The sequence below is a fragment of the Streptomyces sp. NPDC046465 genome (assembly GCF_040646035.1).
In the GTDB taxonomy this organism is placed as follows: domain Bacteria; phylum Actinomycetota; class Actinomycetes; order Streptomycetales; family Streptomycetaceae; genus Streptomyces.
Map to the genome: position 1 here is coordinate 1 of NZ_JBEYZK010000021.1, position 56152 is coordinate 56152.

The following is a 56152-nucleotide window of genomic DNA, read 5'->3' on the forward strand; positions in this document are numbered from 1 at the left end:
ATGGTGGGGGTGGCGGGGGCGGGGGGCGGGGGGGATGGGGGCGCCGACGCCGGGGGCGCCCGCGGCGTCGGAGAGCGGTACGACGGGGCGGCTGGGTTCGATGTAGCCGAGTTCGGTGTACGTGGTGGTGGCGGGGCCCGTGAAGTCGACGAAGCATTCGTCCCAGCCGGTGGCCGGGTCGGGTCCGTAGTGGTGGCGCACGCCGGGGGTGAGCCAGATCAGGGCGGGTGAGGTGACGGTGGTCCTGCGCCCGTCGGCGCCCTGGAACCAGCCGCCGCCGGAGCTGATGACGACGGCGACGTGGTGGTCGAGGGTGCGTGGGCCCACGGTCGGCAGGAGGCCGTGCTGCAGGCCGACGCCGAGGCAGGCGAGGCCCAGCCGGTGGTGGGCCGGGCTGGGGGTGAAATACCGCATCCATGTGTGGTACATCCGCGTATGTCCCTTCCTGGATGCGTTCAGTTGCGTTCAGATGCGTTCAGTTCCGCGCTGCGTCCAACCGGACCCGATCTTTGTCCATGGACCCTGCTGCCCGCCAGAGGTGATCGTGGGCGAGCGTTGAGTGAGCGAGAGGACACGATGAACGGGTTCAGGGTCGGCGAGGACGATTTCGAGCTGGACGGGCGGCCGGTACGGCTGCTCTCCGGCGCGCTGCACTACTTCCGGGTGCACGAGGCGCAGTGGGGTCACCGTCTTGCGATGCTGCGGGCGATGGGGCTCAACTGCGTGGAGACGTACGTGCCGTGGAACCTGCACGAGCCGCACCCGGGCACGTACCGCGACGTGGAGGCCCTCGGCCGGTTCCTGGACGCGGTGCGCGGGGCGGGCCTGTGGGCGATCGTGCGGCCGGGCCCCTACATCTGTGCGGAGTGGGAGAACGGCGGTCTGCCGCACTGGCTGACGGGCGCGGTGGGTTCGCGCGCGCGGACCCGCGACGAGGAGTACCTCGGGCATGTGGAGAGGTGGTTCCGGCGGCTGCTGCCGCAGATCGTCTCCCGTCAGCACGGGCGGGCCGGGGACGGCGCGGGTCGCGGCGGTGCGGGTGGCGGCGGTATGGATGGAGGCAGTACGGGCGGTGGCGGCGGTACGGGCGGCGGCCCGGTGATCATGGTGCAGGTCGAGAACGAGTACGGCAGTTACGGCTCGGACCAGGTATATCTGCGCCACCTCGCCGACCTGCTGCGCGCCGAGGGCGTCACGGTCCCCCTGTTCACCTCGGACGGGCCGGAGGACCACATGCTGACCGGCGGCTCGGTCCCGGGTGTCCTGGCGACGGCCAACTTCGGCTCGGGGGCGCGGGCGGGCTTCGCCGCGCTGCGCAGGCACCGGCCGTCGGGCCCGCTGATGTGCATGGAGTTCTGGTGCGGCTGGTTCGACCACTGGGGCGCGGAGCACGTGGCGCGGGACGCCGGTGACGCGGCGGAGGCGCTGCGCGAGATCCTGGCGTGCGGGGCGTCGGTGAACCTGTACATGGCGCACGGCGGTACGAACTTCGCGGGGTGGGCCGGGGCCAACCGGGGCGGGGGTTCGCTGCACGACGGTGAGCTGCAGCCCGACGTCACCTCGTACGACTACGACGCGCCGATCGATGAGTCCGGCCGGGTCACGCCCAAGTTCTGGGCGTTCAGGGACGTCCTCGCACCGTACGCGTCGGGCCCGCTGCCACAGCCGCCCGCACCGCTCCCCTCGCTCGGCGCCCCCGCGTCGGCGGCCCTCACGGACTGGTGCTCCCTGGAGACGGTCCTGGACGCGCTGGGCACCCCGGAGTCGGAGCATGCCGTGCCGCCCACGTTCGAGGATCTTGACGTGGACCGTGGCCTGGTGCGCTACGCCGTCACGGTGCCGGGCCCGCGCGAGCCGTACCCGCTGAGTGTGCGGGGCCTTCGGGACCGGGCGGTGGTGTACGTCGACGGTGAACGCGCCGGTGTCCTCACCGAGGGCACGCCGACCCTGGTCGCCCCCGTCGCCGGGCACGCGCGCGTGGAGCTGTGGGTGGAGTCCCTGGGGAGGGTCAACTACGGCCCGCGTACGGGCGAGCCCAAGGGCATCACCGGCGGCATCCTGCACGAACGGCAGTATCTGCACGGGGTGCGGGCACGCGGTCTGCGCCTCGACGCGTTCGACGTGCCGTCGGCGGTACGGGCCCTCCCCCGGGCCGGTTCCGGCGAGGGCCGCCCCGGTCTGTACCGGGGCACGGTCGAGGTCGGCTCCCCCGGTGACGCCCGCATCGAACTGCCGGGCTGGACGCGGGGGTTCCTGTGGGTGAACGGCTTCAACCTGGGCCGCTACTGGTCGGTGGGCCCGCAGACCTCGCTGTACGTGCCGGGCCCGGTGCTGCGGGACGGGGCGAACGAGGTGTGGGTGCTGGAGTTGGAGGAGGGCGGGGAGCGGGTCGAGTTGGCCTGAGGACCTGCGCAGGCCCCGGAAGGGTCCGCGGGTGATCCGCGGGCCCTTCCGGGGTCGGGTGGTCAGACCTCCCTGACCTCGAACGCGTCGAGCACGAACTCCGCCTTGCCGTCGTCGCCCGTTTTGCGCAGGCCGACCCATGCCTCGCCGCTGGCGGGGGCGGAGAACTCGTACGTGAGCGTGGTGGGTTCGGTGGCGGGCGGCAGGTCCTTGCGGTCGGTCTCGCGGGGGGCCGGTTCGTCGACCGCGGTGATCCAGGCGTACTGGCCCGCCTTCTCGTTCTCGTAGCGGAAGGAGACGCGGTAGCGCTTGCCGGGGGTGAAGCGGACGGTGTGCGGGACCGTGCGGTACACGAGGCCGGTGTTCTCGCCGCGGGACTTCAGGGAGTTGGTGCCGTCGACGACGTCGTCGATCGCCTTGCCGTGCCAGCCGCGCTGGGTGAACGGGGCGTGGCGCTGGGCGATGTGGGTGCGCGGGTCGGTGACGTCGCCCGCGTCGCCCTTGACGAAGGGGCCCCAGCCCTGCGGGACGTGTTCGAAGTCCTCGTGGGCGAGGGTGGCGCGGGGGCGCTTCGCGGGGCGTGCGGTGGCGGCGATCCGGACGTTGTCGAAGCGCACGCGCGCGTGGCCCGCTTCGGCGCGCAGCGTCAGCTCGGCGACGCCGCCGCCCTCGGGGACGGTGAAGTACGTGAACATGCGCTGGAAGCGGGTGCCGTGCTTGCGGTCGGCGGCCACGTAGTTGCCCGCTGTGGACGTCTCGGTGAAGTTGGCGGCGGTGACGCCGTCGGCGGTGCGCACCTCCAGGGCCGCCCGGCGCCGCTCGCCCGGCTTCTCGCCGACCTCGACCTGCACGGAGGCGACGTACGTCCCGGCCTTGAGCCGGGCGAGCCGCTGTCCGACGGCTGCCGCGCCGCCCGCGCCGATGACCAGCTCGTGGTCGCCGAGGGCGCTGAGCCGTACTTCGGCGGGCCCGTCGGCCTTCCAGCCCGTCAGGGAGCCGGAGTGGAAGCCCGGGTCGTGCAGGGGCGTGCCCTGGCCCCACTTCGGGTCGGGCAGGGGCGCGGCGCGCTCGCGGTAGAGGACGTAGGGCTGCTTCGGGTCGGCCTTGATGCTGACTTTTCCGCCCGCTACGGAGACGTACGACTCGAAGACCCGCCCCTGGTCGGTGAGCCGGTACAGCGCCACGCGGGAGCGGCGGGCCCACGCGCGCGGGAGCTGCCAGGTGCTGGTGCCGCCCGCCGGGTTGTAGTGGTACAGCTTGGCGGGATCGTGTGCCTTGCGGGGTTCCCAGGGCAGGAGGTAGCGGCCGTCTTCGTAGACGACGTGTCCGTCGGTGGTGATGCGCCGCTTCCCGGAGGCGTCGGAGACGGTCGTCCCCGGCTTCCCGAAGAAGGCGATCTCGTGCTCGCCCCACGTCTTGACGGGGTACGCCTGGAGGTACTTGGCGGGCAGCGAGTGGGTCCAGATGAGGTCGTAGAAGGCGTGCCAGTCGGTCTTGCCGACCCAGCCCTCGAAGTTGCCCATGCGGGCGACGCCGAGGAGGGTGGGCCACTTGTCGGCGAAGACGTCCTTCTGGTGGTTGCGCACGAAGCGGATAAGGCGGGAGTTGATGCCGCGCGAGGTGTCGCCGCCGTAGTCGGTCTCGGTGACCCAGTGCGACCAGACCGCGGAGCGTTCGAAGCCGTGGCCCCACTCCGTGGTGATGGTCCAGCCCTGGTCGCGGAAGGCCCGCTGGAGGCGGTCGGAGGTCCAGCCGGACTCGCGGAACACGTCGATGTAGAGGGCGTTCAGGCCAGGGTCGGTCTGGGCGCGCAGGTCGGCGAAGCGTTTGACGATGTCTCCGGAGACCAGGTCGCGGCGCTGGTCGATGCGGTAGCTCTGGTCGAGCCAGTCCCACTGTTCGTCGTTCTTGTCGACGAGCTTCTCGGAGAAGGCGTTGGCGACGGGGTAGGACTCGGTGGTGTTGACGTGCACGCTGAAGTCGCTGTTCCACTTCTTGCCCTCGTGGACCAGGGTGTTGAGGTCGTCGAGGCCGCCGGCGCGGGTGTTGTAGTTGTCCGCGTAGTCGGGGTGGGCGGAGTCGTGGCCCTCGGACTGATAGCCCTTGAGGAGCGTGTACTGGCGCAGGCCGTCGGTCGCGAGGTGGATGCGCTTGACGTTGTCGAGCGTGGCGAGGAACGGGTTGGTGGCCTGCGAGGCGAAGTTGAACGGGATGTGCGGGACGACTCTCAGGTGCGTCTCGTCGGCGCCGAGCGGGGTCACCATGATGTCGCGGAAGGCGATCGCGGCGTCCTGCCAGTCGACCTTGCCGTCTCCGTTGCGGTCACCGGTGATGACGACGGTGGCGTACGGGAGGGGTTCGGTGGCGTGCGTGGGCGCGGTCGCGGCGCGGTACGTCCACTGTCCCGGCGCCAACCGGGCCTCTACGTAGTCGGCGGTTTCGGTGGGCCGCACCGTCTCCCGCCACAGCCTGCCGTTCTCCCAGGTGGTGCCTGCCGTGGGCTTGTCGTAGACGGTGTTCGTCTCAATGGCGCCGCCGAGTTCGTCGTGCGCCAGGACGGCGTAGGCACAGCCGGTGGGCGGCTCGGCGGGGCTGTCGGCGGCAGGGCGGACGAGGGTGTCGCCGCTCTTGGCCTTGTCCAGCTGCACCTTGGCGGCGAGGAGGGCGGCCCCGGGCTGGTCGCTGCGTACGGAGAGCAGAGTGAGGCCGGGTATCCGCAGGGTGCCGACCCGCAGCGCGTCCGTGTCCGCGATCTTCGTGACGCGCCAGTGGACCTGCCTGCCCTCGACCGCGATCTCGACGTCGATCCGGGTGCCGCCGTCGAAGGCGAGCCGGTACGCGATGCGGGCGGCGCCCGCCGTGGCGGTGACCGTGGGCGTGTGCTCGGCCTCGTCGATCAGGACCGTGGTGGCGGTGTCCGCCCGGCCGTGCAGCACGGCGCCGCTCGCGCGGTCCGTGTACGAGACGACGCCGGGGAAGACGGTGGCGACGCGCACCTCCAGGTCGGCCGAGCGCAGCACCGCCTCGTCCGCCGGGCGCCTGCCGGAGACGGGAGCGGATGCGGGCGCGGATGCGGGCGCGGCGAACGCGCTGCCGCCCGCTCCGAGGGCGACGCCCATTCCGGCGATCGCGCCCGTCGCGACCACGGCTCTGCGGCTCGGTCCGGACGTGTCTGACGGCAGCATGCGGCACCCCTCCATGGGACGGAGTTCGTGCCGCTCACGATGCGCCGGGGGTGGCGAACGCGCCCATGGACAAAGGAGGGGAAGGTGTTGGACTAACCGTCGACCGGGGCGGCGCGGGCCCGTGCCCCCACGCCGGAGCGGGGCGCCCGCGACCGCGAGCGCCCCGCCCCGATACGTACGGAGTGCGGCTCAGAGTCTCAGCGGCTCAGAGCTCCGACGCCGCCTTCTCTATGTCGGCCGCGAAGGTCGACACCTCGGTGTAGACACCGGGGAACTTCGGCCGCGCGCAGCCGTTGCCCCAGCTGACGATGCCGACCTGGACGTACTCGCCGGCTTCGTCCTTGCGGAACATGGGGCCGCCGGAGTCGCCCTGGCAGGTGTCCGTGCCGCCCTCGGCGAGCTTGCCCGCGCAGAGTTCCTCGCCGGGGGTGAGGTCGTCGCCGTACGCGGCCTTGCAGTCGGCGTCGCTGATGAACGGGACGGTCGCCTTGAGGAGGTAGCGCTGCTGGTCGCCGCCTTCCTTGTCGGCGCCCCAGCCGGCGATGGTGAAGTCGCCCTCGTTGAACTTGGTGTCCTTGGCGATCTTCAGCGTGGGCTGGTCGATCGGCTTGGCGAGCTTGATGAGCGCCCAGTCCTTGCCCTTGCCGTTGTAGCCGGGCGCCTGCAGGACCTTGGTGGACTTCACGCTGATCGCGTCGGAGCTCTCCAGGTCCACGACGCCACCGGTGGCGGTGATGCCGGTGTTGTCCCCGGAGCCGTCCACGCAGTGGGCGGCGGTCAGGACGATGTCCTTGGCGTACAGAGCGCCGCCACAGCCCATCGACAGACGGACCATGAACGGGAATTCGCCCTGCTCGGCGGGGGTTCCGCCGACGACGCGCTCGCCCGGCTGGGGGCCCGGGTGGGCTGCCGCCGAGGCGGCGACGGGCTGAAGGCTGACGGCGGCCAGAGCGATCGCACCGAGGGTGGCGGCTCTCTTCACTCCACGCGGCTTGGTCTTCAACGTGCTTCCCTTCGTGGGGGGTTCGTGGGGGGTTTACGCGTGGCGGGCCCCGGCCGTCCCCACAGGATGCGCGTGGATGGCATGAGCCCGCCAAAGCGTTGTTGCGGATTATGGAGATCGGTGTCCGCTCAGGACAAGGGGCGGTTTCCGGCCACCGCGTGTCGCGCGGGCCCGTTACGGAGCGACTGCCCCCGTACAGTGGAGCTGAGTTGCAGTGCCCGGTGAGTGACGTCAGGGGGTACGCACGTGACGGTCGGCGGCGGTCCAGTCGTGCACGGCTATCCCCATCTGGAGACGGTGCGCGCAGCCCTCACCGCGCTCTACAAACGCCTCTCGTACGACACCGTCCACACCTTCGAGACCAGCGTCGCCCCCGCCGACGTGGCCTTCCACGACCAGGACGACCTGTACCTCGGCGTGCAGCGGGTGGCCCGCGAGATGGTGCGGCACCTGCGCCTCCCCGACGCCCGGATGATCGTCGGCTTCCGCGAGATGGACCACGCCGCGTCCGTCGAACTCGCGGCGGGGCCCGAGTACTTCATCGAGCTCAACGACCGCTTCCGCACCCACCGCAGGGACATCGGCGCGGCACTCGCCCATGAGGTCATGCACGTCTATCTGCACCGGCTCGACCTGTCGCTCCCCGGCACCCGCGACAACGAGATCCTGACCGACACCGCCACCACCTACCTGGGCGCGGGCTGGCTGCTGCTCGACGCCTACCGCGAGGACGGCGCGTCCTCGCAGAAGCTCGGCTACCTCACGCCGGAGGGCGTTCGGCGAGGCCCCGGAGACCTGGTTCACCAGCGCGCAGGCGTACACGGCGTACACGAAGGGGCTAGCCCACGCCCGCCGCGACGAGCAGCAGCCCCCGCTGACGGCCGCGGGGTGGGCGGGGCGGCGGCGGTACGCGAAGGACCGGCGGTACGCGCAGGACCACGGCGGCGCGGTCGCGGCGGGCGGGGCCTACTCCTTCTCCCTCGACGCGGGCACCCTGCGGGTGACGTTCCCCTGCCCGACCTGCCACCAGCGGACACGGGTACCGGCGCGGGGGCGGATGCGGGTGCGGTGCACACTGTGCCGGACGGTGCTGGAGTGCGACGCGTGACGGATGTCGGGTGCGGGGCGCTCGCCGGGGTCAGGCGGCCGACCAGTGCCCGGGGCGGTCGAGAGTGTGCGACAGCTTGGTGAGGTCGTCGCCCCTGGCCGCGTTCACCTGCGACTGGGTGAGGAAGAGCGCGCCGGTGAGGTCGGCGCCGCGCAGGTCCGCGTCGCGGAAGTCCACGCCGATCAGGTCGGCCCCCCGCAGGTCCGCGTCGCGCAGGTCGGCGCCGATGAGGTAGGCGCCGCGCAGGTCCGCGCCGCGCAGGTCGGCGCCCGTGAGCCGCGCGCCGATGAGGTCGGCACCCCTGCGGTTCTTCTTGCCGCCCTTGCCGCCCTTGCCGTTCTTGCCGTTCTTCCCGCCCTTTGCGCCCGCGCTCAGGTGCTCGGCGCGGACGAGCTCGCTGGCGCGCAGGAGGAGCTGGTTGACGTCCTGACGGTGGGCGGCCACGTCGGTCTCGACGACGGCCTCGGGGGTGCCCCGGGTCAGCCGCTCCGTCGCGGCGAGAGCGCGCTTCAGGTCGGCACGGATCGGCCGGGTCCGCGGAGCGGCGAGCGCCTCGGTCACGTACCAGAGCAGTTCGTGGAGCTGCCGCATGACCGGGAACGCCTCGAACATCTGGCGCGCCGTGGCCGGATCCTGACGCCAGTCACGGCCCTCGAAGGTGTTCTGCGAGACGTGCTGCCCCGCTCCGAAGCAGTCGTACACGGTGCAGCCCCGGTACCCCTTGTCCCGGAGGTCGCGGTGGATGCCGCACCGGGAGTCCGCCCGCAGGTTGGTGCAGGGCGTGCCCGCGTCCTTGTTCACCGCGAAGTCCGAGGACTTGGAGAAGGTGAGGGCCACACAGCACAGCCCGAAACAGCTGCCGCAGTCGGCACGCAGGGCCGCGCGGTCGTCGTCGAGCAGAGGCAGGGCGACGGGTTCGCGCTCCGGTGTCATCGGACGGGCTCCTTCTGGCCGGGTGGTGCGGCGGTACGGCACTTCAGTGCTCGGCACCGCATCGTTCCGCCCGCAGCCTCGGGGAGAGGCTACGGGCGGAAGAGGTACTGCTAGGGCGTGACGCCGACGTCACGCCGCGGAGCGGCGGCCTCCCTGGGCACCGCCACCGGCGCGGCCGCCGCGGCGGGCACGACCGCCACCGCTGCCACCGGCCCCGGCGGAACCGCTCCTGGCCTGGCCACCCTGACCGCCTTGGCCCTGACCCTGGCCCTGGCCCTGACGGGGAACCCTGCGCTGCCCCTGGCCCTGGCTCTGGCCCTGCCCGGCGGCAGCGCCCGCACCCGCGCCTCCGGCGCCGCGAGGACGGCGGCGCCGGGCGGCGCCGCCCCGTGCGGCAGGCTGCTGCTGCGGCTGCGGCACATCGATGACGACCGGCACGCCGGAGGGCTCGCGCGCCCCGGTGATCCGCGACAGCTCCTCGTCCGAGGAGGAGACGCGGGCCATGTTCGGCCGGATCTCCGCGTCGGACATGAGCCGCGTCATGTCGCGCTTCTCCTCGGGAAGCACGAGCGTGACGACGCTGCCCGACTCCCCCGCCCGCGCGGTACGCCCGCCCCGGTGGAGGTAGTCCTTGTGGTCGGTGGGCGGGTCGACGTTCACGACCAGGTCGAGGTCGTCGACGTGAATGCCGCGCGCCGCCACGTTCGTCGCGATCAGCGCGGTGACCTGACCGGTCTTGAACTGGTCGAGGGTGCGGTTGCGCTGCGGCTGCGAGCGTCCGCCGTGCAGCCCGGAGGCGCGTACACCGTTGGCGAGCAGCCGCTTGGTGAAGCGGTCCACGGCGCGCTTGGTGTCCAGGAACATGATCACGCGGCCCTCACGGGCGGCGATCCGCATGGCGACGGCCTTCTTGTCCGTCTCGTCGGCGACGTAGAGCACGTGGTGCTCCATCGTCGTGACCGCGCCCGCGGACGGGTCGACGGAGTGCACGACGGGATCCGTCAGGAACATGCGCACGAGCCGGTCGATGTTCTTGTCGAGCGTCGCCGAGAACAGCATCGTCTGGCCGCCCTGCCCGACCTGCTTGAGCAGCGCCGTGACCTGCGGCATGAAGCCCATGTCGGCCATCTGGTCGGCCTCGTCGAGGACCGTCGTACGCACCTGCGACAGATCGCAGTCGCCGCGCTCGATGAGGTCCTTGAGGCGGCCGGGGGTGGCCACGAGGACCTCGGCGCCGCGGCGCAGCGTCCCGGACTGCCGGGTGATCGACATGCCGCCGACGACCGTGGCCATGCGGAGGTTCACCGACGTCGCGTACGGCGTGAGGGCGTCCGTCACCTGCTGGGCCAGCTCGCGCGTGGGGACCAGGACCATGGCGAGCGGGGACTTCGACTCGGCGCGGTGCCCGGCCGTGCGGGCGAGCAGCGCGAGGCCGAAGGCCAGGGTCTTGCCGGAGCCGGTGCGCCCGCGGCCGAGGATGTCGCGGCCCGCGAGAGAGTTCGGGAGGGTGGCGGCCTGGATCGGGAAGGGCTCGGTGACGCCCTGGGCGGCCAGCGTCTTCAGGAGGGCCTCGGGCATGTCCAGATCAGCGAAGGCCTCGACGGACGGCAGCGCCGGCGTGATGCTCTCGGGCAGCGCGAATTCACCGCCCTGGACCGGCTTCGGCTTGCGGCTCCCGGACTTCTTCGCGGAATGCGAAGAATGTGCGGAGCCCTTCGCCTGGCCGTAGGACCGGCCCTTTCCGGCTGCGTCGGCGGGACGCTTGCGGGCGGGGCGCGCCGGGCGTTCGGAGCGGTTCATGCAGTAGTGCCTTCCTGGTCGCTGGACTTCCGGACCTCTGAGCCGGTGCGGCTCTGGGCCCGGTTGGGCCCGATGACAGCGCAAGCCGAGGCCCGCACCTTCCGGTGCGGGCCTCGGCTGTGAGGTTCGCGCGCTGCGGCGATCAGGCAGGAACGATGTTCTCGGCCTGCAGGCCCTTCTGGCCCTGGGTCACCTCGAAGGAGACCTTCTGGCCCTCGAGGAGCTCACGGAAGCCGGAGGAGGCGATGTTCGAGTAGTGGGCGAAGACGTCGGGGCCGCCGCCGTCCTGCTCGATGAAGCCGAAGCCCTTTTCCGAGTTGAACCACTTAACGGTGCCGGTTGCCATGTCAATCTCCTCAACAGGGGCAGTGAATGGAGAATCACCGAATTGTGAATCTCCAGCGCTGCAATGACCCCCATACCGGAGAGAACCGGAAAAACAATAATGCGCCCTCGGAGCATTCCCGTCAGGCGCACATAAAGTTCATGGGTACCAAAACTGCAACACATAACCCTAACACGCTCGCGCGACCCCTTGTTCCCGGCCCCGGGCAGAACCTCGCGCCCCGCCCGTCCCACCCCTCCCAGACCCCTGCCCCGTGCACCCCGCTCTACAGTTTTGACTTTTCGTCAGCTTCTCGCGCACGCCCCTTCCTCGCTCACCGGCCCCTCGCTACCTTCACCCTCCGGCCAAACAATCGCTTGGTTGGGCGGAGCACCCCTGCCAGGCACCCCTGCCAGGCACCCCTGCCGAGCACCCCAGCCGATGGGAAGGCGGACCGATGCGCATCACCCGTACCCGTACCCGCACCGCGACCGGACTCGTGATCTCCGCGCTCGCCCTGGGCACCCTGCCCGCCTGGGCGGCCCCGACGGAAACCCTCGCGCCCACCGCGCCCCGGTACGCGTCGCACGCCCTCGCCGACACCGTCCGTCACATCCCGCTACAGGGCGCGGTCAACGTACGGGACGTGGGCGGCTACCGCACGTACGACGGCGAGCGGGTCGGTTACGGCCGGGTCTTCCGCGCCGACGCCCTCAGCAAGCTCACCGACGCCGACCTCGGGACGCTCGCCGGGCTCGGCCTGAAGAAGGTCATCGACTTCCGGGTGCCCGCCGAGGTGCAGTACGACGGCGCGGACCGGCTGCCCGCCGGGGCGGCCCCGGTCTCCCGGCCGATCACCGACCACGGCCTGTTCTCCCAGCTGCTCGCCGCGATCGGCTCGAAGGACCCGGTCAAGCAGGAGGAGATGCTGGGCAACGGCAGGGCGGCCGCCTTCATGCGGGACGTCTACCGCACCTTCGTCACGGACTCCGCCAACCGCGCGCAGTTCGCGGCGACCCTGCGCGACGTCGCGGACAGCCGCACGCCGCTGCTCTACCACTGCACCTCGGGCAAGGACCGCACCGGCTGGACGACGTATCTCCTGCTGCGCCTCGTCGGCGTGCCGGACCGGGCCGCGGTCGGCGACTACCTGGCGTCCAACACCTACCGTGCCGCGTACGACGCGCGGCTGCGCGAGGCGCTCAAGCAGGGCGGGCTCATGCAGAACCCGGACCTGATCATCCCGCTCCAAGAGGTCCGCACCGACTACCTCGGCACGGCGCTCGACGAGGCGGCGAAGCGGTACGGCGGCCTGCAGGGCTATCTGACCAAGGGGCTCGGGCTCGACGCGGGCACGATCCTGAAACTGCGCGCACGCCTCGTCGACTGACCCGGCCGGTCCGTACGTCGGTCCGTGCGTCGGTCCGTACGTCGGTCCATACGTCAGCCCCTAGACCACGATCCCGCCCGACCGCGCCGCCGCGAGCCACGCCGGGAACTCCCCCACGAGACGGTCGTACAGCACGTCGTCCGGCACCGCACGGGGGTCGTTCCCGGCGTGGAAGAAGCCCGCGTTGTCGACCGGGCGCTTGGCGGGGACGGCGAGTTCATCGAGCCGCCGGAGATAGTCGAACTGCTTGCTCGCCGGGTCGCCGAAGCCGATGAACTGCCAGAACAGGGGCAGCTTCGCCGCCTTGCAGAGATAGCGCTCGGCGGCGAGCTTGTTGATGGGGCCGCCGTCGGTCTGGAAGATCACGAGGGCGGGCGCGGTCGCGCCGCTGTCGACGTAGTGGTCGATGACGGCGTCCATCGCCAGGTGGTAGCTGGTCTTCCCCATGTGCCCGAGCCCGGCGACGATCTCGTCGATCCGGCCGCGGTGGTGGTCGAGGGCGATGTCGGTGACCGCGTCGATGTCCGTGGAGAAGAAGACGGTGGGCACGGTCCCGTCGTCGTCCAGGTGCGCGGAGAGGCCGAGCACGCGGTCGGCCAGGGCCTGGACGGTGCCGTCCTTGTAGTACGGCCGCATGGAACCGGAGTAGTCGACGACGAGGTAGACCGCGGCACGGGCCCCGGCCAGACCGTGCTTGCGCAGCGAGACCCCGGCGCTCTTGTAGAGGCTGACCAGCGCGGGCGCCGAGTCCTCCACCTTGCGCAGACTGATCGCAGGTTCCATGCGCCGCTCCGTTCCGTTCCGTTCCGTGCCGTCGGCCGGACCGCCGTCGTGCGGGCCCGTCAGCGGCCGAGGGTACGTGGCGTTCGCGCGCCCTTCTCTCCCCCCTCCTCCCCCCTTCTCCCTTGCCCGTATGACTGCTAGACATATGACACACCGTCACATGGTGCTTTGGAGGCGTGGCATGGGCTCCCGGGAGAACGTCCGCGGACTGGACGGCAGGACCGTCCTGATCACCGGCGCGGGCCGCGGCCAGGGGGCGGCGGAGGCGCGGCTCTTCGCCGAGGCCGGGGCGCGGGTCGTGGTGACGGACGTGCGGGAGGAGGAGGGCCGTGCGGTCGCCGGGTCCCTGGGGGACCAAGGGCTGTTCGTACGGCATGACGTGACCGACGCGGCGGACTGGGCCGCGGCCGTGGCGGGTGCCCTCGACGCTTTCGGGCGGCTGGACGCGCTGGTGAACAATGCCGCGCTGTGGCGCACGGCGTCCGTGGAGGACGAGACGTACGAGAACTTCGAGGCCCTGGTCCGGGTCAATCTCCTGGGGCCGTTCCTCGGCATCCAGGCGGTGTTGCCCGCGCTGAAGGAGGCGGGCGGCGGTTCGGTGGTGAACGTGTCGTCGACGGCGGGCCTCGTCGGCATCCCCGGGCACGCGGCGTACGGGTCGACGAAGTTCGGGCTGCGGGGGCTGACCCGGTCCGCGGCGCTCGACCTGGCGAAGTACCGGGTGCGGGTCAACTCCGTCCACCCGGGGGCGATCGACACCCCGATGATCTCCGCGGCCTCCGCCGGGCGGGACTGGTCGCACCTGCCGCTCGGCAGGATGGGCCGCCCGGAGGAGGTCGGCGGGCTGGTGCTGTTCCTGGTGTCGGACGCGTCGTCGTACGTCACGGGTGCGGAGTTCACCGTGGACGGCGGCTCGACGACGGGGTGACGGCGTCCGGCGCCAGGGCCCTAGTGGCGGCCGGTCAGGAACACCGAGCGCAGCTTGAGGCGATCGGTGGCGGGGCGACCGTGCGGGCGCAGGGTCCAGGAGTCGCCGGTGCAGTCCGGCTCGGTGAACACCATCGTCCATTCGTCGGTGTCGTTGTGCGGGGCGTACGCGGGCGGCCCGTCCTGGTTCGCGGCCTCGGGCAGCACGACGCAGCCGGGGCTCGACGGGTCGTGGATGGTGGCCGACTGGCGCGAGCCGTCGGGAGCCGTGTACCGGTAGGAGAAGTCGCCGGTGGCGGCGCTCGCGGAGGTCGGCAGGGCGACGACGAGGGTGAGCGCGCCGAGGGCGGCGGCGAGGGTGTGGCGCAGGCGCATGGGGTCCGTTTCCGTCCGGCGCCGGACGGGGGAGTGTCCGGCGGATGAGGGTGGCCGGACCCGTCCGGGAGTCGACGGGTCCGGCTGCGCCTTTCCCCGGTCTGTGGCCTCCGGATACGCCCTGTCACCCATGCGGCGCCTGCTGCATCGTTTCTTCATGGGCCGGGCGGGCCAGTGCGAGCGGTCAGTCCGGGCGGGCTACCCTCCGGCCTGGTCCTGGAAGGCGGGCAGGGCGAAGATACGGGTCTTCGCCGCGTCGTCCATGAGCTCGACGAGCGGCATGACCAGCTCCCAGAGGTCCTGCTTGCCGACCTCCCTGGCGAGCGCGTCCAGGTCGGGCTCGGGCAGCGCCCCCGCGGTGTCGGCGACGGCCTTGCGGGACTCCGCGGGCAGCGCCTCCACGAGCGGCAGGAACTCCGCCCACAGCGCGGTGGCCACGACCGCGCGCACCACACCGCCGAGCACCTCCGCGTCCCGCAGCGAGGGCAGTTCGGCCACGGTGCGCCGCTCGTCCTCGCCGAGGAGCGCGACCAGAGGCAGCAGGGACTCCCACAGGTCCTGTTCCGCCACCGTCGTGACCAGGGAGTCGAGGCGGTGCTGCGGCTGCCCCGCGGTGAGCGAGGCGATGCGGCCGCGCTGCTCCCCGGTCACCATGCCTGCGACGGCGAGCGCCTCGGGCCACAGGCCGTCGGCGGCGGCCGAGCCGATGACGGCCGCGAGCCGTTCGGCGCCCAGCAACTCGATGAGGTGGCCGAGCCGTTCGGGCAGGTCGATCGCGAAGCCCGTCTTCAGGACGGCGGCGTCGTCGACCTGCGGCAGGATGCGGCGCAGCGCGGCGTCGGTCAGGTGGCCGACGAAACGGCCCATCGTGAGGTGGTCGCCGCGTTCGGCGAGGGTGACGGCGATGCGGACGACCAGGCCCTCGTCGAGGTGGTCGACGATGCCCTTGATGCGGCGCGGGTCGAGGTGGGCGCAGGACCGGGCCGTGAAGGGCACGGGCAGTTTCTCGATGATGTCGGCGGCGCGCGCGGGTTCGAGCCGTCCCGCGACGGCGGCGGCCAGGCGCGGGCCGAGGGCTTTCTGGGAGATGGCGGCGGCCACCCCGGCGGGCACGAGTTTCGTCGCGGACGCGATCCGGTCGAGCATGTCGGGTGCCCGGTCGAAGAGCGCCGCGACGCTCTGGGTGCGGAAGCGTCGTACGTCCTCGACGGGCAGGCTCTGAAGGAAGGCGAGCGTGTCCGGTTCGACGTCGAGCAGGTGGGCGATCTTGAGGGTCTCGGCCCTGCCGCGCAGTTTGTCCATGCTGACTCCTCGCTCGACTGGGCTATCGGAAGAGAATCCGGCGGACGGGGCCGCGGGCCAGCGCGGGGACGAGCTTCAGCGCCTCCTCGGCGGCCTCGTTGAGTCCCGCGGCGCGGCTCTCGCGCTGCCGTGCCAGCGCGTCCGCCAGCGTGGTGAGTTGTTCGGGCGTCAACTGCCCGAAGGATTCCGGTGGTTGGTCGCGCAGCTCCGCGGCGAGTCGCTCGCGTCGCTCTCGTGTCCCGGTGTCCACGTCGCCTCCCTCGACCGGCCGTACGGCCGGGTTCGGGAGCAGAGACTGGCCCTGAATTGACTTTTAGTCAATAGAGTGCGGACCGGAAGACGTCCCGCCGGGCATGCCCACGTAATCTTGGCCGGATGAAGCGCGCCGGTCTCCTCCTCCTCGCCGTGGTCCCGCTCGTCGCCACGGCCGCCTGCCTCGCGGGCGGCGCCCCGGACAGGAGCGACGCCAGAAACGGCGCCGGGAACGGCACCGGGAACGGCGTGCGGGAGCCCGGCCTCGCCGCGCCCGCGAAGAAGGACCTCGCGCAGAAACTGGTGTCGAGCGCGGAGAACTCGACGCTCGACTGGCGCGGCCAGTACGGCTACGTCGAGGACATCGACGACGGCCGCGGCTACACCGCGGGGCTCATCGGCTTCTGCACCGGCACGCACGACCTGCTGACCCTCGTCGAGCGCTACACGAAGGACCACCCGGACAACGGCCTGGCCCGCTATCTGCCCGCCCTGCGCGAGGTCGACGGCAGCGCATCGCACAAGGGCCTGGACCCCGGCTTCACCAAGGCATGGAAGGCCGAGGCGTCGAAGCCCGCGTTCCGCGCGGCCCAGGACTCCATACGCGATCGCGGCTACTTCGACCCGGCGGTGCGCCGGGCCGAGCGCGACGGCCTGGGCGCGCTCGGCCAGTTCATCTACTACGACGCGATGGTCATGCACGGCCCCGGCACCGGGCCCCGCTCCTTCCACGGTCTGCGCGCGGCAGCCATGAAGAAGGCGGACCCGCCGTCCCGGGGCGGCGGGGAGAAGGCGTACCTCGGCGCCTTCCTGGACGTCCGTCGCGCGGCGATGAAGCGGGAGGAGGCCCACCGCGACACCTCGCGCGTGGACACGGCACAGCGGAAGTTCCTCGACGAGGGCAACCTGGCCCTGGACGCGCCGCTGACGTGGCGGGTGTACGGGGAGACGTACAGGGTGCCGTGACCCGGCCCCCGTACACCCGTCCCCGTACACCCGGCCCCGTACGCCCGCCGGGCGGCCCGTCAGCCCTTGACCGCGCCTGCCGCCAGGCCCGAGCCGAGCTTGCGGTGCACGATCACGAAGAAGATCATCACCGGCACCGTGACCAGCGTGGAGCTGGCCATGACCGGCCCCCAGGCCGTGGAGTTCTCACCGAAGAACTGGTAAATACCCACGGCCGCCGTGTACTTGTCGCTGCCCTTCATGAACGTGTACGCGAAGACGAATTCGTTCCACGCCGTGATGAAGGCGAAGATCGAGGTCGCCACGAGCCCCGGCGCGACCAGCGGGAGCAGCACCGACCAGAACATCCGCGGCCAGGACGCCCCGTCGATGTACGCCGCCTCCTCGACCTCCTTGGGGACGGTGGCGACGAAGCCGCGCAGCGTCCAGATGGCGAAGGGGAGCGAGAGGGCGATGTAGACGACGCTCAGCCCGAGCAGCGAGTTGAGCATGTCGTAGTCCCGCATCTGGATGAAGAGCGGGATGACCAGGGCTTCGAGGGGCACCATCTGCACGATCAGGATCATGATCAGTACGGAGGTGCGGAAGCGGAACTTGAACCGGGCCACCGCGATGGCCGCGAAGAGCGAGAGCAGCGCGGCGGCGACGATCGTGGCGAGGCCGACGAGCGCCGAGTTCAGCAGGTACGTACCGAAGTTGCCCTTGTCGAAGACGAACTCGAAGTGCTCGAAGCTGATGCCGCTCGGCAGCACGTCCGAGCCGCGCAGGGCGGCCTTCGGGTCGAGCGCCGTGGAGATCATCCAGTAGACGGGGAAGAGCGTGAAGAGGAGCAGGCCGACGACCGCGGCCGGCAGCCCGACGCGCGAGGCGAGCGTGGGGCGGCGCCGGGGTTTCCCCTGGTCGAGCGGCGCCGAGAGCTTGGTGGCGGTCACAGGTCCTCCTCCCCCTGCCGGAACAGCGTGCGGATGTAGACGACGGTGATGAGCAGGAGCAGCACGGTGAGCAGGACCGCGGCCGCGGCGCCCGTGCCGTAGTCGTTCTTGGCGAAGGCCTGGATGTAGGAGAAGACGCCGAGGTTGTAGACCTCTTCGTTGGAGCCGTCGCCGCCGGGTTGCAGATAGACCTGGGTGAAGACCTTGAAGTCCCAGATGGTGGAGAGGATGGTCACCACGAGGAAGACCGGCTTGATCGTCGGTACGGTGATGTTCCAGAACCGCTGCCAGGCGTTGGCGCCGTCCAACTCCCCCGCCTCGTACAGCTCCTTGGGGATCGTCATGAGTCCCGCGAGGACGGTGATGGCGACGAAGGGGAAGCCGTGGTGGACGACGTTGAGCGTGGCGATCGCGTAGAACGGGCCGCGCTCGGTGAACCAGTTGGTCGTCTCGGGGTCGATCAGGCCGATCGAGCCCGCGATCTGGCTGGCCATGCCGTCCTGCGGCTGGAAGAGCCAGATCCATACGTACGTGCCCGTGACCGCGGGCATCGCCCAGGCGGCGAGGATCGCGATCGAGCAGATCATCCGCCAGGTGGCGCCGAGCCGGTTGAGCAGCAGCGCCACGAGGGTGCCGAGCGCGACGGTGAGGCCGACGCAGGCGAAGGCGAAGAAGACGGTGTTGGGCAGGACCGTCTTCCACAGCAGGCTGCTGGAGAGCAGGTCGCTGTAGTGGTCGAAGCCGGTGAACGTCCCGGTGCCGCCGCCGAACTTGACCTCGTAGTCCTGCAGGGAGAGCTTGCCGACCTGGATCAGCGGCCAGAGCAGCAGGCCCACGAGGACCACGAGGGAGGGGGCGAGCAGGAGCCAGGGGCGGGTGAGTGCGGTCAGTTTCTTCCGGCGGCGGGCCGCCTCGGCCGCCCCGTCGTCCTGCGTCAGGGGGCCGGGACGGGCCGGGGACTCCGGCCCGTCGCTGACAAGGGTGTCTTTCACGGTGTCGCGTCCTTCACAGTGCCGAACTGCCCCTTGACTACTCGTCCTTGGCGAAGATCGCGTCCATGTCCTTGGCCGCCTTGTCCGCCGCGTCCTTGACGGACGACTTGCCGGTGAGGATCGACTGGATCATGCCGGGGATGACCTTGGAGGCCTGGATCTCGCCGTACGACTTCGTCTTGGGGACGGTGGCGCCGGCCTCCAGCATCTGCTTGGCGAACGGCTCGACCAGCGGGTCCTTCTTGGCCTCGATCTTCTTCAGCTCGGAGTTCTGGCCGGGGAAGTAGTTGGTCTGCTCGGCCCACTTGGCGGCGAACTCGCCGGTCGTCACGAGCTTCACGAACTCCCAGGCGAGGTCCTTCTTGTCCGTGTTGAACGTGGACAGGTAGGAGCCGCCGAGGAAGGACTTGCTCATCCCGCCGTTCTGGCCGGGGATCGGCACGGCGCCGAGCTTGCCCTTGAGGTCCGGGTTCTTGTCGACGATCGCCTTCGGCGTCCAGTTGCCGCCGACGGCCATGGCGATCTCGCCCTTGTTCCAGGCGTCGCCGACCTCCTTCTCCGTCCAGGTGTTGACCTTGGCTGGGGAGACCTTGTCCTTGGTGGCGAGGCCCGTGTAGTACTCGATGCCCTTGATGGCCTCGGGCGAGTTGATGGCGGACTTCCACTTGCCGCCGGACTCGGTGGCGAGTTCACCGCCCGCGCCCCAGACGAAGGGGGCCGCGAACATCTCCGCGCCGCCCGCCACCGGGAAGGAGACGAGCTTCGGCTCCTTCTCCTTGAGCGTCTTGGCGGTCGCCTGGAGCTCCTTCCACGTGGTCGGGGGCTTCAGGTCGTGCTTCTCGAAGATGTCCTTGCGGTAGACGATCGAGCGGACGCCCGCGTACCAGGGCATGCCGTACTGCTTGCCGTCCAGCGTGCCCGCGTCCTTGAGGCCCTCGACGAGGTCGCCGTCCAGGCCCGACTTCTTCACCTCGTCGGTGACGTCGACGAGCGCGTCGGTCTCGGCGAACTGCGGCACCCAGGTGGTGCCGACCTCGGCCACGTCGGGCACCTGGTCCGCGCCGCCCTCGATGGCGGTCGTGAACTTCTTCTGGGCGCTGGCCCACTGCTGGTACTCGACCTTGATCTTGGCGCCGGTCTTCTTGGTGAAGGCCTTCTCGGCCTCCGCGAAGAAGGGCCGCGCGTCGGGGTTGGTCCCCTCCATGATCCATACGGTGAGGGTCTTGCCCTTGCCGTCGGTGGCCTTGCCGCCCTCGTCGTCGTCATCGCCACCGCACGCCGTGGCGGTCAGTCCGAGACTCATGGCGATACAACCAGCGGCGATGACACGTCGATTCATGCCGGCCCCCTCCAGGTTCCGATTGGTGGGAGCGATTGTGGTCACACCAGACGGGGGCGGTCTAGACCCATTGGTATAAGCGGCCGAACCGTAATGAGGGTTGCGGGTGACGCAACATACGCTCATACCATTGCGCCCCATGCAACGCACCGGTCCCACGATCGGGCCCGGACGCGACGACGCCCGCCCAGGTCCGGTCGGGGACGAGGCGGGCGCCGCTCAGTTCCGTACGCCGTTGTACGGGACGTGCAGGGTCGTACGGAGGAACCGTACGGGCTAGACCGTCAGGGCACGGTCCGTCGGGCGGATCGGGGCGGGCAGGTCACTCGCGCCGGTGAGGAAGTTGTCCACGCCGCGCGCCGCCGAGCGGCCCTCGGCGATGGCCCAGACGATGAGCGACTGGCCGCGGCCCGCGTCCCCGGCGACGAAGACGCCGGGAACATTTGTCTGGAACTCGGCGTCCCGCGCGACGTTGCCGCGCTCGTCGAGGTCCAGGGCGAACTGGTCCACGAGGCCGTTCTCACGGTCCGTGCCGGTGAAGCCCATCGCGAGGGTGACGAGCTGGGCGGGGATCTTGCGCTCGGTGCCCGGCTTCGGGGTCAGCTTGCCGTCGATGAACTCGACCTCGACGAGGTGCAGGAACTGGACGTTGCCGTCCTCGTCGCCCTCGAAGTGGGTGGTGTTGACGGCGTAGACCCGCTCGCCGCCCTCCTCGTGCGCGGAGGTGACCTTGTACAGCATGGGGAAGGTCGGCCACGGCTGGTGCGGGGCACGGTCCTCGCCCGGCCTCGGCATGATCTCCAGCTGCGTCACGGACGCCGCGCCCTGGCGGTGGGCGGTGCCCACGCAGTCCGCGCCGGTGTCGCCGCCGCCGATGACGACGACGTGCTTGCCCTCGGCGGAGACGGGCGTGGTGACGTAGTCGCCCTCCTGGACCTTGTTGGCCAGGGGCAGGTACTCCATCGCCTGGTAGACGCCCTTGAGCTCGCGGCCGGGGACGGGCAGGTCGCGGGCGGTGGTGGAGCCCGCGGCGATGACCACCGCGTCGTAGCGCCTGCGCAGCTTCGCCGCGTCGATGTCGCGGCCGATCTCCACGCCGGTGCGGAACTTGGTGCCCTCCGCGCGCATCTGCTCGATGCGGCGGTTGATGTGCCGCTTCTCCATCTTGAACTCGGGGATGCCGTAGCGGAGCAGGCCGCCGATGCGGTCGGCGCGCTCGTAGACGGCGACCGTGTGTCCTGCCCGGGTCAGCTGCTGGGCGGCGGCGAGACCTGCCGGGCCCGAGCCGATGACGGCGACGGTCTTGCCGGAGAGGCGCTCGGGCGCCTGCGGCTTGACGTCGCCCCCGTCCCACGCCTTGTCGATGATGGAGACTTCGACGTTCTTGATGGTGACGGCCGGCTGGTTGATGCCGAGCACGCACGCCGCCTCGCACGGCGCCGGGCAGAGCCGGCCCGTGAACTCCGGGAAGTTGTTGGTGGCGTGCAGGCGCTCCTGCGCGGCCGACCAGTCCTCGCGGTAGGCGTAGTCGTTCCACTCCGGGATCAGGTTCCCCAGCGGACAGCCGTTGTGGCAGAACGGAATGCCGCAGTCCATGCAGCGCGAGGCCTGCTTGGAGATGATCGGGAGGAGCGAACCGGGAACGTAGACCTCGTTCCAGTCCTGGACGCGCTCGCCGACCGGGCGGCTCTGCGCGACCTCACGGCCGTGGTTAAGGAAGCCCTTGGGATCAGCCATTGGTCGCCGCCTCCATCATCTTCTCGGTGGTCTCGGTCTCGGAGAGACCGGCTCGCTCGGCGGCGTCCTTGGCGGCGAGCACTGCCTTGTACGTGCTGGGGATGATCCTGCTGAACCGCTCCACGGCCGTGTCCCACTCCGCAAGGAGCTTCTCGGCCACGGTCGATCCGGTCTCCTCCTGGTGGCGGCGCACGACGTCGTGCAGCCACTGCTTGTCGGAGTCGTCAAGGGGCTCGACGGCCGCCTGGTTCCCGGCGTTGACGTTGTCGCGGTCGAGGTCGATCACGTAGGCGATGCCGCCCGACATACCGGCCGCGAAGTTGCGGCCCGTCTCGCCGAGGACCACCGCGTGACCGCCGGTCATGTACTCGCAGCCGTGGTCGCCCACGCCCTCGGAGACCACCGTCGCGCCGGAGTTGCGGACGCAGAAGCGCTCGCCGGTGCGGCCGCGGAGGAACAGCTCGCCGCCGGTCGCACCGTACGCGATGGTGTTGCCCGCGATCGTCGAGTACTCGGCGAGGTGGTCGGCGCCGCGGTCCGGGCGGACGACGACGCGGCCGCCGGAGAGGCCCTTGCCGACGTAGTCGTTGGCGTCGCCCTCCAGGCGCAGCGTCACACCGCGCGGCACGAAGGCGCCGAAGGACTGGCCCGCCGAGCCGGTGAAGGTGATGTCGATGGTGTCGTCGGGCAGGCCCGCGCCGCCGAACTTCTTCGTCACCTCGTGGCCGAGCATGGTGCCGACCGTGCGGTTGATGTTGCGGATGGCGACCTGTGCGCGGACCGGGTGCGCGTCCGTCGCGCTGTTCGCGGCGAGCGCGTCGGCGGCGAGCTTGATCAGCTCGTTGTCGAGCGCCTTCTCCAGACCGTGGTCCTGGGTGGCGATCTGGTGCCGGACGGCGCCCGTGGGCAGCGACGGCACGTGGAACAGCGGCTCCAGGTCGAGGCCCTGCGCCTTCCAGTGGCTCACGGCCTTCTCGGTGTCGAGGAGCTCGGCGTGGCCGACGGCCTCCTCGATGGTGCGGAAGCCGAGCTCGGCGAGGATCTCGCGGACCTCTTCGGCGATGAACTCGAAGAAGTTGACGATGTACTCGGCCTTGCCGGAGAAGCGCTCGCGCAGCGCCGGGTTCTGCGTGGCGATGCCGACCGGGCAGGTGTCCAGGTGGCAGACGCGCATCATGACGCAGCCGGAGACGACGAGCGGCGCGGTGGCGAAACCGAACTCCTCGGCGCCGAGCAGCGCGGCGATGATGACGTCGCGGCCGGTCTTCAGCTGGCCGTCGGTCTGCACGACGATGCGGTCGCGCAGGCCGTTGAGCAGCAGGGTCTGCTGGGTCTCGGCGAGGCCGAGCTCCCAGGGGCCGCCCGCGTGCTTCAGCGAGGTCAGCGGGGACGCGCCGGTGCCGCCGTCGTGGCCGGAGATGAGGACGACATCCGCGTGGGCCTTGGAGACACCCGCGGCGACCGTGCCGACGCCGACCTCGGAGACCAGCTTCACGTGAATCCGCGCCTGCGGGTTCGCGTTCTTCAGGTCGTGGATCAGCTGGGCCAGGTCCTCGATGGAGTAGATGTCGTGGTGCGGCGGCGGGGAGATGAGCCCGACACCGGGGGTGCTGTGCCGGGTCTTGGCGACCCAGGGGTACACCTTGTGGCCCGGCAGCTGGCCGCCCTCGCCGGGCTTCGCGCCCTGCGCCATCTTGATCTGGATGTCGTCGGCGTTGACGAGGTACTCGCTGGTCACGCCGAAGCGGCCGGAGGCGACCTGCTTGATGCTGGAGCGGCGCGCCGGGTCGTACAGGCGCTCCGGGTCCTCGCCGCCCTCACCGGTGTTGGACTTGCCGCCCAGCTGGTTCATGGCGATGGCGAGGGTCTCGTGCGCCTCGCGGGAGATCGAGCCGTAGGACATGGCGCCGGTCGAGAACCGCTTGACGATCTCCGAGACGGGCTCGACCTCGTCGATGGAGATCGACGGGCGGCCGGACTTGAAGCCGAACAGGCCGCGCAGCGTCATCAGGCGCTCGGACTGCTCGTTCACGCGGCCCGTGTACTGCTTGAAGATGTCGTAGCGGCGCCCGCGCGTGGAGTGCTGGAGGCGGAAGACCGTCTCGGGGTCGAACAGGTGCGGCTCGCCCTCGCGGCGCCACTGGTACTCGCCGCCGATTTCGAGGGCGCGGTGCGCGGAGGGGACGCCGGAGGCCGGGTAGGCCTTGGCGTGCCGGGCGGCGACCTCCTTGGCGATGACGTCGAGCCCCGCACCGCCGATCTTCGTCGTCGTACCGCTGAAGTACCGCTCCACGAAGGCCGAATCGAGGCCGACGGCCTCGAAGACCTGGGCGCCGCGGTAGGAGGCGACGGTGGAGATGCCCATCTTGGACATGACCTTCAGGACGCCCTTGCCGAGCGCGTAGATCAGGTTGCGGATGGCCTGCTCGGCCCCGCCGTCCTCGTCGGCGTCCAGGAACGTGCCCGCGCGGACGAGGTCCTCGACGGACTCCATCGCCAGGTACGGGTTGACGGCCGCGGCGCCGAAGCCGATGAGGAGGGCCACGTGGTGGACCTCGCGCACGTCGCCCGCCTCGACGAGCAGGCCCACCTGGGTGCGCTGCTTGGTGCGGATGAGGTGGTGGTGGACGGCCGAGGTGAGCAGCAGCGAGGGGATCGGCGCGTGCTCGGCGTCGGAGTGCCGGTCGGAGAGCACGATCAGGCGGGCGCCGGCCTCTATGGCGGCGTCGGCCTCGGAGCAGATCTCCTCGATGCGGGCGGCGAGGGCGTCGCCGCCGTCGCCCACGCGGTAGAGGCCGGAGAGCGTCGCGGCCTTCATGCCGGGCATGTCGCCGTCGGCGTTGATGTGGATGAGCTTGGCGAGCTCGTCGTTGTCGATCACCGGGAAGGGCAGCGTGACGCTGCGACAGGTCGCGGCGGTCGGCTCCAGGATGTTGCCCTGCGGGCCGAGCGAGGAGTGCAGCGAGGTGACGAGCTCTTCGCGGATGGCGTCAAGGGGCGGGTTGGTGACCTGCGCGAACAGCTGCGTGAAGTAGTCGAAGATCAGCCGCGGGCGCTCGGAGAGGGCCGCGATGGGGGTGTCCGTGCCCATGGAGCCGAGCGGCTCGCCGCCGGTCTTGGCCATCGGCGCGAGGATGATGCGCAGCTCTTCCTCGGTGTAGCCGAAGGTCTGCTGGCGGCGCGTGACGGAGGCGTGCGTGTGCACGATGTGCTCGCGCTCGGGCAGGTCGGACAGCTCGATCTCGCCGGCTTCAAGCCACTCCTGGTACGGCTTCTCGGCGGCCAGGGAGGCCTTGATCTCGTCGTCCTCGACGATGCGGTGCTCGGCGGTGTCGACGAGGAACATCCGGCCGGGCTGCAGGCGGCCCTTGCGGACGACCTTCGCGGGGTCGATGTCCAGGACGCCGACCTCGGAGCCGAGGACGACGAGGCCGTCGTCGGTGACCCAGTAGCGGCCCGGGCGCAGACCGTTGCGGTCGAGGACGGCGCCCACCTGCGTGCCGTCGGTGAAGGTCACACACGCCGGGCCGTCCCAGGGCTCCATCATCGTGGAGTGGAACTGGTAGAAGGCGCGCCGGGCGGGCTCCATGGAGGCGTGGTTCTCCCAGGCCTCCGGGATCATCATGAGGACGGAGTGCGGCAGCGAGCGGCCGCCGAGGTGCAGGAGTTCGAGGACCTCGTCGAAGGACGCGGAGTCGGAGGCGTCCGGCGTGCAGATCGGGAAGATCCGCTCCAGCGTGTCCGGCTTGCCGGGGGCGCCGAAGAGCTCGGACGCGAGCTGCGACTCGCGGGCCCGCATCCAGTTGCGGTTGCCCTTGACGGTGTTGATCTCGCCGTTGTGCGCGACAAAGCGGTACGGGTGCGCGAGCGGCCAGCTCGGGAACGTGTTCGTCGAGAAGCGGGAGTGGACGAGCGCGACGGCCGTGGCGAAGCGGCGGTCGGACAGGTCGGGGAAGAAGGGCTCGAGCTGGCCGGTGGTCAGCATGCCCTTGTAGACGATCGTGCGGGACGAGAGCGAGGGGAAGTACGTCCCGGCCTCGCGCTCGGCGCGCTTGCGCAGCACGAAGGCCTTGCGGTCCAGCTCCAGGCCCTCGGTGTCGCCGTCGGCGACGAAGATCTGCCGGAAGACGGGCATGGTCGAGCGGGCGGTGGCGCCGAGCAGCTCGGGGGCGACGGGCACGTCGCGCCAGCCGAGGACCGTCAGGCCCTCCTCGGAGGCGATCGTCTCGATCTGTGAGACGGCGCCCTCGGTCGTACCGGCGGTGTCGACCGGCAGGAAGGCGATGCCGACGGCGTAGGCACCAGCGGCGGGCAGCTGGAATCCGGCCACCTCGCGCAGGAAGGCGTCGGGGACCTGGAGCAGGATGCCCGCACCGTCACCCGAGTCCGGCTCGGAGCCGGTGGCGCCGCGGTGCTCGAGATTGCGCAGTACGGTCAGCGCCTGTTCGACCAGTTCATGGCTGGCCACACCGGTGAGCGTGGCCACGAATCCGACACCGCAGGCATCGTGTTCGTTACGGGGGTCGTACATCCCCTGGGGGGCGGGGCGACCGTCCATGGGCGACCAGGCGTGGGTACGCATCGGCACTCCCGTCGTCGTCGGGGCAACTACAAAAGGCAAGGGACGACGCTGGCCCTGGCAAAATTTCGTGCAGATTACATGATGGAACGCTTCTCGAAAAGCGGATAGCTGATTCCACCATGTGGACACCGCTCGCTGAGGTGGGGAGCGGTTCGGGGGGCCTGTGCGGACAGATCGATGGCCGAGGCCCAAAGCGACACAGGCCTCATTGCCCGCAGCGCTTACGGCTCATGCCCGGTGTTCCACGACTCGAAACCGCCAGGTCACGGCTACTTATGCAGCGGCCCGCATAGACCTGCAACGGCTCATCCTACGGCCGTACCGAACAGCGTGCCCAGGGCGTACGTCACACCGGCCGCGGCGCCGCCGAGCGCGAGCTGCCGCAGACCGCTGAACCACCAGGACCGCGCGGTGACCTTCGCCACCACCGCACCGCAGGCGAAGAGGCCGATCAGCGCGAGCAGCAGGGCGGGCCAGAGCACGGTGGCGCCGAGCAGGTACGGCAGGACGGGGAGCAGCGCGCCGAGCGCGAACGCGCCGAAGGACGAGACCGCGGCGACGAGCGGCGAGGGCAGGTCGCCGGGGTCGATGCCGAGCTCCTCGCGGGCGTGGATCTCCAGGGCCTGCTCGGGGTCCCGGGAGAGCTGCCGGGCGACCTCGCGGGCCAGCTCCGGCTCGACGCCGCGCGACGCGTACAGCTCGGCGAGCTCCCGCTCCTCGTCCTTGGGGTGCTTGCGCAGTTCATGGCGCTCGATGGCCAGCTCGGCCTCCACGAGCTCGCGCTGCGAGGCCACGGAGGTGTACTCACCGGCCGCCATGGAGAAGGCACCGGCCGCGAGCCCAGCGAGGCCGGTGATCACGATGGTGTGCTGCGTCACGGAACCGCCCGCCACACCGGTCATCAGCGCGAGGTTGGAGACGAGGCCGTCCATCGCTCCGAAGACGGCAGGGCGCAGCCAGCCGCCGTTCACGTCGCGGTGGGTGTGGTTGTCGCGGTGCGCCTCGTGCAGCGTCGCTTCGGTCTCGATGATCGCCATGGTGAGCCCCCTCGTGTGTGTCTGGACGATCTCGAAAGTACGCGCGAAAAAAATCTCCCGCCAGCAAGGAAGGCCGTACTTACCTGCGAAAACGCGCCGCGCGAGGCCTCTCCTCCCGGCGAACCCCGGCGAGCGAATGAGTGATCTGAGCCCGGGTGCGCTCGTGTGAGCACCCCGCGTGGCAGGGATGCACCAAGCACCGCATCCAGCGGTCCGCGCACAAGGGAGGCACGGCATGGCGTCCACCGCATGCGTTCCCTCGGTCCCGGCACCGGACGGCGCCGACGACCTCCGCGAACGGGCGCGCGGCGCGCTGCTCGGCCTCGCGGTCGGCGACGCGCTCGGCGCGCCCGCCGAGAACATGAAGCCGTCCGAGATCCGCCGCCGCTGGGGCCGCATCACGGGCTACGTCGCCGAGCACCCGGCCGGTACGGACGACACGGAGTACGCGATCTTCTCCGGGCTGCTGCTCGCCCGGCACGGCTCCGCCCTGACGGTCGCGCACGTCGAGGCCGCCTGGCACGAGTGGATCGCCGACCTGGACGAAGGCCCGTTCCGCGGCGCGGGCTTCAGCGAGCGCGGCACCCTGGAGAACCTGCGCAGGGGCCTCGCCGCACCCATCTCCGCCCAGCACCGGCACGCGTGGAGCGACGGCCTCGCGATGCGGGCCGCGCCCTTCGGCGTCTTCGCGGCGGGCCGCCCGGACGAGGCGGCCCGGCTCGTCGCGGTCGACGGTTCCGTCAGCCATGACGGCGAGGGCATCTACGGCGGGCAGGCCGTGGCGGCGGGCGTCGCGGCGGCGATGGCCGGGGCGCGAGTGGCCGCCGTCGTGACGGCGGCTCTCTCCGTCATCCCCGACGACTGCTGGACGGCGCGCTCCCTGCGGCGGGCGGTCGCGGCCGCGCACGACGGCGAACGGGCGGTCCGCTCCGCGGTGGTCATCGGCGGCTACCCGTGGACGGACCTCGCACCCGAGGCGGTGGGCCTCGCGTTCGGGGCGTACGCGGCGGCGCGCGGTGACTTCCGCTGCGCGGTGCTCTCGGCGGTGAACATGGGCCGTGACGCCGATACGACGGCGGCGGTCGCGGGCGCGCTCTCCGGCGCCACGTGCGGCGCCTCGGCGATCCCGGCCCCCTGGGCCGACGCGATCGGCCCGGCGCGGGGCAGTTGCCTCCCCTCGATGCGGGGCCACCACGTCGTGGACGTGGCGGACTTGCTGGCGCGTCACCCGGAGGCGCCGTGACCCCGGACAGCGCCGACGCGCCGGGACGGACCCCTTCCGCGCCGTCCGGTGACCCCAGCGCCGCTGCGGGCAGGCGTGCCGTACAGCGATGGGGGTCCCCCCTGCTCGTGCGAAGCCGCGAGCTCGGGAGAGGGTGGGCACAGCCCCCGGTGCCGGACGCGACAGACGGAGGCACCGGCCAGGACACCGCCCCCCGAACCGAAGGGCTCCTGCTCGGCCTCGCCGCGGGCGACGCCGCCGGATGGCCCGCCGCCCGCCACCGGGCGACCCGCATGCCCGAGTGGACACGGCGGCTCACCCGTGAACTCGACACCTTCGCCGAGCAGAACGCGACCACCACCCTGCCCGTCCCCATCGCCCTGAACCAGCCCCCGGAGCCCCTGCGCCTCGGCCCCTCCGACGACGCCGAATGGGCGGCGTTCACCGCCGAGTCCCTGCTCGCGGCGGCCGACGGCGCCCCCGACCCGTACCTCTCCAGGGACCACCGGGTCCGCGCCGCCCTCGACCGCTCCTGGACCACCCTCGCCGCCGAGATCGCCGCGGCGGCGGCCCGCGCCCCCGAGGTCGAGTCCGCCGTCCTCCCCCTGCGCGCCCGCATCTCCGTCCGCGCGGGCCTCGGCAATCTCGCCGCGGGCCTGCGCCCGCCCGCCACCGGCCACGACAACCCGCACTACTTCGACGACGCGGCCTGCGTACGCGCCTGCGTGCTCGCCCTGGTCCACCCCGGCGATCCCGAACGGGCCGCGGATCTCGCGGAGTTCGACGCCCGATACACCCAGGACGGCGACGGCACGCACGGCGCCCGCGCGATGGCCGCCGCCATCGCCACCGCCCTCACCGGCGCCGACGCCGACACCGCGGTGGACGCCGCCCTCGCCCAGCTTCCCGCGCACACGGAGATCGGCCGCAACGCCCGGCACGCCGTGAAGATGGCCCGCGCGCAGGCGGACAACGGCGCCTTCGCCCTCGTACCGCTTCTTGAGCATCAGATCGTCGACCACGTCTACAGCTACGGCATCGCCGCCGCCGAGACCGTCCCCGTGGCCCTCGCCCTGACCACCGCCGCCCGCGGCCGCATCGCCGAGGCGGTGCCGGCCGCCGCGTGCCTGTCGCGCGTCGCGGACTCCGCACCCGCGCTCACCGGTGCGCTCACCGGCGTACTCGGTACGGCGGCGGCGATCCCCGAAGCGTGGCGCGACGCCTGCCGCACCCTCTCCGGCTGCGCGCTCCCCCGTCTCGCGGGCACCGACCTGGTGGAACTCGCCGGGCGCCTGGCAGCCACGGAATCGACCGCACCGAATGGACAATCCCGACATGACGACCATGACGCAGCGCACTGAGGCACCTCCCTGTGAACCGCTCCTGTCCGACCGCATCGCGGGCAGCCTCCTCGGAGCCGCGGTCGGCGACGCGCTCGGCGGCCCCGTCGAGGGGTACGCGCCCGAGCAGATCACCGAGCGGCACGGCGGCCGGGTGCGCGGCATCGTCGGCCCCTGGAACGGCGACCACTGGCGCACCGCCCGCCCCCTCGCGCCGTTCCACAAGGGCGACGGGCACGTCACGGATGACACCCTGATGACCCACGCCCTGATCCGCGTGTACACAGCCGTCCGCGACCACCTCGACGCCTACGACGTGGCGGGCCACCTCGTCCCCGACCTGATGACGACCCCGCGCTGGATCCCGGAGCTGGAGGCCGACGCACTCCCCCTGCACCGGATCTTCCTCGCCGAGAAGTGGCTCGTCGCCCGCCTCCACTACGGCCACGTCGACCCGCGCGAGGCCGGCACCGGCAACATCGTCAACTGCGGTGCGGCGATGTACATGGCGCCGGTCGGCCTGGTCAACGCGGCCGACCCGCGGGGCGCGTACGCCGAGGCGCTCGACATCGCGGGGGCCCACCAGTCCTCGTACGGCCGGGAGGCGGCGGGCGTCTTCGCCGCGGCGGTGGCGGCGGCCTGCGCGCCGGGCGCCACGGCGGGCTCGGTGATCGAGGCGTGTCTCGACCTGGCGAAGGACGGGACGCGTGCGGCGATCGAGGCGGTGGCCGAAGTCGCCGCGGGGCACCGGGACTTCGAGACGGCGCTGGCCCCGCTGCGCGCCGCGGTCGCCCCCTTCGACACGGTCGGCCCCGACTACCGCGCCCCGTCGCTCGGCGCCCGCCGCCCCTCCCGCCTGCACGCCATCGAGGAGCTGCCCATCGCCCTCGGCATGCTCCTGGTCGGCGAGGCCGACTACCGCCGTACGGTGCTCGGTTCGGTCAACTACGGCCGCGACTGCGACTCCATCGCGACGATGAGCGGCGCCCTCGTGGGCGCACTGCGCGGCGAGGCGGCGGTGCCCGCCGAGTGGGTGAAGCAGGTCGCCGACGCCAGCCGCCTCGACCTGCACGCCCCGGCGACGGCGCTGACCGAGGTGGCCGAGGAGGTCTTCGCCGAGGACATGCGGCGCCACCACGCCCGCACGTCCGCTTTCGCCGCGCTGACGGCCGCACGATGATCCGCCTGACCTGGGTCCAGCCGGAGGACCTCATCGGCCACGAGCTCCACCAGGCGGAGCAGGAGGGCCGCGCCGTCACCTCCGTACGCGCCCGCTGGCTCGCGGCGGGCGGCCACCTCGCCCCGCCGCGCGCGGGCGCCTCCCCGGCCCCGGCACCGGCCCGCCTCCGAGCCCTGGCCGAGGCGCTCCTGGACGAACTCGCGCCCGGACCGTGGCACGCCGAGACCGGCGCCCGGGTGCCGGGTTCCGGCCGGGTGCCCGCCGGGGACGGGCTGCGGCACCGGCTGCACGCGGCCTGGCTCGGCAGGGCCGCGGGCTGCGTCCTCGGCAAACCGGTCGAGAAGCTCCCCCTCGACGGCATCCGCCGACTCGCGCGGGCCACCGGCAACTGGCCCCTGACCACGTGGTTCACCGAGCGGGGACTGCCGCCCGAGCTCACGGCGGCGTACCCCTGGAACAAGCGCTCCGCGGCCACCTCCCTCGCCGAGAACATCGACGGCACACCCGAGGACGACGACCTCAACTACCCCCTCCTGAACCTCCTCCTGCTCCAGCGCCACGGCAGGAACTTCACCACCGCGGACGTGGCGCGGCTCTGGCTCGACGAACTCCCCGCGGGCCGCACCTTCACCGCCGAACGCGTCGCCTACCGCAACCTCCTCCACGGCATCGAGCCCCCGCACACCGCCACCCACCGCAACCCCTTCCGCGAGTGGATCGGCGCCCTCATCCGCGCCGACGTGCACGGCTGGACCAACCCCGGCGCCCCCGCGGCCGCCGCCGGCCAGGCCCTGCGCGACGCCGCCCTGACCCACACGGCGAACGGCGTGTACGGCGCGATGTTCGTGGCGGCGACCATCGCCGAGGCGGCGGCCGGGCACGCGGACGTCCACCAGTGTCTGCGCGCGGGCCTCGCCACCGTCCCCGCGGACTCCCGCCTGTCCCGCGCGGTCCGCCACGGCATCCAACTGGCCGACTCCACGGGGGAGTTCGACGCGGTGGTGGACCGGCTCCACGAGACGTACGCCACCCACCACTGGGTGCACGTCCTGCCCAACGCCGCCCTCATCGCCGCCGCCCTCACCCACGCCGACGGCGACTTCACCGGCGCCATCACCCGTGCCGTGTCCGGCGGCTGGGACACCGACTCGAACGGCGCGACCGCGGGCTCCGTCGCGGGCCTGCTCGCCGGCCACCCGGGCCGTCTCCCCGACCGCTGGACCGCGCCCCTCAAGAACCGGCTGGCCACCTCCGTCGGCGATTTCAACGGCATCGGATTCGACACCCTCGCAGAACTCACCGCCCGGGAGGCACACCGCTCATGACCCCCACCCCGCACATCGCCGTTCTCGGCAGCGCGAACATGGACCTCGTCGCGTACGTCGCCGAGGCCCCGCGGCGCGGCGAGACCGTGACGGGCCGCGAGTTCCGTACGGTCCCCGGCGGCAAAGGCGCCAACCAGGCCGTCGCGGCGGCCCGCGCGGGCGCCACCGTCTCGATGATCGGCGCGGTGGGCACCGACGCCTACGGCACCCGGCTCCGCTCCGGGCTCGAACACTCCGGCGTCGACACGGACCTGCTGCGCACCGTCGAGACACCGACCGGCACCGCGCACATCGTCGTCGACGACAACGGCGGCAACGCGATCGTCGTCGTCCCCGGCGCCAACGGCACCGTCACCGCGCTCGCCCCCGGCGACGAGGGCCTCATCGCCTCCGCCGACACCCTGCTGCTCCAGCTGGAAGTGCCGGTCGAGGGGGTGGTCGCCGCGGCGCGGGCCGCCCGCCGCCACGGGGTGCGCACCGTCCTCACCCCGGCCCCCGCCCAGCTCCTGCCGCCCGACCTCCTGGGCGCCATCGATCTGTTGCTGCCCAACGAACACGAGGCCGCCGCCCTGACCGGCATCACCGACGACCCGCACGCCGCCGCCGAGGCGCTCCTCTCCCAGGTCCCCGAGGTCGTCATCACCCTCGGCTCGCACGGCAGCCTGTACGCGGCACGCGGCGCCGAACCGGTCACGGTGCGCGCCCCGCAGGTCGCCGCGGTCGACACGACGGGCGCGGGCGACACCTTCGCGGGCGCCCTCGCCGTGGCCCTGGCCGAGGGCGACTCCGTGGTGGACGCGCTGGCCTGGGCCTCCGCCGCCGCCGCGCTCTCCGTACAGCGGCCCGGAGCGTCGGCCTCCATGCCGTACCGCAAGGAGATCGACGACGAGGCGGGCCGCACGCGATGACCGCTCCCCTCACCGGCGTCCGCGTCCTCGACCTCGCCACCCTCTTCGCGGGCCCCCTCGCCGCCACCATGCTCGGCGACTTCGGCGCCGAGGTGGTCAAGGTCGAGCACCCCACGCGCCCCGACCCCTCCCGCGGCCACGGCCCCTCCAAGGACGGCGTCGGCCTGTGGTGGAAGCTGCTCGGCCGCAACAAGCGCACGATGACCCTCGACCTGTCGACGCCGGGCGGCCACGACACCCTGCTGCGCCTGGCCGCCACCGCCGACGTCGTCATCGAGAACTTCCGCCCCGGCACCCTGGAGAAGTGGGACCTGGGCTGGGCGGAGCTGAGCGCGGTCAACCCGCGTCTCGTCCTCGCCCGCGTCACCGGATTCGGCCAGTTCGGCCCGTACTCCCGCCGCCCCGGTTTCGGCACGCTCGCCGAGGCGATGAGCGGATTCGCCGCGGTCACCGGCGAACCGGACGGCCCGCCGACGCTGCCCCCGTTCGGCCTCGCCGACTCGATCGCGGGCCTGGCGACGGCGTACGCGGTGCTCACCGCCCTCGCGGGCCGTGACCGCACGGGCGCGGGCCAGGTGGTGGACATGGCGATCATCGAGCCGATCCTCACGGTCCTCGGCCCCCAGCCGCTCTGGTACGACCAGCTGGGCTACGTACAGCCGCGCACCGGCAACCGCTCCACGAACAACGCGCCCCGCAACACCTACCGCACGTCGGACGGCAGTTGGGTCGCCGTCTCCACCTCGGCCCAGTCGGTCGCGGAACGCGTGATGCACCTGGTGGGCCGCCCGGAGCTGATCCGCGAACCCTGGTTCGCGACGGGCGCGGACCGCGCGGCCCACGCGGACGAGCTCGACGGCGCGGTCGGCGGCTGGATCGCCCTGCACACCCGCGCCGAGGTGATCGAGGCCTTCGAGAAGGCGGAGGCGGCGGTCGCCCCCGTGCAGGACGTACGCGACGTCATGACCGATCCCCAGTACGCGGCCCTGTCCACCGTCACCACGGTCGACGACCCGGAGCTCGGCCCCCTGCGCATGCAGAACGTCCTCTTCCGGCTCTCCGCGACGCCCGGCGCGATCCAGTGGGCGGGCCGCCCCCATGGCGCCGACACCGACGCGGTCCTCGCCGAACTCGGCCTGACGGAACGGGAGATCGCCACCCTGCGCAAGGAAGGCGCCCTGTGACCGTCCACACCCCGCTGACCTGGCTGTACGTCCCCGGGGACCGGCCGGAGGTGGTCGCCAAGGCCCTCCTCGCGGGCGCCGACGCCGTGATCGTCGACCTGGAGGACGCGGTCGCCCCCGACCGCAAGGAGTACGCGCGGTCGGCGACAGCGGAGCTCCTCTCCGCGCCCCAGGCGCTCCCCGTGCACGTCCGCGTCAACGCCCTGGAAGGACCGCTGGCCGAGGCCGACCTGCGCGCCGTCGCGGCGCTGCCGGGCACGGCGGGCCTGCGCCTGCCCAAGGTCACCTCCCGCGCCGAGGTCATCCGGGTCGCCGACCGCGCGGCCCCCGCCGACGGCGGCGCGCCCGTCCTGCACGCCCTCCTGGAGTCGGCGCTCGGCCTGGAGCACGCCTTCGCCATCGCCACCGCGCACCCGGCCCTGCACGGCATCTCCCTCGGCGAGGCCGACCTCCGCGCCGACCTCGGGGTGCGCGCGGACGCGGGCCTCGACTGGGCGCGCTCCCGCGTGGTGGTGGCCGCGCGGGCCGCTGGTCTGGCCCCACCCGCCCAGTCGGTCCACCCGGACATCCGCGACCTGGACGGCCTCGCCGCCTCCTGCGCCCGGGGCCGCGCCCTCGGCTTCCTCGGCCGCGCGGCGATCCACCCCCGCCAGCTCCCGGTGATCGAACGGGCCTACCTCCCCACCGCCGAGGAGATCGAGAAGGCGGAGGAAATCACCAAGGCGGCCGCGACGGACGAGGGCGCGCTGGCCCTGGCCGACGGGCGGTTCGTGGACAAGGCGGTGGTGGAGGGGGCGCGGCTGGTCCTTGCGCTGGCGCGCAGGAGGTGACCGCAACGCGAAGGGCCGCCGGATCATGCGATCCGGCGGCCCTCTCGACGACGTACTGCCGAAGCCTCAGCTCTTGTCGACGGACTTGGCGTCGCTCTTCGCCTCGTCCCTCGTCTCGCTCTTCGCCTCGTCCTTCGTCTCGCTCTTCGCCTCGTCCGCCTTCGAAGGCTCGTCGGAGACGTCCCTCTCGACGATCTCCTCCCGCCCGGGGCGGATCTTCGAGGACACCACGAGGTAGACGACCGCGAGGACGAACACCACGATGGCGGTCCACACGTTCAGCCGCAGGCCGAGCACGTGGTGCGCGTCGTCGACCCGCATGTACTCGATCCAGCCGCGTCCGGCGCAGTACGAGGCGACGTACAGCGCGAACGCCCGGCCGTGTCCGAGCTTGAAGCGGCGGTCGGCCCAGATGACCAGGACGGCGACGCCGATGCACCACAGGGACTCGTACAGGAAGGTGGGGTGGTACGTGCCGGGGACCCGGCCGTCGTCGGCCGAAGTGATCTTCAGCGCCCAGGGCAGGTCCGTGGGCTTGCCGTACAGCTCCTGGTTGAACCAGTTGCCCCAGCGGCCGATGGCCTGGGCGAGGGCGATGCCGGGGGCCAGCGCGTCGGCCCAGGCGGGCAGCGGGATGCCGCGGCGGCGACAGCCGATCCACGCGCCGACCGCGCCGAGCGCGATCGCTCCCCAGATGCCGAGGCCGCCCTCCCAGATCTTGAAGGCGTCCACCCAGTCACGGCCGTCGCTGAAGTACAGCTGGTAGTCCGTGATCACGTGGTAGAGACGCCCGCCGACGAGGCCGAACGGCACGGCCCACACCGCGATGTCGGCCACGGTGCCGGGCCGGCCCCCCCGGTCGATCCACCGCTTGTTGCCGAGCCAGACGGCCACGAAGACGCCGATGATGATGCAGAACGCATAGCCGCGCAACGGGATGGGTCCGAGTTCGACCACACCGCGCGACGGACTGGGAATGAAGGCAAGGTCCATGACGCGTCCGACGCTACCGTGCCGGGCGGCGGGGGCGGCAACCGGTCCGGCTACGTATCCATAACAGGACCACCGCCCCCGCGCCCCCCGGGCGTCAGCTCCGGTTCGCCTCTTGCACCATCTTCGTCAGCTTCTGGGGCGTCAGCGGGTTCTGCTGGTCGCCGAAGATGTCCTTGCCGTCGAGCCGCACGGTGGGGGTGCCCCGCAGCTTCGCGTCCTGGAACGCCTGGTTGGACTTGCCGACCCAGCTGTCGTGCGTGCCGTCCTCGACGCACTTCTTGAAGGAGTCCGTGACGAGGCCGTCGACCTCACCGGCGAGCTCGATCAGCTTGCCGTTCTTGCTGAAGGCGTCGTCGGCCTCGGCGGGCTGGTTCTTGTACAGCACGTCGTGGAACGGCGGGAACTTGCCCGCGTCCTGGGCGCAGCCCGCGGCGTTGGCGGCGCGCAGCGAGCCGCTGCCGCCGAGGTTCCGGTCGATGAGCGTGGCGAGGTGGTACTCGACCTTGAGCTGTCCCTTGTCGGTGAGCTCGTGGATCGTCGAGCGGAAGCCGTCCTCGAACTGCTTGCAGGCCGGGCAGCGGAAGTCCTCCCAGACGGTGAGGGTCGGCTTGGCGCTGTCCTTGCCCGCGGGAAGCGCCAGTTGGTCCTTGCCGGTCGCCCCCTTCGGGACGACCGTCGGCCCCGACGCGTCGCTCTTGTCGTCGCCCGAATTGGCGGCGAGCAGCCCCACCACGGCGGCGAGGCCCAGGACCCCGACCACGGCGGCGCCCACGATCAGCGCTCTGCGCTGCTTGTCGCGGGCCTTCTGCCGCTCTCGCTCTTCGGCCATCCGGTCGCGGGCCGATCGTTTTCCCTCACGGTTCTTCTCGCTCACACCCCGCCAACGAACCGGGGAGGCACGAGCGTGCCTCCCCGGTCCCATGTCCACCCGTACGGGTTACGCCTTGCCGCGTACGCCGTTCGCGAGATCGGCGGCGAGGGTGCGCACGGCGGCCAGCCCCGCGGCCTCGTCCGGGGCGTCGAGCATGCGCTGCACGAAGGCGGAACCGACGATCACGCCGTCGGCGAAGCCCGCGACCTCGGCGGCCTGCCGGGCGTTGGAGACGCCGAGGCCGACGCAGACCGGCAGTGCGGTGGTGGCCTTGGTGCGCCGCACCAGCTCCTGCGCCTGCTCGCCGACCGAGGCACGGGTTCCGGTGACGCCCATCAGCGACGCCGCGTAGACGAAGCCGGAGCCCGCCGCCGTGATGGTGGCGAGCCGCTCGTCCTTGCTGCTCGGCGCGACGACGAAGACGGTCGCGAGACCGTGCTTGTCGGCGTGCTCCCGCCAGAGTGCGGACTCCTGGACGGGCAGGTCGGGCAGGATGCAGCCCGCGCCGCCCGCCTCGGCGAGCTCGGCGGTGAAGCGCTCCACGCCGTAGCGGTCGATCGGGTTCCAGTACGTCATGACGAGCACCGGCTTGCCGGTCGCCTCGTGGGCCTCGCGGACGGTGCGCAGCACGTCGGCGATCTTCAGGCCCGCCTTGAGCGCGATGTCGTCGGCGGTCTGGATGACCGGGCCGTCGAGCACCGGGTCGGAGTGCGGCAGGCCGACCTCGACCACGTCGGCGCCGCCGTCGAAGACGGCCTTGATCGCCGCGATGCCGCCGTCGACGGTGGGGAAGCCCGCGGGCAGGTAGGCGATGAGGGCGGCCCTGCCCTCGGCCTTCGCTGCCGCGAGCGTGTCGTCCAACAGCCGGATGTTGCCGCTCACTTGGCGTCCCCCTCGATCTCCGCGGTGGCTGCCGCGTCCGCCTCGACGGCGGCGTCCGTGTCGTACAGGCCGAAGTAGCGCGCGGCCGTGTCCATGTCCTTGTCGCCGCGCCCGGAGAGGTTGACGACGATCAGGCCGTCCTTGCCGAGCTCCTTGCCGACGTCGAGCGCACCGGCGAGGGCGTGGGCGCTCTCGATGGCCGGGATGATGCCCTCGGTGCGCGAGAGCAGGCGCAGGGCCTGCATGGCCGCGTCGTCGGTGACGGCGCGGTACTCGCCGCGGCCGCTGTCCTTGAGGTAAGCGTGCTCGGGGCCGATGCCGGGGTAGTCGAGTCCGGCCGAGATCGAGTAGGGCTCGGTGATCTGGCCCTCCTCGTCCTGGAGGACGTACGACCGCGAGCCGTGCAGGATGCCGGGCTCGCCCGCGGTCAGCGTGGCCGCGTGCTCGCCGGTCTCGATGCCGTGCCCGGCGGGCTCGCAGCCGATGAGGCGGACGTCGGCGTCCGGGATGAAGGCGTGGAAGAGGCCGATGGCGTTGGAGCCGCCGCCGACGCAGGCGACGGCCGCGTCGGGCAGGCGCCCTGCGCGCTCCAGGATCTGCCGCCTGGCCTCGACGCCGATGACGCGGTGGAAGTCGCGGACCATGGCGGGGAAGGGGTGCGGGCCCGCGACGGTGCCGAACAGGTAGTGGGTGCGGTCCACGTTGGCGACCCAGTCGCGGAACGCCTCGTTGATGGCGTCCTTGAGGGTCCGGCTGCCGGACTTGACGGCGATGACCTCGGCGCCGAGCATCCGCATCCGGGCCACGTTCAGGGCCTGGCGCTCGGTGTCGATCTCACCCATGTAGATGGTGCATTCGAGGCCGAAGAGCGCGCACGCGGTGGCCGTGGCGACGCCGTGCTGGCCCGCGCCGGTCTCGGCGATGACGCGGGTCTTGCCCATGCGCTTGGTGAGCAGGGCCTGGCCGAGCACGTTGTTGATCTTGTGCGAGCCGGTGTGGTTGAGGTCCTCGCGCTTGAGGAAGACCCGGGCGCCGCCTGCGTGCTCGGCGAAACGGGGAACCTCGGTGAGGCTGCTGGGCCGCCCCGTGTAGTGGACGAGCAGGTCGTCCAACTCGGCGGCGAAGGCGGGGTCGCTCTTGGCCTTCTCGTACTCGACGGCGACCTCGTCCACGGCGGCGACGAGGGCCTCCGGAATGAACGTGCCGCCGAACGCGCCGAAGTAGCCTTCGGCGCTGGGGACTTGACCCTCCGGGTCGGGAATGAAGTAGTCGCTGGGCATGCGGGATCCTTGTCAGGGCTGGCGATGACGTTTGACATGAATACGCCTTGGCGCCGTAGCTGGTCACGGGCCTGTCGCGCCTGCGGCCCGGTTCGGGCTGGTCGCGCAGTTCCCCGCGCCCCTGAAGGGGCGCGCCTCAGCTCAGTCGGCGCTCAGGGCGCCGTCGCCATCGCATCCCGGGGATCTGGCCCGGCTCCGCGCCGATGTGGTACCGCACCCGCCTGCCCCGCACGCGCCGCGCGGGCGCCCGGCAGCCGCGGGGGCGGCAGCCGGGGGCGAGGCGGGCGGAGATGGCCATGGGGCGGGGTCAGCTCCGTCCGTGGCGCAGGGCAGGGTGGGCGCCCGCGGCGACCAGGTCGGAGACCGCGGACTTCGGGTCGCGCCCGGTGACGAGGGACTCGCCCACGAGCACCGCGTCGGCGCCCGCGTTCGCGAAGGCGATCAGGTCGTGCGGCCCGCGCACCCCGGACTCGGCGATCTTGACGACGCTGTCCGGCAGCTCCGGCGCGATGCGCTCGAAGGTGGAGCGGTCGACCTTGAGGGTCTTGAGGTCACGGTTGTTGACGCCGATCACCCGGGCGCCCGCGTCCACGGCGCGCTCGGCCTCGTCCTCGTCGTGCACCTCGACGATCGGCGTGAGGCCGATCGATTCGGCGCGCTCGATGAGGGACTCGAGGGCGGGCTGCTCCAGGGCGGCCACGATCAGCAGCGCGAGGTCGGCGCCGTAGGCCCTGGCCTCCCACAGCTGGTACGAGGTGACGATGAAGTCCTTGCGGAGCACCGGGATGTCGACCTTGGCCCGGACGGCCTCCAGGTCGGCGAGCGAACCGCCGAAGCGGCGCTCCTCGGTGAGCACGGAGATGACGGCGGCGCCGCCCGCCTCGTAGTCGGCGGCGAGGCCTGCGGGGTCGGCGATCGCGGCGAGCGCGCCCTTGGAGGGGCTGGAGCGCTTCACTTCGCAGATGACCTTGACGCCGTCGCCGCGCAGGGCCGCGGCGCCGTCCCTGACCGCGGGAGCCTTGGCCGCGCGCTCCTTGAGCTCGTCGAGGCTGACGCGCGCCTGCCGCTCCGCGAGGTCGGCACGGACTCCGTCGATGATCTCGTCGAGCACACTCACGCGAGCGGCCCCCTTCCCTGACGGTTGAGCTGACGTTCAAGCTGGTCACTGCGATGGTATCCGCAGGAGGGCGAAGCCCTCGCATCCGGTTGACGCCCGTCCCACGACCTGGACAGTCGGCACGGCTGCGGCCTGCGGTTTCACGGGTGCAACCATGACCCGAACGGCAGATTGCGTACGAGGGTGAAGATCGCGACCAGCAGGCCCGCCCCCCACAGCTGCACCGGTCCGAGCTCGATCCGCGAGGGCCGCCCGCGCACCGTCCTGACGGCCCACACGGTCCACACCACGGCGAAGAGGCCGTACCCGGCGACGGCGAGCGCGTTGGCGCCGAGGGCCGCCGTGAGATCGCCGTGGACGAAGGCGTGGGCACTGCGCAGGCCGCCGCAGCCCGGGCAGTAGACGCCGGTGAGGCGCAGCAGGGGGCACGCGGGATAGTGGCCGGGTTCGTTCGGGTCGACGGCGCCGACGTAGGCGAAGGCGGCGGCGACCGAGGCGAGCACGCCGGCCGGTACGAGCAGGCGGGTCAGGACGGCGGGCGCGGCGCTCCGGGGTTCGGCGGTCACCCGTGCATTCTGCCGCGCGTCCGGGCGCGTCGCCGGGCGGCCCGGCCGGGCACCCGGGCCCGGATACACGGAAGGGCCAGGCACACGAAAGAGGCGGCCCCGGCGCCTGCCGGTCCGCCTCTTGTCGGCGAGGGTCAGCTCTGGGAGCCCGCGACCTGGCGGTGCGCACGCCTCGGCTCGCTGCCCAGGCCCGCGAGGCGCATGGCGCCGCCCACGAGGCCGCCGATGGCGATGACGGCCATGCCGACCCAGAAACCGGGGACGTTGGCCAGCACCATGAAGGCGCCCGCGACACAGAAACCGATGAAGCTGATGATGGAACCGGTCCAGGCGGCCGGGGTGTGCCCGTGTCCGTGGTTGCTGCCCGCCATTGTCTTTGCTCCTTGTAGCCGTATGCGTGGTGATGGATGCCGAGACCCACCGCGAGTCGGACGCTCGCGGCCATTGTCCCGTACTCGCGTCACCTCTCGTGCGTCGGGTCCTCGCCGCGGTCGAGGGCCTTCCACAGCTCCTCGGGCCGCTCCGGGTCGACGGCCCGGCGTGCCTTGCGGGGGGTCGGGGTGCCGTCGCGTTCGTACCGCCCGGACATGGCGGGCCAGGAGCGGCCGTAGGTGAGCGCGAGCAGCCCTGCGAGCAGGATCAGCGCGCCCGCGGCCGCCGCCGCGTAGGGCCAGCCGGTGTGGCTCAGGTCGCCGACGGTGGCGGCGGTGTTGCCCGCGGCCGTCGCGGCCTTCTCGTCGAGTGCGCCGCTGTCGTCGGCGCCGAGCAGGGCCGCGGCCACGATGCCGGCGCCGCTCAGCGTGAGCAGCAGGGAGACCAGGAAGCGCCCGGCGCGGCGGACCGCGAAGACCGCGACGAGGGCGGCGAGGCCCACTATCGCGAGGGCCGCGGGCACGCCCGTGACGTCGCTGCCCCTGGCGGTCAGCGGCAGCTCGCCACCGGCCACCGACGCGGTGCCGTGGGCCCAGGCCTGGCGGGACGCGAGCAGCGCGAGGGCGGCGCCGACAGCGCCGAGCAGCAGCGCGACGGCGATGCTGCGTCTGCTGCTGCGCTGGGCCCTGCTCTCGGGCGCGGCCTCGGTACGGGGCGGAGGTACGGCAGAAGTCACCTGTCCACTATCCCTCACGACCCGAACTGTCGTGCAGCCGGTTCGCCGTGTGGATGGCGCGCAGCACCGCGGCGGCCTTGTTGCGGCACTCGGTGTCCTCGGCGACGGGGTCGGAGTCGGCGACGACCCCGGCTCCGGCCTGCACGTATGCCGTGCCGTCGCGGAGCAGGGCGGTGCGGATGGCGATGGCGGTGTCGGAGTCGCCCGCGAAGTCGAGGTAGCCGACGCAGCCGCCGTAGAGGCCGCGGCGCGACGGCTCCAACTCGTCGATGATCTGCATCGCGCGGGGCTTGGGGGCGCCCGAGAGGGTGCCCGCGGGGAAGCAGGCGGTGAGCACGTCGAAGGCGGTGCGGTCGTCGGCGACCCGTCCGGTGACCGTCGACACGATGTGCATGACGTGGGAGTACTTCTCGATGGACATGAAGTCGACGACCTCGACGGAGCCGGGCTCGCAGACCCTGCCCAGGTCGTTGCGGCCCAGGTCGACGAGCATCAGGTGCTCGGCGCGCTCCTTGGGGTCGGCGAGCAGTTCCTCGGCGAGCGCCTGGTCCTCCTGCGGCGTCGCGCCGCGGTGCCGGGTCCCGGCGATGGGGTGGACCATGGCGCGCCCGTCCTCGACCTTGACGAGGGCCTCGGGGCTGGAGCCCGCGACGTCGAACCCGTCGAAGCGGAACAGGTACATGTACGGCGAGGGGTTGGTGGCCCGCAGTACGCGGTAGACGTCGAGGGCGCTCGCCGTGCACGGCGTCTCGAACCGCTGCGAGGGCACGACCTGGAAGGCCTCGCCGGCCCGGATGCGCTCCTTGATGTCCTCGACGGCGTCCTGGTACTGGGGGCCGCCCCACAGGGCGGTGTACTCGGGGAGCTCGGAGGGCGGCAGGGCGGCCGGGGGCTGGGAGAGCGGCCGGGAGAGGTCGGCCTCCATGACGTCGAGGCGGGCCACGGCGTCGGCGTAGGCCTCGTCGACTCCGGTGTCGAGGTCGTTGTGGTTGATCGCGTTGGCGATCAGCAGGACCGAGCCGTCCCAGTGGTCGAGGACGGCGAGGTCGCTGGTGAGGAGCATGGTCAGCTCGGGAAGGTGCAGGTCGTCCCGTTCACCGGGGCCGATCTTCTCCAGGCGGCGCACGATGTCGTAGCCGAGGTAGCCGACCATGCCGCCGGTGAAGGGCGGCAGGCTCTCGGCGCCGGCCACGTCGCGCGGGGTGTGCAGTATGCCGACGGTGGCGCGCAGCGCTTCGAGCGGGTCGCCCGAGGTGGGGACGCCGACGGGCGGGGTGCCCAGCCAGTGGGCCTCGCCGTCGCGGACGGTGAGGGCGGCGGCGCTGCGGACGCCGACGAAGGAGTAGCGGGACCAGGAGCGGCCGTTCTCGGCGGACTCCAGGAGGAAGGTGCCGGGGCGTTCCGCGGTGAGTTTGCGGTAGAGGCCGACGGGGGTGTCGCCGTCCGCGAGGAGCTTGCGGCTGACGGGGATCACACGGCGGTCGGCCGCCAGCTTGCGGAAGGTCTCGAGGTCCATGGCAGCAGACCCTACTGACCGGGTGCGGGCGTCACGGGCACGGGCGTCACGGGCAGCACGTCGGTGTCGAAGCAGGTGCGGGTGCCCGTGTGGCAGGCGGCGCCGACCTGGTCGACCTGGACGAGGACGGTGTCCGCGTCGCAGTCGAGCGCGACCTCCTTGACGTACTGGAAGTGCCCGGAGGTGTCGCCCTTGACCCAGTACTCCTGGCGGCTGCGGGACCAGTAGGTGCAGCGGCCCGTGGTGAGGGTGCGGTGCAGCGCCTCGTCGTCCATCCAGCCGAGCATCAGCACCTCACCGGTGTCGTACTGCTGGGCGATGGCGGGGACGAGGCCGTCGGCGCTGCGCCTGAGGCGCGCGGCGATCTCCGGGGCGAGGTTGCTGCTGGGCGGCGGGACGCTGGTCATGGGCCTATTGTGCCGCCCGTCGGCGGGCCTTCCGACGGCCGTCCACTGGGCGGACCGGCGGCTCGGCCGTAGGCTGGCTGACATGTCGACCCATGCGAAGCGTGAACGACTCCTCCTCGCCGATCTGTTGGAGGCGGAGGGCCCCGAGGCCCCCACCCTGTGCGAGGGCTGGCGGACCCGTGACCTGGCGGCCCACGTCGTGGTGCGCGAGCGCCGGGCGGACGCGGCGGGCGGGCTCCTGGTCAAGCAGTTGGCGGGGCGCCTGGAGCGGGTGCAGGGCGAGTTCGCCGCGAAGCCGTACGACGAGCTGATCCAGCTGATCAGAACGGGGCCGCCGCGGTTCTCGCCCTTCTCCCTCAAGCAGATCGACGAGGCGTCGAACGTCGTCGAGTTCTACATCCACACCGAGGACGTGCGCCGGGCGCGGCCCGGCTGGACGCCGCGCGAGCTCGACCCGGTCTTCGCGGAGACCCTGTGGTCCCGTCTGGAGCGCACGGCCCGCCTTGTGGGCCGCAAGGCGCCGGTGGGGCTCGTGCTGCGCCGCCCGGACGGCCGGACGGCGGTGGCGCACCGGGGTACGCCGGTGGTGACGGTGACCGGCGAGCCTTCGGAGCTGCTGATGTTCGCGTACAACCGGCAGGATGTCGCCGATGTCGCCGTCGAGGGCGACAAGGCGGCGATCGCCACGCTGCACGATACGCAGCAGCTGGGGCTCTGACCCGGCCCTCCGACCTCTGAACCCGATCTGCGGTTACGGGAGTTCGGCGCGGCGCAGAGCAGGTGTGCAGAGGCCGATGACGCCGCCCGCCGCGCTCAGCGCCGCGCAGGCCGTGTACACCGGCTCGATGCCCCACGTGCCGATCGCGGCGCCGACGACCGGGTAGCAGAGCGGGGCCATGCCCAGGCTGAAGAGGGCGGCCACGGAGGTGACGCGGCCGAGGTAGGCGGGGTCCGTGACGGTCTGCGTCAGCGCGCCGATCAGGGCGCCGCCGAGCCCGGTGCACAGGCCGACGCAGAGCCCGGCCGCGGTGGCCGCCGCGACCGAGGGCGCGTAGCCGATCCCGGCCAGGGCGACCGCGCCCGCCATGACGCCCAGGGCCTGCACCGCCCCGGCCCGCGGTATCCGCCCGCGCACGGCGAGCAGCAGCGCGGAGAGTCCGGCGCCGGTGCCGAAGCCCGCGACGATCCACCCCATTCCGGTGGCGCCCCAGCCGCGCTCGTCGGCGAGCAGTACCAGGCCGATGTTGGCGGGGCCCGCGAAGCCGAGTTCCATCACCGCTGACACGAGGAGCAGCGGGGCGAGCACGCGGTGGCCGCGGATGTACCGCAGCCCGTCGCCGAGGCGGTGCCGGGCCGAGCCGTCGCGTACCGCCTCCTCGTCGGCGGGCAGCGGGCGCAGGCGTACGGCCATGAGGAGCACCAGGGAGAGGGCGAAGAGGCCGCCCGCAACACCGAACGCGCCCGCCGAGCCGCCGAGCGCCACCGCGAGGCCGCCCAGGGGCGCCGCGGCCACCGTGGCGATCCGCTGGGCGAGCGCGCGCATGCCCTGTACCCGGCCCAGCTGCTCGCGGCGGGTGATGCGCGGCGGCAGCGCGCCGACGCTCGGCAGGAAGAGGGCGTCGACGGAGCCGAAGACCAGCGCGAGGGCGGCGAGGAGCCAGACCCCTGGTGTGGTCACGAGGAGCAGCGCGGCGGCGGCGAGCAGCACCGCGCAGCGCACCGCGTCGCTCCCGATGACCACGCGGCGCGGCCCGAAGCGGTCGGCGACGACTCCCCCGCCGAGCATGAGGGCGGCGCGGGGGACGGCGCCGACGGCGAGGACCAGGCCCGCCTGCCCGGGGCTGCCGCTGCGGGCGGCGGCCCAGGAGAGGGCGATGAAGTAGATGCCGTCGCCGACCATCGAGGCGGTGTAGGCGCTCAGCCAGCGCAGGACGTTGCCGTCGCGGTGGGCGGGGCGGTCGGGCGCGAGCGGGGTGGATATCGCGGCGGTCATGGGGCGGCTCTCCGCAGGTCTCAGGGCCGGAAGGGGAAGCTGGCCAGGTGGAAGGCGACGTTCTCGCGGCCCTCGGTGTCGCCCGCCGCCTCGGCGGCCTTGCCCCGTTCCTCGTACGTCTTGATCAGTGCGTGGATCTCGGCGTTGAGCCGGGTGAGTTCGGCCGGGTTCAGCCGGGCGAGGAAGTCCGACTGGTCCGCGGCTGTGCGCCACTGCTCGCCCCAGGCCGCCTGCTGGTCTAGGTAGGTCTCGTACTGCTCCTTGCGGTGGGCGATCAGGCCGCGGATGACGGCCGCGTGGGCGGCCGCGCCTTCCGGTGAGTCCTTGAAGTCCTCGTGCCGGAAGCTCAGGGTGTCCTGCGCGGCCTGCCACCAGCGCTCCCGCGCGTCCTCGCTGCGCGCCCGCGCCTCCTCGATGAGGCCGTGTTCCGCGAGCTTGCGCAGGTGGTAGCTGACCAGCGAGACGGCCTCGTCGACCTGCGCGGCGAGCTGCGAGGCGGTCGCGGGGCCCGCCACGCGCAGGGCGCTGTACAGCTTCATGCGCAGCGGGTGCCCGAAGGCCTTGAGGGTGCCGAGGTCGGTGATGCGGCGGCGGTTCTCCATACGCTCACGGTAGATACGAAAGGAAAGTTGCGCAACATAAATTGCGGAATAAAAATTGTGCAACAGATCCTTCGCATCTGGGCAAGAGAATGCCGCCACGGCCCGCAAGCCGTGGCGGCAGCTGAACTCCGTACTACAGACTCCGTACTACAGACTCCGTACTACAGACTCCGTACTACCTGACCGGGTACCCGGCCTCCCGCAGCGTCCCCTTGACCTCGCCGATCCGCAGGTCGCCGAAGTGGAAGACCGACGCGGCGAGGACCGCGTCCGCGCCCGCCCCGACGGCCGGCGGGAAGTGGCCGAGCCTGCCCGCGCCGCCGGAGGCGATGACCGGCACCGTGACGTGCCCCCGCACCGCTTCGATCATCTCGATGTCGTAGCCGTCCTTCGTGCCGTCGGCGTCCATCGAGTTGAGCAGGATCTCCCCGGCGCCGAGCTCGGCCGCCCGGTGCGCCCATTCGACGGCGTCGATCCCGGCGGACCTCCGCCCGCCGTGGGTCGTCACCTCGAAGGAGCCGGACGGCGTCCGCCGCGCGTCGACCGAGAGCACGAGCACCTGGCGGCCGAACCGCTCGGCGATCTCGCGGATCAGCTCCGGGCGGGCGATGGCGGCCGTGTTCACGCCCACCTTGTCGGCACCGGCCCGCAGCAGCTTGTCGACGTCCTCGGCGGTGCGCACGCCGCCGCCCACCGTGAGCGGGATGAAGACCTGCTCGGCGGTGCGGCGGACCACGTCGTACGTGGTCTCGCGGTCGCCGGACGACGCGGTGATGTCGAGGAAGGTCAGCTCGTCGGCGCCCTCGGCGTCGTACACCTTGGCCATCTCGACGGGGTCGCCCGCGTCGCGCAGGTTCTGGAAGTTGACGCCCTTGACGACCCTGCCGTTGTCGACGTCCAGGCAGGGGATGACGCGGACCGCGAGCGTCATGCGGCACCTCCCCGGTACGCCTCGACCTCGACCTCGACGACCAGGCTGGGGTCGACGAAGCCGGAGACGATCAGCATGGAGGCGGCGGGGCGCACCTCGTCGAAGAGCTCCTTGTGGGCGCGGCCCACCTCCTCGACGTCCCGCGCGTGCGTGAGGTACATCCGGGTGCGGACGACGTGCTCGCGGCCGAGGCCCAGCTTCTTCAGGGCGTCGATCGCGGTCTGGAAGGCGTTCATCGCCTGCTCGTACGGGGTGCCCGCGTCTATGACGCCGTTCACCACGGACGTGCAGCCGGAGACCAGGACCAGCCCGTTCGGCAGCTCGACGGCGCGGGAGTAGCCGATGGTGTCCTCCCAGGGCCCGCCCGAGCTCACCCTGCGCACGGCGTCACTCATGACGACGCCACCGCCGCGAGGGCCTCCTCGAGGGTGAACGCCTTCGCGTACAGCGCCTTGCCGACGATCGAGCCCTCGACGCCGAGCGGTACGAGCTCGGCGATGGCGCGCAGGTCGTCCAGGGACGAGACACCGCCAGAGGCGACCACGGAGCGGTCCGTCGCCGCGCAGACGTTCTTCAGGAGCTCCAGGTTCGGGCCCTGCAGCGTGCCGTCCTTGGCGATGTCGGTGACCACGTACCGCGCGCAGCCCTCGGAGTCGAGGCGCGCCAGGGTCTCGTAGAGGTCGCCGCCGTCGCGGGTCCAGCCCCGGCCGCGCAGCGTCGTGCCGCGCACGTCGAGGCCGACCGCGATCTTGTCGCCGTACTCGGCGATGACCTTGGCGACCCACTCCGGGGTCTCCAGGGCGGCCGTGCCGAGGTTGACGCGGGTGCAGCCGGTGGCGAGGGCGGCGGCCAGCGAGGCGTCGTCGCGGATGCCGCCGGACAGCTCGACCTTGATGTCCATCGCGCCCGCGACCTCGGCGATCAGCTCGCGGTTGTCACCGGTGCCGAACGCGGCGTCCAGGTCGACCAGGTGCAGCCACTCGGCGCCCGACCGCTGCCAGGCGAGGGCGGCCTCCAGCGGGGAGCCGTAGGAGGTCTCCGAGCCGGACTCGCCGTGGACGAGGCGTACGGCCTGGCCGTCGCGGACGTCGACGGCGGGAAGGAGTTCGAGAGTGCTCACAGGGTTCCGATCCAGTTGGTGAGGAGCTGGGCGCCGGCGTCGCCGGACTTCTCGGGGTGGAACTGGGTGGCGCACAGCGCGCCGTTCTCGACGGCCGCCACGAAGGGCTCGCCGTGCGTGGTCCAGTGCACGTACGGGGCGCGCATCAGGGGGTTGATCACTTCGAGGGACCAGTCGTGCACGGCGTAGGAGTGCACGAAGTAGAAGCGGGCGTCGTCGTCAAGGCCCTTGAACAGCGGGGATCCGGCGGACGCCTGGACCGTGTTCCAGCCCATGTGCGGCACGATCTCGGCCTTCAGCGGCTCGACCGTGCCGGGCCACTCGTCCAGGCCCTCGGTCTCGACGCCGTGCTCGATGCCGCGCGAGAACAGGATCTGCATGCCCACGCAGATGCCCATGACGGGGCGGCCGCCGGCGAGGCGCCGCCCGACGATCCAGTCGCCGCGCGCCTCCTTGAGCCCCTTCATGCAGGCGGCGAAGGCGCCGACGCCGGGCACGAGCAGGCCGTCGGCGTTCATGGCCGTGTCGTAGTCGCGGGTGATCTCTACGTCGGCTCCCGCGCGCGCGAGGGCGCGCTCGGCGGACCGGACGTTGCCGAAGCCGTAGTCGAAGACGACGACCTTCTTGGGAGTGCTCATATCGGTGCCGCCTCCCGTCAGTTCCAGTAGTCGAGCCGCATGATGCCCGCCACCAGGCACATCGCGGCGCCGATGGAGAGCAGCGTGATCAGGCTCTTCGGCATGCCCTGCTTGACGAAGGAGATGATGCCGCCGAGCAGGAAGAGGCCGACGACGATGAGGATGGTGTTGAGACCGGTCATGGCTTTACAGCGCGCCCTTCGTGGAGGGGAGGATCCCGGCGGCGCGCGGGTCGTGCTCGGACGCGTAACGCAGCGCGCGGGCCAGCGCCTTGAACTGGCACTCCACGATGTGGTGGGCGTTGCGCCCGTACGGCACGTGGACGTGCAGGGCGATCTGCGCCTGCGCGACGAAGGACTCCAGGATGTGCCGGGTCATCGTCGTGTCGTACGTGCCGATCATCGGCGCCATGGTCTCGGGCTCGGTGTGCACGAGGTACGGGCGCCCCGAGAGGTCGACCGTCACCTGGGCGAGGGACTCGTCGAGCGGGACAGTGCAGTTGCCGAAGCGGTAGATGCCCACCTTGTCGCCGAGCGCCTGCTTGAAGGCGGCGCCGAGCGCGAGCGCGGTGTCCTCGATGGTGTGGTGGGTGTCGATGTGCAGGTCGCCCTCGGTCTTGACCGTGAGGTCGAAGAGGCCGTGGCGGCCGAGCTGGTCGAGCATGTGGTCGTAGAAGCCGACCCCGGTCGACACGTCGACCTTTCCGGTGCCGTCGAGGTCGATCTCGACGACGACGGAGGTCTCCTTCGTGGTTCTTTCGATTCTTCCAACGCGCCCAACGCGAGTCATGCGATTCGCTCCTTCTTCAGTTCGCGTACCGCATCGAGGAACGCGTCGTTTTCGTCGGGGGTTCCTGTGGACACGCGCAGCCATCCCGGCACGCCGTTGTCCCGCACGAGAACACCCCGGTCGAGGATCTTCTGCCACACCTCGTGCGCGTCGGCGAACCGCCCGAACTGCACGAAGTTGGCGTCGGAGTCGGTCACTTCGTACCCCGCCGCGCGCAGCTCGGTGACGAGGCGGTCGCGCTCGGCCTTGAGCTGCTCCACGTACTTCAGGAGCGTGTCGGTGTGCTCCAGGGCGGCAAGGGCGGTGGCCTGGGTGACGGCCGACAGGTGGTACGGCAGGCGTACGAGCTGTACGGCGTCGACGACCGCCGGGTCGGCGGCGAGATAGCCGAGGCGCAGCCCGGCCGCGCCGAACGCCTTCGACATGGTGCGGGAGACGACGAGGTTCGGCCGCCCCTCGATCAGCGGGAGCAGCGAGTCGCCGTGGCTGAACTCGACGTACGCCTCGTCCACGACCACCATCGACGGCTTCGCGGCCTGGGCGGCTTCGTAGAGCGCGAGGACCGTGTCGCCGGAGACGGCGTTGCCCGTGGGGTTGTTGGGCGTGGTGATGAAGACGACGTCGGGCCGGTGCTCGGCGATGGCCCGGGTGGCCGCGTCGACGTCGATCGTGAAGTCGTCGTGGCGCGGTCCCGAGATCCAGCCGGTGCCGGTTCCCCGGGCGATGAGGCCGTGCATCGAGTACGAGGGCTCGAACCCGATGGCCGTACGGCCGGGCCCGCCGAAGGTCTGCAGGAGCTGCTGGATGACTTCGTTCGAGCCGTTGGCCGCCCAGACATGGGCGAGGGTGACCTCGTGGCCGCCGGTGCGGGTGAGGTAGCGCGCGAGCTCGGTGCGCAGCTCGACCGCGTCCCGGTCGGGGTAGCGGTTGAGGTCGCGGGCCGTCTCGCGCACCCGCTCGGCGATGCGCTCGACGAGCGGCTCGGGCAGCGGGTACGGGTTCTCGTTGGTGTTGAGGCGTACGGGTACGTCGAGCTGGGGCGCGCCGTAGGGGGACTTGCCGCGCAGTTCGTCGCGTACGGGGAGGTCGTCGATGCGGGTCACGGGTGCGCTCACTGGCCGGGCACCTTCCATCCGAACCTTGCCTTGACCGCCGCACCGTGCGCAGGCAGGTCCTCCGCCTCGGCGAGCGTCACCACGTGGTGGGCGACGTCCGCGAGGGCCTCGCGGGAGTAGTCCACGATGTGGATGCCGCGCAGGAACGACTGGACGGACAGGCCCGAGGAGTGGCAGGCGCAGCCGCCGGTCGGAAGGACGTGGTTGGAGCCCGCGCAGTAGTCGCCGAGGGAGACGGGCGACCACGGGCCGACGAAGATCGCGCCCGCGTTCTTCACGAGCTGCGCCACGGCGGCGGCGTCCGCGGTCTGGATCTCCAGGTGCTCGGCGCCGTACGCGTCGACGACCTTGAGGCCCTCGGCCAGGCCGTCGACCAGGACGATCGCGGACTGGCGCCCGCTGAGCGCGGGGACGATCCGGTCCTCGACGTGCTTGGTCGCGGCGACCTGCGGCGCCAGCTCCTTGGCGACGGCGTCGGCCAGGGCGATGGAGTCGGTGACCAGGACGGCGGCGGCGAGCGGGTCGTGCTCGGCCTGGCTGATCAGGTCGGCCGCGACGTGCGCGGCGTCGGCGGTGTCGTCGGCGAGGACCGCGATCTCGGTCGGGCCCGCCTCGGTGTCGATGCCGATGCGCCCGGTGAAGTACCGCTTGGCGGCGGCGACCCAGATGTTGCCGGGGCCCGTGACCATGTTGGCCGGGACGCAGGTCTCGGTGCCGTACGCGAACATCGCGACGGCCTGGGCGCCGCCGACCGCGTACACCTCGTCGATGCCGAGGAGCGCGCAAGCCGCCAGAATCGTCGGGTGCGGAAGGCCGCCGAAGTCGGCCTGCGGCGGGGACGCCAGCGCCATCGATTCGACGCCCGCCTCCTGCGCCGGGACCGCGTTCATGATCACGGACGAGGGGTAGACGGACCGGCCGCCCGGTGCGTAGAGCCCGACGCGCTCGACGGGCACCCACTTCTCGGTGACCGTGCCGCCCGGCGCGACGTGTGTGGTGTGCGGGGCGCGGCGCTGCTCGCGGTGGACGGCGCGGGCGCGGCGGATCGACTCCTCCAGGGCCGCGCGCACGACCGGGTCGAGCCCGGCGAGGGCGTCGGCGAGGGCGGCCGCGGGGACCCGGACCTGGTCCAGGCGTACGCCGTCGAACTTCTCCGCGTACTCGATCAGCGCCGCGTCGCCACGATGATGCACGTCCTCGCAGATGGGCCGCACCTTCTCCAGGGCGGCCGCGACGTCGAAGTCGGCACGGGGCAGCAGGGCGCGAAGGGCGGACCCGGACGGAAACTCCGTGAGGGCATCGCCGCGCAGGTCGATTCGAGAGATCACATGGCCAATTCTCTCAGACCTTCTTTCGGCTCCGGTCGCCCGTATCACTGGCTGATATGAACCCCGGAAGACGGCGTTCACCACTAGCGTTCAGCCGGTCACAGAGCGGGCATGAAACAGGTGTGCGAGGGACGTGCACCCAGAGCGGAGGGCAACAGCAGTGGTCGACGACGCCGGCACCGGGGATCCGCCGGACGGGCTGACCGCCGCGGAGATCGGCATGTGGCAGGCCTTCCGCAACGGCAGCGTCTACGACCTCAGGTCCGGCGATCCCGCCGTCGACGATCCGCACGGCGGACACCCTTGGGGCCCCGAGCGCAGCGTGCGGGCGCGCATCGTCTGCTGGCTGCTGCTCGACGGGCCGCCCGCCCTCGCGGGCCGGGTCTCCTCGCTGAAGCTGGCGGGCGTGCAGATCACCGACGTGCTCGATCTCGCGGGCGGCACGATCACCCCGTACACCGAGCTGAAGCACTGCCGCTTCGAGAAGGAGGTGCTGCTGCCCGAGGCCCGCTTCGCCACGCTGCGGCTCGTCGACTGCTCGATCCCGCGCGTCGAGGCCGCCCGGCTGCACACCGAGGGCGACCTGCACCTGCCGCGCTGCCGGATCCACAACGGCATCCGCCTCACCGACGCGCACATCGGTACCGACCTGCTCCTCAACCAGGCCGTGGTCTACCGCGACCGGCGCAGCCACTCCATCACCGGCGACGGCCTCACCGTCGGGCAGGACCTGCAGGCCGAGATGATGGAGTCGCACGGCGAGCTGAGTCTGCGCGGCGCGAAGATCGGCGTCTCGCTCAGCCTGCGCGGCAGCAAGCTCATCAACCAGTACGGGCGGCACGCCCTCAACGCCCCGCAGCTGACCGTCGAGCGCACCCTGTACCTGACCCCGGCGGCCGTCGGCAATCCGCCGCAGACCAGCGGCACGACACCGGCCCGCGGCACCCGCGTGCAGCACTTCGAGTGCGAGGGCGGCATCCGCCTCGACGACGGCCGCTTCGGCGACGCCATCGACTTCGCACAGGCCCGCTTCACGCTCCACAGCGACCAGGAGCTCTCGCTGCGCCGCGTCCAGACGCCCGAGCTCCGCTTCCTCGGCGAGGCGCCGCAGCGCGGGAAGGTCGTGCTCTCCGGCTGCAAGGTCGTCAACCTCATCGACCGGGCGTCGAGCTGGCCGGGACCCGGCAGCCTCCAGATGGGCGGATTCTCGTACGAGAACCTCGTGCCGCAGGGCACCTTCCCGCTCGCCCGGCGCCTCAGCTGGGTGGCGGCGGCGACGGCCGAGTACAACCCCGAGCCGTACGAGAAACTGGCCACCGTCCTGCGCAACGGCGGCGAGGACGCGGACGCCCGCGAGGTCCTCCTCGCCAAGCAGCGCCGGCGCCGCGAGACGCTGCCCCTCGCGGCGAAGCTGTGGGGGTACGCCCAGGACTGGACCGTCGCCTACGGCTACCGGCCCGGCCGGGCCGCCGTCTGGATGGCCGTGCTGTGGGCAATCAGCGCGGTGGCGTTCTCGCGCGCCGAGCACCCCGCGATCAAACCGGGCGAGCACCCGAACTGGGACCCGGCCCTGTTCTCCCTCGACCTGCTGCTGCCCGTCATCAACCTCGGCCAGGACACCTACTGGCAGCTGAACGGCGGCTGGCAGTGGTTCTCGACCGTGCTGATCCTGCTCGGCTGGGTCCTGGCCACGACCGTGGCGGCGGGCGCCACCCGGCTCCTGCGCCGCAACTGAGAGCCCCCGGCGGCCGAACCGTTACGCGACGCCGGGCAACCATCCCCGCCCGTGGACCGTCATCCCAGCGACCAACAAACGAGCAACCACGACGGTGACCGGCGGGCCCGCGCGAGCGGCGCCGGTTGAGGCGTAAAGGAGGGCACGGTGCTGCGTGCCTTCATCCGTACCGCCCGCATGGTCCGGCACACCCCGCGGCTCGCCGCCGGGCTGCCGCCGGACGACGAGGTGCTCCTCGACGTGCCCGACGAGCGGCTCGCCCCCGCCCTGGTCGCCGCCGGACGCGGTGACTACGGCCCGGCCTCGAAGGTCCTCGCCACCACCCGCGAGGCCGCCGAGTGGGAGAACCGCGACCGCTACACCACCCGGCTCGCCGCGTTCGCCCGCTCCCGCCCCGAGTGGTTCGACGACTGGCTGAGCGCCTCCCCGCACGACCCCGACGCCCTGCTCGTCAAGGCCGAGCTCGCGGTCGTGCGCGGCTGGGAGTCGCCCGCCCGCGCCGAGCTCCTTCGCGAGATGGGCCCACTGCTCACCGCCGCGGCCGAGGCCGCCCCGCGCGACCCGGTGCCCTGGCGGATCGCCCTCGACCACGCCCGCGGCACCCACGCCCCGCACACCGTCTTCGAGCGGCTGTGGGAGGAGGCGGTGCGCCGCTCCTCGTACCACTACGGCTGCCACGCCTCCGCCCTGCAGTACCTGTCGGCCGCCTGGTACGGCTCGCACCGCGAGTGCTTCGACTTCGCCGAGCGCGCCGCCGCCGACGCGCTGCCCGGATCGCTGATCCAGGTGCTGCCCGCGCGGGCCGCCTTCGCCTACCTCACCAGCCCCTCGGGCAAGGTGCCGCGCGAGCGGCTCGACGCGGCGGCGGACCTCGCGATCGCCCTGTCGCACGAGTACAGGGCCGGGGACCCGTGGCCCGCCGAGGTCCGCAACCTGCTCACGTACGTGCTGACCCGCCTGGAGCGCTGGGACGACGCGCTGGCGCAGCTGCGCCTGATCGGGCCGTACGCGACGTCCTTCCCGTGGGACCGGATGGCCGACGACCCACTGGGGCAGTTCCTGGAGCTGCGCGACGGCGTACGCATCGAAGTGGCGTCGAAGACACCGCTGCGCCCGCCGCGCGGACCGAGCCGCTCCGGCGACCATTAGGCTTGCCGGTCGTGACCACCCGGCTTCCGCTCTTTCCGCTCAACTCGGTGCTGTTCCCCGGCCTCGTGCTGCCCCTGAACGTCTTCGAGGAGCGATATCGCGCCATGATGCGCGAGCTGCTCAAGACCTCGGAGGACGAACAGCGCCAATTCGCCGTCGTCGCGATCCGCGACGGCCTGGAGGTGGCGCCGAGCGCGCCCGGCCTCCCCGACCCGACGGCGCTGCCCGAGCACGGCCCCGCCGCGGGCTTCGGGGACGACCCGCTGAAAGCCTTCCACACCATGGGCTGTGTGGCGGACGCGGCGACCATCAGGGAGCGCGACGACGGCGGCTTCGAGGTCCTCGCGACCGGTACGAGCCGGGTACGGATCCACTCCGTCGACACCTCGGGCGCCTTCCTCACCGCGGAGGTCGAGGAGGTGCCCGAGGAACTCGGCGAGGGCGCGGGCACGCTGGCCGAGGGGGTCCTGCGGGCCTTCCGCTCCTACCAGAAACGGCTGGCCGGGGCGCGGGAGCGCTCGCTGTCGACGGGCGCCGAGCTGCCCGACGACCCCTCCGTCGTCTCGTACCTGGTGGCCGCGGCGGCCGTCCTCGACACCGTCACCAAGCAGCGGCTCCTGGAGGCCCCGGACGCCGTCTCGCGGCTGCGGGA

General features: G+C 72.0%; 51 protein-coding genes and 1 pseudogene (1 of these 52 cut by a window edge). 16 read left to right on the top strand and 36 right to left on the bottom strand.

The annotated features are described in order from the left end of the window. Positions 1-429 (bottom strand): AraC family ligand binding domain-containing protein (locus ABZ953_RS29235; protein WP_361729769.1); only part of this gene is annotated, 429 nt, incomplete at its 3' end. A gap of 147 nt (positions 430-576) precedes the next feature. On the opposite strand from ABZ953_RS29235, the gene ABZ953_RS29240 reads away from it, so the two are divergent. Next, entirely contained in the window at positions 577-2403 is a 1827-nt protein-coding gene (locus ABZ953_RS29240) for a beta-galactosidase family protein (protein WP_361729772.1), read from the top strand. A gap of 62 nt (positions 2404-2465) precedes the next feature. Here ABZ953_RS29240 and ABZ953_RS29245 read toward each other — a convergent pair whose 3' ends face one another. Together ABZ953_RS29245 and ABZ953_RS29250 are read right to left on the bottom strand one after the other, a co-directional pair. Further along, on the bottom strand, positions 2466-5588 hold the full coding sequence (locus ABZ953_RS29245) for an endo-alpha-N-acetylgalactosaminidase family protein (protein ID WP_361729774.1): 3123 nt from the start codon (positions 5586-5588) through the stop codon (positions 2466-2468). A 205-nt stretch (positions 5589-5793) separates the two neighbouring features. Beyond that, on the bottom strand, positions 5794-6591 hold the full coding sequence (locus tag ABZ953_RS29250; protein ID WP_361729777.1) for a serine protease: 798 nt from the start codon (positions 6589-6591) through the stop codon (positions 5794-5796). A gap of 246 nt (positions 6592-6837) precedes the next feature. On the opposite strand from ABZ953_RS29250, the pseudogene ABZ953_RS29255 reads away from it, so the two are divergent. Continuing rightward, positions 6838-7699: pseudogene (locus ABZ953_RS29255) on the top strand (hypothetical protein). 30 nt (positions 7700-7729) lie between these two features. Here ABZ953_RS29255 and ABZ953_RS29260 read toward each other — a convergent pair. From ABZ953_RS29260 to ABZ953_RS29270, 3 genes are all read right to left on the bottom strand, one after another. After that, complete coding sequence (locus tag ABZ953_RS29260) at positions 7730-8632, bottom strand: pentapeptide repeat-containing protein (protein WP_361729780.1); 903 nt, start codon at positions 8630-8632, stop codon at positions 7730-7732. Between the two features lie 129 nt (positions 8633-8761). Continuing rightward, positions 8762-10432, bottom strand: a complete 1671-nt coding sequence (locus ABZ953_RS29265) for a DEAD/DEAH box helicase (protein WP_361729783.1) — start codon at positions 10430-10432, stop codon at positions 8762-8764. 142 nt (positions 10433-10574) lie between these two features. Next, positions 10575-10778 carry a cold-shock protein gene (locus tag ABZ953_RS29270; RefSeq protein ID WP_030362889.1) on the bottom strand — a complete coding sequence of 68 codons (204 nt, stop codon included), beginning with the start codon at positions 10776-10778 and terminating at the stop codon, positions 10575-10577. 436 nt (positions 10779-11214) lie between these two features. Between ABZ953_RS29270 and ABZ953_RS29275 the strand changes: the two genes are divergently transcribed. Continuing rightward, positions 11215-12147 carry a tyrosine-protein phosphatase gene (locus ABZ953_RS29275; protein ID WP_361729786.1) on the top strand — a complete coding sequence of 311 codons (933 nt, stop codon included), beginning with the start codon at positions 11215-11217 and terminating at the stop codon, positions 12145-12147. A gap of 60 nt (positions 12148-12207) precedes the next feature. On the opposite strand, the gene ABZ953_RS29280 is transcribed toward ABZ953_RS29275, so the two are convergent. Beyond that, complete coding sequence (locus ABZ953_RS29280; RefSeq protein ID WP_361729789.1) at positions 12208-12930, bottom strand: VWA domain-containing protein; 723 nt, start codon at positions 12928-12930, stop codon at positions 12208-12210. A 181-nt stretch (positions 12931-13111) separates the two neighbouring features. Here ABZ953_RS29280 and ABZ953_RS29285 point away from each other — a divergent pair, with 181 nt between their 5' ends. Then, positions 13112-13858, top strand: coding sequence for a glucose 1-dehydrogenase (locus ABZ953_RS29285; RefSeq protein WP_361729792.1), 747 nt, complete (start codon positions 13112-13114; stop codon positions 13856-13858). 20 nt (positions 13859-13878) lie between these two features. Here the strand turns inward: ABZ953_RS29285 and ABZ953_RS29290 are convergent, their stop codons facing one another. From ABZ953_RS29290 to ABZ953_RS29300, 3 genes are all read right to left on the bottom strand, one after another. Further along, positions 13879-14232 carry a hypothetical protein gene (locus tag ABZ953_RS29290; protein ID WP_361729794.1) on the bottom strand — a complete coding sequence of 118 codons (354 nt, stop codon included), beginning with the start codon at positions 14230-14232 and terminating at the stop codon, positions 13879-13881. Positions 14233-14430: 198 nt separating this feature from the next. Then, on the bottom strand, positions 14431-15534 hold the full coding sequence (locus tag ABZ953_RS29295; protein ID WP_361729797.1) for a hypothetical protein: 1104 nt from the start codon (positions 15532-15534) through the stop codon (positions 14431-14433). A 22-nt stretch (positions 15535-15556) separates the two neighbouring features. Further along, positions 15557-15784, bottom strand: a complete 228-nt coding sequence (locus ABZ953_RS29300) for a hypothetical protein (protein WP_361729800.1) — start codon at positions 15782-15784, stop codon at positions 15557-15559. A gap of 125 nt (positions 15785-15909) precedes the next feature. Here ABZ953_RS29300 and ABZ953_RS29305 point away from each other — a divergent pair, with 125 nt between their 5' ends. After that, complete coding sequence (locus ABZ953_RS29305) at positions 15910-16752, top strand: chitosanase (RefSeq protein ID WP_361729803.1); 843 nt, start codon at positions 15910-15912, stop codon at positions 16750-16752. A gap of 59 nt (positions 16753-16811) precedes the next feature. On the opposite strand, the gene ABZ953_RS29310 is transcribed toward ABZ953_RS29305, so the two are convergent. From ABZ953_RS29310 to ABZ953_RS29335, 6 genes are all read right to left on the bottom strand, one after another. Then, the gene (locus tag ABZ953_RS29310) at positions 16812-17684 is read right to left on the bottom strand and encodes a carbohydrate ABC transporter permease (RefSeq protein ID WP_361729806.1); all 873 of its coding nucleotides are present in this window, start codon (positions 17682-17684) and stop codon (positions 16812-16814) included. Further along, complete coding sequence (locus tag ABZ953_RS29315) at positions 17681-18676, bottom strand: sugar ABC transporter permease (protein WP_361729809.1); 996 nt, start codon at positions 18674-18676, stop codon at positions 17681-17683. Before ABZ953_RS29315 ends, ABZ953_RS29310 begins: the two co-directional genes overlap by 4 nt. A 37-nt stretch (positions 18677-18713) precedes the next feature. After that, the gene (locus ABZ953_RS29320; protein ID WP_361729810.1) at positions 18714-20015 is read right to left on the bottom strand and encodes a sugar ABC transporter substrate-binding protein; all 1302 of its coding nucleotides are present in this window, start codon (positions 20013-20015) and stop codon (positions 18714-18716) included. 276 nt (positions 20016-20291) lie between these two features. Beyond that, on the bottom strand, positions 20292-21752 hold the full coding sequence (locus ABZ953_RS29325) for a glutamate synthase subunit beta (RefSeq protein WP_361729813.1): 1461 nt from the start codon (positions 21750-21752) through the stop codon (positions 20292-20294). Next, complete coding sequence (gene gltB, locus ABZ953_RS29330; RefSeq protein ID WP_361729816.1) at positions 21745-26334, bottom strand: glutamate synthase large subunit; 4590 nt, start codon at positions 26332-26334, stop codon at positions 21745-21747. Before gltB ends, ABZ953_RS29325 begins: the two co-directional genes overlap by 8 nt. Positions 26335-26639: 305 nt before the next feature. Next, complete coding sequence (locus ABZ953_RS29335) at positions 26640-27371, bottom strand: VIT1/CCC1 transporter family protein (protein ID WP_361729819.1); 732 nt, start codon at positions 27369-27371, stop codon at positions 26640-26642. A gap of 235 nt (positions 27372-27606) precedes the next feature. Here ABZ953_RS29335 and ABZ953_RS29340 point away from each other — a divergent pair, with 235 nt between their 5' ends. From ABZ953_RS29340 to ABZ953_RS29370, 7 genes are all read left to right on the top strand, one after another. Beyond that, complete coding sequence (locus tag ABZ953_RS29340) at positions 27607-28614, top strand: ADP-ribosylglycohydrolase family protein (protein ID WP_361729822.1); 1008 nt, start codon at positions 27607-27609, stop codon at positions 28612-28614. Positions 28615-28763: 149 nt separating this feature from the next. After that, positions 28764-29954, top strand: a complete 1191-nt coding sequence (locus ABZ953_RS29345; RefSeq protein ID WP_361729825.1) for an ADP-ribosylglycohydrolase family protein — start codon at positions 28764-28766, stop codon at positions 29952-29954. After that, the gene (locus ABZ953_RS29350) at positions 29929-31113 is read left to right on the top strand and encodes an ADP-ribosylglycohydrolase family protein (protein ID WP_361729828.1); all 1185 of its coding nucleotides are present in this window, start codon (positions 29929-29931) and stop codon (positions 31111-31113) included. Before ABZ953_RS29345 ends, ABZ953_RS29350 begins: the two co-directional genes overlap by 26 nt. Continuing rightward, positions 31110-32438, top strand: a complete 1329-nt coding sequence (locus tag ABZ953_RS29355) for an ADP-ribosylglycohydrolase family protein (protein ID WP_361729831.1) — start codon at positions 31110-31112, stop codon at positions 32436-32438. Before ABZ953_RS29350 ends, ABZ953_RS29355 begins: the two co-directional genes overlap by 4 nt. Beyond that, a complete protein-coding gene (rbsK, locus tag ABZ953_RS29360; RefSeq protein ID WP_361729834.1) occupies positions 32435-33346 on the top strand; it encodes a ribokinase in 912 nt (303 codons plus the stop codon). Before ABZ953_RS29355 ends, rbsK begins: the two co-directional genes overlap by 4 nt. Next, entirely contained in the window at positions 33343-34530 is a 1188-nt protein-coding gene (locus ABZ953_RS29365; RefSeq protein ID WP_361729837.1) for a CoA transferase, read from the top strand. Before rbsK ends, ABZ953_RS29365 begins: the two co-directional genes overlap by 4 nt. Further along, the gene (locus ABZ953_RS29370) at positions 34527-35360 is read left to right on the top strand and encodes a CoA ester lyase (RefSeq protein WP_361729840.1); all 834 of its coding nucleotides are present in this window, start codon (positions 34527-34529) and stop codon (positions 35358-35360) included. The genes ABZ953_RS29365 and ABZ953_RS29370 overlap by 4 nt, the downstream gene beginning before the upstream one ends. A 66-nt stretch (positions 35361-35426) precedes the next feature. Here the strand turns inward: ABZ953_RS29370 and lgt are convergent, their stop codons facing one another. The 10 genes from lgt to hisI all read right to left on the bottom strand — a co-directional run bounded on the left by lgt (position 35427) and on the right by hisI (position 44100). Continuing rightward, positions 35427-36353, bottom strand: coding sequence for a prolipoprotein diacylglyceryl transferase (lgt, locus tag ABZ953_RS29375; protein ID WP_361729843.1), 927 nt, complete (start codon positions 36351-36353; stop codon positions 35427-35429). Positions 36354-36447: 94 nt separating this feature from the next. Further along, positions 36448-37227, bottom strand: a complete 780-nt coding sequence (locus ABZ953_RS29380) for a thioredoxin domain-containing protein (RefSeq protein ID WP_361729846.1) — start codon at positions 37225-37227, stop codon at positions 36448-36450. Positions 37228-37290: 63 nt separating this feature from the next. After that, on the bottom strand, positions 37291-38106 hold the full coding sequence (gene trpA / locus ABZ953_RS29385; RefSeq protein ID WP_361729849.1) for a tryptophan synthase subunit alpha: 816 nt from the start codon (positions 38104-38106) through the stop codon (positions 37291-37293). Beyond that, positions 38103-39386 carry a tryptophan synthase subunit beta gene (gene trpB, locus ABZ953_RS29390; protein ID WP_361729852.1) on the bottom strand — a complete coding sequence of 428 codons (1284 nt, stop codon included), beginning with the start codon at positions 39384-39386 and terminating at the stop codon, positions 38103-38105. Before trpB ends, trpA begins: the two co-directional genes overlap by 4 nt. A 307-nt stretch (positions 39387-39693) precedes the next feature. After that, positions 39694-40503: an indole-3-glycerol phosphate synthase TrpC gene (trpC, locus tag ABZ953_RS29395; protein ID WP_361729855.1), complete on the bottom strand. Its 810-nt coding sequence runs from the start codon at positions 40501-40503 to the stop codon at positions 39694-39696. 140 nt (positions 40504-40643) lie between these two features. Beyond that, entirely contained in the window at positions 40644-41069 is a 426-nt protein-coding gene (locus tag ABZ953_RS29400) for a DUF2752 domain-containing protein (protein WP_361729858.1), read from the bottom strand. A gap of 134 nt (positions 41070-41203) precedes the next feature. Then, positions 41204-41440: an HGxxPAAW family protein gene (locus tag ABZ953_RS29405; RefSeq protein WP_361729861.1), complete on the bottom strand. Its 237-nt coding sequence runs from the start codon at positions 41438-41440 to the stop codon at positions 41204-41206. 89 nt (positions 41441-41529) lie between these two features. Then, positions 41530-42177: a TIGR02234 family membrane protein gene (locus ABZ953_RS29410; protein WP_361729864.1), complete on the bottom strand. Its 648-nt coding sequence runs from the start codon at positions 42175-42177 to the stop codon at positions 41530-41532. Positions 42178-42184: 7 nt separating this feature from the next. Then, positions 42185-43693 carry an anthranilate synthase component I gene (locus tag ABZ953_RS29415; RefSeq protein WP_361729866.1) on the bottom strand — a complete coding sequence of 503 codons (1509 nt, stop codon included), beginning with the start codon at positions 43691-43693 and terminating at the stop codon, positions 42185-42187. An 11-nt stretch (positions 43694-43704) separates the two neighbouring features. Further along, positions 43705-44100, bottom strand: a complete 396-nt coding sequence (gene hisI / locus ABZ953_RS29420; protein WP_361729868.1) for a phosphoribosyl-AMP cyclohydrolase — start codon at positions 44098-44100, stop codon at positions 43705-43707. 82 nt (positions 44101-44182) lie between these two features. Here hisI and ABZ953_RS29425 point away from each other — a divergent pair, with 82 nt between their 5' ends. Continuing rightward, the gene (locus ABZ953_RS29425) at positions 44183-44818 is read left to right on the top strand and encodes a TIGR03085 family metal-binding protein (protein ID WP_361729871.1); all 636 of its coding nucleotides are present in this window, start codon (positions 44183-44185) and stop codon (positions 44816-44818) included. A 33-nt stretch (positions 44819-44851) separates the two neighbouring features. On the opposite strand, the gene ABZ953_RS29430 is transcribed toward ABZ953_RS29425, so the two are convergent. The 10 genes from ABZ953_RS29430 to hisD all read right to left on the bottom strand — a co-directional run bounded on the left by ABZ953_RS29430 (position 44852) and on the right by hisD (position 52616). Beyond that, on the bottom strand, positions 44852-46093 hold the full coding sequence (locus ABZ953_RS29430) for an MFS transporter (RefSeq protein ID WP_361729874.1): 1242 nt from the start codon (positions 46091-46093) through the stop codon (positions 44852-44854). Between the two features lie 20 nt (positions 46094-46113). Continuing rightward, the gene (locus ABZ953_RS29435; protein WP_361729877.1) at positions 46114-46695 is read right to left on the bottom strand and encodes a helix-turn-helix domain-containing protein; all 582 of its coding nucleotides are present in this window, start codon (positions 46693-46695) and stop codon (positions 46114-46116) included. A 175-nt stretch (positions 46696-46870) separates the two neighbouring features. Further along, the gene (hisF, locus tag ABZ953_RS29440) at positions 46871-47626 is read right to left on the bottom strand and encodes an imidazole glycerol phosphate synthase subunit HisF (RefSeq protein WP_361729880.1); all 756 of its coding nucleotides are present in this window, start codon (positions 47624-47626) and stop codon (positions 46871-46873) included. After that, positions 47623-48021, bottom strand: coding sequence for a RidA family protein (locus ABZ953_RS29445; RefSeq protein ID WP_361729882.1), 399 nt, complete (start codon positions 48019-48021; stop codon positions 47623-47625). The genes hisF and ABZ953_RS29445 overlap by 4 nt, the downstream gene beginning before the upstream one ends. Next, positions 48018-48746, bottom strand: a complete 729-nt coding sequence (gene priA, locus ABZ953_RS29450) for a bifunctional 1-(5-phosphoribosyl)-5-((5-phosphoribosylamino)methylideneamino)imidazole-4-carboxamide isomerase/phosphoribosylanthranilate isomerase PriA (RefSeq protein WP_361729885.1) — start codon at positions 48744-48746, stop codon at positions 48018-48020. Before priA ends, ABZ953_RS29445 begins: the two co-directional genes overlap by 4 nt. Further along, positions 48743-49384, bottom strand: coding sequence for an imidazole glycerol phosphate synthase subunit HisH (hisH, locus tag ABZ953_RS29455; RefSeq protein WP_361729888.1), 642 nt, complete (start codon positions 49382-49384; stop codon positions 48743-48745). The genes priA and hisH overlap by 4 nt, the downstream gene beginning before the upstream one ends. Before the next feature lie 17 nt (positions 49385-49401). Next, the gene (locus tag ABZ953_RS29460; RefSeq protein WP_361729891.1) at positions 49402-49566 is read right to left on the bottom strand and encodes a hypothetical protein; all 165 of its coding nucleotides are present in this window, start codon (positions 49564-49566) and stop codon (positions 49402-49404) included. A 4-nt stretch (positions 49567-49570) separates the two neighbouring features. Further along, positions 49571-50173, bottom strand: coding sequence for an imidazoleglycerol-phosphate dehydratase HisB (gene hisB, locus ABZ953_RS29465; protein WP_361729894.1), 603 nt, complete (start codon positions 50171-50173; stop codon positions 49571-49573). Then, positions 50170-51276 carry a histidinol-phosphate transaminase gene (locus ABZ953_RS29470; protein ID WP_361730149.1) on the bottom strand — a complete coding sequence of 369 codons (1107 nt, stop codon included), beginning with the start codon at positions 51274-51276 and terminating at the stop codon, positions 50170-50172. Before ABZ953_RS29470 ends, hisB begins: the two co-directional genes overlap by 4 nt. Positions 51277-51284: 8 nt before the next feature. After that, the gene (hisD, locus tag ABZ953_RS29475) at positions 51285-52616 is read right to left on the bottom strand and encodes a histidinol dehydrogenase (RefSeq protein WP_361729896.1); all 1332 of its coding nucleotides are present in this window, start codon (positions 52614-52616) and stop codon (positions 51285-51287) included. A 220-nt stretch (positions 52617-52836) separates the two neighbouring features. On the opposite strand from hisD, the gene ABZ953_RS29480 reads away from it, so the two are divergent. From ABZ953_RS29480 to ABZ953_RS29490, 3 genes are all read left to right on the top strand, one after another. After that, on the top strand, positions 52837-54351 hold the full coding sequence (locus ABZ953_RS29480) for an oxidoreductase (RefSeq protein WP_361730151.1): 1515 nt from the start codon (positions 52837-52839) through the stop codon (positions 54349-54351). Between the two features lie 177 nt (positions 54352-54528). After that, a complete protein-coding gene (locus ABZ953_RS29485) occupies positions 54529-55500 on the top strand; it encodes a hypothetical protein (RefSeq protein WP_361730154.1) in 972 nt (323 codons plus the stop codon). Positions 55501-55502: 2 nt separating this feature from the next. After that, positions 55503-56152: the 5' portion of an LON peptidase substrate-binding domain-containing protein gene (locus ABZ953_RS29490; protein ID WP_361729899.1), read on the top strand. The gene runs 97 nt beyond the window's last position; 650 of the gene's 747 nt are visible here — the first part of the coding sequence; the start codon lies at positions 55503-55505; the stop codon falls past the right edge of the window.

Excerpts from the sequence above, each read along its gene's own strand:
- ABZ953_RS29240 (WP_361729772.1), top strand. The coding sequence starts at position 577 with ATGAACGGGTTCAGGGTCGGCGAGGACGATTTCGAGCTGGACGGGCGG.
- ABZ953_RS29245 (WP_361729774.1), bottom strand. The coding sequence starts at position 5,588 with ATGCTGCCGTCAGACACGTCCGGACCGAGCCGCAGAGCCGTGGTCGCG.
- ABZ953_RS29260 (WP_361729780.1), bottom strand. The coding sequence starts at position 8,632 with ATGACACCGGAGCGCGAACCCGTCGCCCTGCCTCTGCTCGACGACGAC.
- ABZ953_RS29265 (WP_361729783.1), bottom strand. The coding sequence starts at position 10,432 with ATGAACCGCTCCGAACGCCCGGCGCGCCCCGCCCGCAAGCGTCCCGCC.
- ABZ953_RS29270 (WP_030362889.1), bottom strand. The coding sequence starts at position 10,778 with ATGGCAACCGGCACCGTTAAGTGGTTCAACTCGGAAAAGGGCTTCGGC.
- ABZ953_RS29275 (WP_361729786.1), top strand. The coding sequence starts at position 11,215 with ATGCGCATCACCCGTACCCGTACCCGCACCGCGACCGGACTCGTGATC.
- ABZ953_RS29280 (WP_361729789.1), bottom strand. The coding sequence starts at position 12,930 with ATGGAACCTGCGATCAGTCTGCGCAAGGTGGAGGACTCGGCGCCCGCG.
- ABZ953_RS29285 (WP_361729792.1), top strand. The coding sequence starts at position 13,112 with ATGGGCTCCCGGGAGAACGTCCGCGGACTGGACGGCAGGACCGTCCTG.
- ABZ953_RS29290 (WP_361729794.1), bottom strand. The coding sequence starts at position 14,232 with ATGCGCCTGCGCCACACCCTCGCCGCCGCCCTCGGCGCGCTCACCCTC.
- ABZ953_RS29295 (WP_361729797.1), bottom strand. The coding sequence starts at position 15,534 with ATGGACAAACTGCGCGGCAGGGCCGAGACCCTCAAGATCGCCCACCTG.
- ABZ953_RS29305 (WP_361729803.1), top strand. The coding sequence starts at position 15,910 with ATGAAGCGCGCCGGTCTCCTCCTCCTCGCCGTGGTCCCGCTCGTCGCC.
- ABZ953_RS29320 (WP_361729810.1), bottom strand. The coding sequence starts at position 20,015 with ATGAATCGACGTGTCATCGCCGCTGGTTGTATCGCCATGAGTCTCGGA.
- ABZ953_RS29325 (WP_361729813.1), bottom strand. The coding sequence starts at position 21,752 with ATGGCTGATCCCAAGGGCTTCCTTAACCACGGCCGTGAGGTCGCGCAG.
- gltB (WP_361729816.1), bottom strand. The coding sequence starts at position 26,334 with ATGCGTACCCACGCCTGGTCGCCCATGGACGGTCGCCCCGCCCCCCAG.
- ABZ953_RS29335 (WP_361729819.1), bottom strand. The coding sequence starts at position 27,371 with ATGGCGATCATCGAGACCGAAGCGACGCTGCACGAGGCGCACCGCGAC.
- ABZ953_RS29340 (WP_361729822.1), top strand. The coding sequence starts at position 27,607 with ATGGCGTCCACCGCATGCGTTCCCTCGGTCCCGGCACCGGACGGCGCC.
- ABZ953_RS29350 (WP_361729828.1), top strand. The coding sequence starts at position 29,929 with ATGACGACCATGACGCAGCGCACTGAGGCACCTCCCTGTGAACCGCTC.
- ABZ953_RS29355 (WP_361729831.1), top strand. The coding sequence starts at position 31,110 with ATGATCCGCCTGACCTGGGTCCAGCCGGAGGACCTCATCGGCCACGAG.
- rbsK (WP_361729834.1), top strand. The coding sequence starts at position 32,435 with ATGACCCCCACCCCGCACATCGCCGTTCTCGGCAGCGCGAACATGGAC.
- ABZ953_RS29365 (WP_361729837.1), top strand. The coding sequence starts at position 33,343 with ATGACCGCTCCCCTCACCGGCGTCCGCGTCCTCGACCTCGCCACCCTC.
- lgt (WP_361729843.1), bottom strand. The coding sequence starts at position 36,353 with ATGGACCTTGCCTTCATTCCCAGTCCGTCGCGCGGTGTGGTCGAACTC.
- trpB (WP_361729852.1), bottom strand. The coding sequence starts at position 39,386 with ATGCCCAGCGACTACTTCATTCCCGACCCGGAGGGTCAAGTCCCCAGC.
- ABZ953_RS29405 (WP_361729861.1), bottom strand. The coding sequence starts at position 41,440 with ATGGCGGGCAGCAACCACGGACACGGGCACACCCCGGCCGCCTGGACC.
- ABZ953_RS29415 (WP_361729866.1), bottom strand. The coding sequence starts at position 43,693 with ATGGACCTCGAGACCTTCCGCAAGCTGGCGGCCGACCGCCGTGTGATC.
- hisI (WP_361729868.1), bottom strand. The coding sequence starts at position 44,100 with ATGACCAGCGTCCCGCCGCCCAGCAGCAACCTCGCCCCGGAGATCGCC.
- ABZ953_RS29425 (WP_361729871.1), top strand. The coding sequence starts at position 44,183 with ATGTCGACCCATGCGAAGCGTGAACGACTCCTCCTCGCCGATCTGTTG.
- ABZ953_RS29430 (WP_361729874.1), bottom strand. The coding sequence starts at position 46,093 with ATGACCGCCGCGATATCCACCCCGCTCGCGCCCGACCGCCCCGCCCAC.
- ABZ953_RS29435 (WP_361729877.1), bottom strand. The coding sequence starts at position 46,695 with ATGGAGAACCGCCGCCGCATCACCGACCTCGGCACCCTCAAGGCCTTC.
- hisF (WP_361729880.1), bottom strand. The coding sequence starts at position 47,626 with ATGACGCTCGCGGTCCGCGTCATCCCCTGCCTGGACGTCGACAACGGC.
- ABZ953_RS29445 (WP_361729882.1), bottom strand. The coding sequence starts at position 48,021 with ATGAGTGACGCCGTGCGCAGGGTGAGCTCGGGCGGGCCCTGGGAGGAC.
- hisH (WP_361729888.1), bottom strand. The coding sequence starts at position 49,384 with ATGAGCACTCCCAAGAAGGTCGTCGTCTTCGACTACGGCTTCGGCAAC.
- ABZ953_RS29460 (WP_361729891.1), bottom strand. The coding sequence starts at position 49,566 with ATGACCGGTCTCAACACCATCCTCATCGTCGTCGGCCTCTTCCTGCTC.
- hisB (WP_361729894.1), bottom strand. The coding sequence starts at position 50,173 with ATGACTCGCGTTGGGCGCGTTGGAAGAATCGAAAGAACCACGAAGGAG.
- ABZ953_RS29480 (WP_361730151.1), top strand. The coding sequence starts at position 52,837 with ATGTGGCAGGCCTTCCGCAACGGCAGCGTCTACGACCTCAGGTCCGGC.
- ABZ953_RS29485 (WP_361730154.1), top strand. The coding sequence starts at position 54,529 with ATGGTCCGGCACACCCCGCGGCTCGCCGCCGGGCTGCCGCCGGACGAC.